This is a genomic window from Streptomyces sp. NPDC025721, assembly GCF_055558595.1.
The window spans coordinates 20858-78528 of sequence record NZ_JBVHMF010000024.1 but is presented as its reverse complement, the minus strand read 5'-3'; the positions used below and the strand labels follow the sequence as shown (position 1 = coordinate 78528).

Genomic DNA, 57671 nt, shown 5'->3' with positions numbered 1-57671 from the left:
AGGTCAACGGTGAGTTGACCTGCCTGCGCGCACGTGGTGGACTGCGGAGGCCATGCGGCGGCAGGAGAGGAAGTCCGGTGCGAATCCGGCGCGGTCCCGCCACTGTCACCGGGGAGTGCACTCCCAACCCGTACGTCACGGCCGGAAATCCGGTTGGAAGGCCGGGAGTGCGTAGATCCGGGAGCCAGGAGACTCTCACCGCCGGTCACGTCGAACCAGGGCGCGGACCCTGAGTGAGGACCTCTGCCATGCCCGGCTGCGCTCGACTCGTCACGGACCACCGCACGCAGGTGCGCACAAGTACGCCACCCTGTCCGGCACTTCACCTGGACGGCGTGGACGCGGGCTGAACCGGTGCGTGCCGATCGCGTGTTCGCGTACGGCGCCGCACTCGGCTTTCTCGGCGATCTCGTCGCGGGCGACCCGCGTCGCGGCCATCCGGTCGCGGTGTTCGGGCGCGCGGCGGGCGCGTTGGAGCGCCGGATGTGGCGTGACGACCGGGGCAGTGGGGCGGTGTACGCCGCGCTGTGCGCCGGGGGCGCGGTGGGTGCCGCCGCGCTGGCCGACCGGGCCGTACGGTCCTCTGTCGCGCTCCGCGTCGCGCTGACCGCCGCCGCCACCTGGTCGGTGCTGGGCGGGACGTCACTGGCCCGTGAGGCGCGGGCCGTCGCCGCCGCGCTCGACGCCGGGGACATCGAGGCGGCGCGCGCCCGGCTGCCGCACCTGTGCGGACGCGACCCGCATTCCCTGGACGCGGCGGGGATCGCGCGCGCCGTCGTCGAGTCGGTCGCGGAGAACACCTCGGACGCGGTCGTCGGGGCCCTGGTGTGGGGCGCGTGGGGCGGGGTGCCGGGGCTCGTCGGCTTCCGCGCCGTCAACACGCTCGACGCGATGGTCGGTCACCGGTCGCCGCGCCACCTGCGGTTCGGCTGGGCCGCCGCGCGGTTGGACGACGTCGTCGGCTACCCCGGCGCCCGCCTCACCGCCGCGCTCGCCGTCCTCGCCGGGCCCTCGCCGCGTACCGCCCTGCGCGTCTGGCGCCGGGACGCCGCCGCGCACCCCAGCCCCAACGCGGGACCCGTGGAAGCCGCCTTCGCCGGCGCCCTGCGCCTGCGTCTCGGCGGCACCCTCTCCTACGCGGGCCGCACCGAACACCGCGCCGTCCTGGGCGCCGAACACCCGGCCCCGGCCCCGGCCGACATCGCGCGGGCCGTCCGGCTGTCGCGGCGGGTCTCGGCCGCCGCGGCGGCGCTCTGCGTCCTGACAGCGGCGATACGGGGCGGCTCGGCGCCGGGCCACGGCCGACCGGGGGAACGGCCCTCGGGGGGACGTGCCGTCGGCGGAGGGATACGTCCGCCGCGGCGGCGCGAAGCACGAGGGTGGAGTCCGACGGTGTCGCGCCGGGCGCGGCCTTTCTCCGGCGCCGGGGGGACCTCGTGACAGCCCTCGGGGGCGGCCTGTTGGTCGCCGGGACGACCTCGGACGCGGGCAAGTCCGTGGTGACGGCGGGGATTTGCCGGTGGCTGGTGCGACAGGGCATACGCGTGGCCCCCTTCAAGGGGCAGAACATGTCGCTGAACTCGTTCGTGACGCGGGAGGGCGCCGAGATCGGCCGGGCACAGGCGATGCAGGCGCAGGCCGCCCGCGTGGAGCCGTCGGCGCTGATGAATCCGGTGCTGCTCAAGCCGGGCGGCGACCGCAGCAGCCAGGTCGTGGTCCTGGGCAAGGCCGTGGGCGAACTGAGCGCGCGCGGCTACCACGGCGGACGGCAGGCCGATCTGCTGGGCACGGTCACCGGCTGCCTCGAAGAGCTGCGCGGCCGGTACGACGCGGTGATCTGCGAGGGCGCGGGCAGCCCGGCCGAGATCAATCTGCGCAGGACCGACATCGTGAACATGGGCGTGGCCCGCGCGGCCGGACTGCCGGTGGTCGTGGTCGGCGACATCGACCGCGGCGGCGTCTTCGCGTCCTTCTTCGGGACGACGGCGCTGCTCGCGCCCGAGGACCAGGCGCTGGTCGCGGGCTATCTGGTCAACAAATTCCGCGGTGACGTCTCGCTGCTCCGGCCGGGTCTGGACATGCTGCACAAGCTGACCGGCCGGCCGACGCTCGGCGTGCTGCCGTTCGCCCACGGCCTGGGCATCGACGAGGAGGACGGGCTGGGGGTCCCCCGGGGCGGAGTTCGGGGGAGCGTGTCGCCGCGCGCCGCCCATGAATCGGTGGTCGCGCCGCCGCACGGCGCGGAGTTGCTGCGGGTCGCGGTGGTCGCCGTACCGCTGATGTCGAACTTCACGGACGTGGACGCGCTCGCGGCGGAGCCGGGGGTGGTGGTGCGGTTCGTGGACCGGGCCGAGGAGTTGGCGGACGCCGACCTCGTGGTGCTGCCGGGCACGCGCGGCACCGTGCGGGCGCTGGAGTGGCTGCGTGAGCGCGGCCTGGCCGACGCCGTCGTACGGCGGGCCGCCGAGGGGCGTCCGGTGCTGGGTGTCTGCGGCGGTTTCCAGATGCTGGCCGACCGCATCGAGGACGACGTCGAGTCGCGGGCGGGCTCGGTCCCCGGCCTTGGCCTGCTGCCGGTCCGGGTGCGCTTCGCCGCCGCGAAGACGCTGGCCAGGCCGGTCGGGACGGCGTACGGGGAGCGCGTCGAGGGCTATGAGATCCACCACGGGGTGGCCGAGGTCCTGGGCGGTGACGAGGAGTTCCTCGACGGCTGCCGGGTCGGCGCGGTGTGGGGCACGCACTGGCACGGCTCGTTGGAGAGCGACGGTTTCCGCCGGGCGTTCCTGCGCCGGGTGGCCGCCGCCGCCGGACGGCGCTTCGTCCCGGCGCCCGACACGTCCTTCGGGGCGCTGCGCGAGGCGCAGTTGGACCGGCTGGGCGATCTGATCGAGGAGCACGCGGACACCGGCGCGCTGCTGCGGCTGATCGAGCAGGGGCCGCCGCCCGACCTGCCGTTCGTGCCGCCGGGCGCGCCGTGAACGGCAACCGGGACAACAGCCGGAACAACAGCCGGAACGACGGCAGGACCGACGGCCGGGACGGCACCCGTAAGGACTTCTCCGGGGCGGCCGACCGGCCGCAGACCCACCCGTTCCCCCGCCGGGGAACGGGACGTGACGATGACGATGGGGCACACGTGAGCACCGTTCTGCTGCTGTCCACCGCCGACACCGACCTGTTGGCGGCCCGCGCCGCCGACTCGTCCGCCGTCTCCTACCGGATCGGCAACCCCTCCCGCGTCGATCCGGCGGCCGAACTGCCCGCGCTGCTGGACGGCGTGGACATCGCGGTGGTCCGGCTGCTCGGCGGCCGACGGGTCTGGGAGGAGGGTCTGGCGGCGCTCGCGGCCTCCGGGGTGCCGACGGTGCTGCTGGGCGGCGAGTCGGTGCCGGACGCGGAGCTGATGGCGCTGTCGTCGGTCCCCGCGGGTGTCGTCGCGGAGGCGCTGCGCTATCTGGTCGAGGGCGGCCCGGAGAATCTGACGGAGCTGGCCCGCTTCCTGTCCGACACGGTGCTGATGAGCGGCGAGGGCTTCGAGGCGCCGCGCCGGATGCCCGAGTACGGCGTGCACGGCGCGTACGCGTACGACGAGGCGCTGCCGACCGTCGCCGTCCTCTTCTACCGGGCGCACGAACTGTCGGGGAACACCGCGTTCGTGGACACGCTGTGCGCGGCGGTCGAGGCGAAGGGCGCCAACGCCCTTCCGGTGTACTGCGGTTCGCTGCGCAGCGCCGACGAGGGGCTGTACGCGCTGCTCGGGCGGGCCGACGCGATCGTGGCGACCGTGCTGGCGGCGGGCGGCACCGTCGCGTCCGAGGCGACGGCGGGCGGGGACGACGAGGCGTGGGACATCGGCGCGTTGGCGGACCTGGACGTGCCGGTGCTCCAGGGCCTGTGCCTGACCTCGTCGCGCGAGGCGTGGCTGGGGTCGGACGCGGCGCTGACGCCGATGGACGCGGCGATGCAGGTGGCGATCCCCGAATTCGACGGGCGGCTGATCACCGTGCCGTTCTCGTTCAAGGAGACCGGCGAGGGCGATGTGCCGGTCTACGCGGCCGATCCGGAGCGGGCGGCGCGGGTCGCCGGTATCGCGGTCCGGCACGCGGCGCTGAAGTACAAGGCGAACGCCGACAAGCGGCTCGCGCTGGTCTTCACCGCCTACCCGACCAAGCACTCCCGGGTCGGCAACGCGGTCGGCCTCGACACCCCCGCCTCCGCCGTACGGCTGCTGGACGCGCTGCGCGACGCGGGATACGTGACCGGTGAATACCCTGCCGGGGGCGACGAGTTGATCCACCGGCTGATCGCGGCGGGCGGTCACGACGTGGAGTGGCTGACGGAGGATCAGCTCTCGGCGGCGCCCGCGCGCGTGCCGCTGGCCGACTACGAGAAGTGGTTCGCGACGCTCGACGCCGACCTGCGGGCCGGGATGCTGGAGCACTGGGGCGAGCCGCCGGGCTCCCTCTACCTCGACGGCGACGACATCGTGCTGGCGTCCCTGCGGTTCGGCAATGTCGTCATCATGATCCAGCCGCCGCGCGGCTTCGGCGAGAACCCGATCGCGATCTACCACGACCCCGACATGCCGCCGTCCCACCACTACATGGCCGCGTACCGCTGGCTGGAGACGGCGACCGCCGAGGGCGGTTTCGGCGCCGACGCGATCGTGCACCTGGGCAAGCACGGCACGATGGAGTGGCTGCCCGGCAAGGGCCTCGGGCTGTCGGCGGGCTGCGCGCCGGACGCCGTCCTCGGCGAACTCCCCCTGGTCTACCCCTTCATCGTCAACGACCCCGGCGAGGGCACCCAGGCCAAGCGGCGCGGCCACGCCACCGTCGTGGACCACCTCGTGCCGCCGATGGCCCGCGCCGACACGTACGGCGACCTCGCGAAGCTGGAGCAACTCCTCGACGAGTACGCCCTGGTGAACGATCTCGACCCGGCCAAGGCCCCGGCGGTCCGCAGCCAGATCTGGACCCTGGTGCGCGCCGCCGAACTCCACCACGACCTGCACGTGGACGAGCAGCCGGAGGAGGACGACTTCAACGACTTCGTGCTGCATGTCGACGGCTGGCTCTGCGAGATCAAGGACGTGCAGATCAGGGACGGTCTGCACATCCTGGGCGGCGGGCCGGTCGGCGAGGCCAGGACCAATCTGGTCCTCGCCGTGCTGCGCTCCGCGCAGGTGTGGGGCGGGGTCGGCGGCGCGCTGCCGGGGCTGCGGGCCGCGCTCGCGCTCTCCTTCGGCCTGGTGGAGAAGACGCTGCTCGCCGAGCCCGGCGCCCGCGTGGAGCTGCCGTCCGCGCTCACCTCGCTCGCGGCCGGCCCCGCGCGGACCGCCTCCGACGCCGTCGACCTGCTGGAGCAGCTCGCGCGGCGGCTCGCGGAGGCGATGGAGGCCGCCGACTGGCACCGTGACGCCGCCGCCGGGGTGGTCGCGCAGGTGCTGGGCGACCACGAAGTGCCGGACGCGGTGAGGGTGTTGGAATTCGCCGCCCGCGAGGTCGCGCCGCGCCTGGCCCGTACGACCGATGAGATCGACCACATTCTGCGGGCGCTGCGCGGCGGTTACGTACCGGCCGGGCCTTCCGGGTCGCCGACCCGCGGCCTGGTCAACGTCCTGCCGACCGGCCGCAATTTCTACTCCGTCGACCCCAAGGCCATTCCGTCCAGGCTCGCTTGGGACGTCGGCACGGCGCTCGCCGACTCGCTGCTGGCCCGGCACCTCGCCGACACCGGCGCGTATCCGCAGTCCGTGGGCCTCACCGTGTGGGGCACGTCGTGCATGCGCACCCAGGGCGACGACATCGCCGAGATCCTGGCACTGCTCGGCTGCCGTCCGCTGTGGGACGACGCGTCCCGGCGGGTCACCGGCTTCGAGGTCGTCGGCGCCGAGGAGTTGGGGCGGCCCCGGATCGACGTCACCGTCCGCATCTCCGGCTTCTTCCGCGACGCCTTTCCGCACGTCGTCGCCCTCGTGGACGACGCGGTGCGGGCCGTCGCGGAGTTGGACGAGCCCGCCGACGTCAACTACGTACGCGCCCACGCCGACGAGGACTTCGCCGAGCACGGGGACCGGCGGCGCGCCACCGCCCGCATCTTCGGCTCCAAGCCCGGTGCCTACGGGGCCGGGCTGCTGCCGCTGATCGACGCCCGCAACTGGCGCTCCGACGCCGACCTCGCCGAGGTCTACGCCGTCTGGGGCGGTTACGCCTACGGCCGCGGTCTCGACGGGCGGGCCGCCCGCGGCGACATGGAGGCCGCCTTCCGCCGTATCCAGGTCGCCGCCAAGAACGTCGACACCCGTGAGCACGACCTTGTCGACGCCGACGACTACTTCCAGTACCACGGGGGCATGGTCGCCATGGTTCGGCATCTGACCGGCGACTCCCCGCGGGCCTATGTCGGCGACTCCGCCCTCACGGACCAGGTCCGCACGCGGACCCTCGGTGAGGAGACGCACCGGGTGTTCCGGGCGCGGGTCGTCAATCCCCGCTGGATGGCCGCGATGCGGCGGCACGGGTACAAGGGGGCTTTCGAGATGGCGGCGACCGTCGATTATCTCTTCGGGTACGACGCCACGGCGGGGGTCGTGGACGACTGGATGTACGAGAAGCTCGCCACCGAGTACGTCTTCGACGCGGAGAACCAGGAATTCATGCGGAAGTCCAATCCCTGGGCTCTGCGGGGGATTTCGGAGCGGCTGCTCGAAGCGGCCGAGCGGGGGCTGTGGTCCGCCCCCGACCCCGAGACCCTGGAGCGCCTGCGCTCCACCTATCTCGACCTCGAGGGTGACCTGGAGGGCGACGCGTGACCCCCACCGCCACCGCTACGCCTGCGGCGGGCCTTCTCCCCCACCCCGCCCCTCCCCGGAACCGGCGGCAAGCCCCCGTCCCCCCTGTCCTCAATCGCCGGACGGGCTCGTCGTGCCGCACCCCTCTCAGCATTCCCCAGCCCGCCCGGCGACGGAAGGCAGAGGTCGTCGAGGCATGCGCAGCACCCACCGTCCGGCAGCCGCAGGCGGAAGCCGCCCGCGCGCACCCCACCCCGGCTCTCCAGCCCGCCCGGCGATTGAGGGCTTCGGGGAGGGGCGGGGTGGGGGGAGAGATGTCAGCGAACCGCATGTGCACGTACGAGGAGGCATCGTGAGTACGCCGTATCCGTTCACGGCCCTGGTGGGCCAGGAAGACCTGCGGTTGGCGCTGCTGTTGAACGCCGTGAGCCCGGCGGTGGGCGGGGTGCTGGTCAGGGGGGAGAAGGGCACCGCGAAGAGCACGGCGGTGCGGGCGCTGTCGACACTGCTGCCGGACGTACCGGTGGTGCCGGGGTGCAGGTTCTCCTGCGACCCGGCGGCCCCGGACGCGCAGTGCCCGGACGGCCCGCATGAGGCGGGCGGGGGAACGGCCCGCGCGGCGCGGGTGGTTGAGCTGCCGGTCGGCGCGAGCGAGGACCGCCTGGTGGGCGCGCTGGACATCGAGCGCGCCCTGTCGGAGGGCGTGAAGGCGTACGAGCCGGGCCTGTTGGCGGCGGCGCACCGCGGCGTGCTGTACGTGGACGAGGTGAATCTGCTCCACGACCACTTGGTGGACCTGCTGCTGGACGCGGCGGCGATGGGCGCGAGCTACGTGGAGCGCGAAGGCGTCTCCGTCCGGCACGCGGCCCGCTTCCTGCTGGTCGGCACGATGAACCCGGAAGAGGGCGAGCTGCGCCCGCAGTTGCTCGACCGGTTCGGCCTGACGGTCGAGGTCGCGGCCTCGCGGGAGACCGACGAGCGCGTCGAGGTGGTCAGGCGGCGGCTGGCGTACGACGCGGATCCGGCCGGTTTCGGGGCGCGTTGGGCGGCCGACGAGCAGGCGGTGCGTGAACGGATAGCCGCCGCACGGCGGTTGCTGCCGTCGGTGCGCCTGGGCGACGGCGCGCTGCGGCAGATCGCGGCGACGTGCGCGGCGTTCGAGGTGGACGGGATGCGCGCGGACATCGTCATGGCGCGTACGGCGACGGCGCTGGCCGCGTGGGCGGGCCGCACGGTCGTCCTCGCCGAGGACGTACGGCAGGCCGCGCTGTTGGCGCTGCCCCACCGGCGGCGTCGCAACCCCTTTGACGCGCCCGGTCTCGACGAGGACAAGCTGGACGAGACGCTGGAGCGGGAGCGCGGGGCCGGCGAGGGAGAGGGAGAGCAGGGCGAGGGGCGGGACGGCGAGGGGGACGACGACCCGGACACCGACCCGGACGGCCCCGGCGGCGGGCCGACCGGGCCTCGGGAGCCGGAGGGCGGCCCGCAGGGCGGCTCGCGGGAACAGCCCGGCAGCGAGCAGGACGCGCGCGCGGGCCAGGACTCCCCCGCCGCGAGCGCGGGTGCGGGCGACAGCGCGGGCGACGGCTCCGGGCCCAAGGGCGAGCGCTCGGCGGTCGGCGCCGGGGACCCGTACAGGACGCGGCACTTCGATGTGCCGGGCATCGGCGAGGGCGCGGCCGGACGCAGGTCCAGGGCCCGTACGGCGCACGGCAGGACGACCTCCGCCAGGCGCCCGCGCGGCTCGCTGGGCAAGCTGCATCTGGCGGCCACCGTGCAGGCGGCGGCCCCGTACCAGCGGGCGCGCGGCCGGTCGGGCGCGGGGCTCGTGATCCGCCGGGACGATCTGCGGCAGGCGGTCAGGGAGGGCCGCGAGGGCAATCTCGTGCTGTTCGTGGTGGACGCGTCCGGCTCGATGGCGGCGCGGGAGCGGATGACCGCGGTCAAGGGCGCGGTGCTGTCGCTGCTGCTGGACGCGTACCAGCGGCGCGACAAGGTCGGTCTGGTCACCTTCCGCGGCGCGGACGCCGACCTCGTGCTGCCGCCGACGTCGTCGGTCGAGGCGGGCGCGGCCCGGCTGGAGAAGCTGCCGACCGGTGGGCGTACGCCGCTGGCCGCCGGGCTGCTCAAGGCGCGTGAGGTGCTGCGCGTGGAGCGGTTGCGGGACGCCACGCGGCGCCCGCTGCTGATCGTGGTGACGGACGGCCGGGCGACCGGCAGCCGGGCGGCGGCGGGCAGCACGGTCAAGAGCGGTCTGGAACCGATGGCGCTCGCCGCGCGGGCGGCCCGGCTGCTGGCCGCAGAAGGCACCGCCTCGGTGGTCGTGGACTGCGAGTCGGGCCCGGTCAGGCTCGGCCTGGCGGGCGCGCTGGCACAGGAGTTGGGCGGCGTCGCGGTGACGCTGGAGGAACTGCGCGCCGACACGGTGTCCGCGCTCGTCAACGACGTACGGAGGGCCGCGTAATGCCGCAGGGGCAGCCGAGTGCCGTACCTGACGACGGTTTGACGACCCGTCAGCGCAGGAACCGGCCGCTGACGATCGTGCACACCGGCGTCGGCAAGGGGAAGTCGACCGCCGCCTTCGGTCTCGCGCTGCGCGCCTGGAACCAGGGCTGGCCGGTCGGGGTGTTCCAATTCGTCAAGTCCGCCAAGTGGAAGGTCGGCGAGGAGCGGGCGCTGCGCGTGCTCGGCGACTCCGGCGAGGGCGGGACCGTCGCCTGGCACAAGATGGGCGAGGGCTGGTCCTGGGTGCAGCGGTCCCTGGAGTCCAGCGAGGACGCGGCCCGCGAGGGGTGGGAGCAGGTCAAGCGGGACCTGGCCGCCGAGACGTACCGGCTCTACGTGCTGGACGAGTTCGCGTACCCCATGCACTGGGGGTGGGTCGACACCGACGAGGTCGTCGCCGTGCTCCGCGACCGGCCCGGCGCCCAGCACGTCGTCATCACCGGCCGCAACGCGCCGCCCGCGCTGGTCGACGCCGCCGACCTCGTCACCGACATGTCCAAGGTCAAGCACCCCATGGACGCCGGGCAGAAGGGGCAGAGGGGCATCGAGTGGTGAACGTCCCGCGCCTCGTGGTGGCCGCGCCCGCCTCCGGAAGCGGCAAGACCACCGTCGCCACCGGGCTGTTGGCCGCCTTCGCCGAGGCCGGGCTCGCTGTGTCCCCGCACAAGGTCGGGCCCGACTACATCGATCCCGGCTACCACTCGCTCGGCGCCGGGCGGCCCGGTCGCAACCTCGATCCCTTTCTGTGCGGGCCCGACCGTGTCGTCCCGCTCTTCGCGCACGGCGCCGCCGGATGCGAACTCGCCGTCGTCGAGGGCGTCATGGGGCTCTTCGACGGTGCCGCGGGGCGCGGTGAGCTGGGCTCCACCGCGCAGGTCGCCAAGATTCTCCGGGCGCCGGTGGTTCTCGTCGTGGACGCCGGCGCGCAGTCGCGGTCCGTCGCCGCGCTCGTCCATGGCTTCGCCTCCTGGGATCCCGAGGTGCGGATCGGCGGGGTCGTTCTCAATCAGGTCGCTTCCGATCGGCACGAGGCCCTTTTGCGGGCCGCGCTCGACGAGTCCGGGGTGCCCGTGCTCGGTGTGCTGCGGCGCGCGCCGCTGCTTCATGTGCCGTCCCGGCACCTCGGGCTCATTCCTGTCGCCGAGCGGCGGGGTGACGCCGTGGGGTGGGTCCGTGAGCTCGCCGCGCTCGTGCGCGGTGCCTGCGATCTGCCCGCGCTCCTCTCCCTGGCGCGCAGCGCCCCGGACCTGCCGGGCACCGCCTGGGACCCGCTGTCCGAGCTGGCGGCCTGCGGCGCCGCTTTCCCCCACCCCGCCCCTCCCCGAAACCGTGGCTCCGCCCCGGCCCCTCCCCCAACTGCCGCTGCGGGTGGGGCCGGGGGTTCGGGCTCGGATGCGGGGAGGGGCGCGGTGGTGGCTGTCGCGGGTGGGGCGGCGTTCACGTTCGGGTACGAGGAGCAGGCGGAGCTGCTGCGGGCGGCGGGGGCGGAGGTGGTGGGGTTCGACCCGCTGCGGGACGAGGAGCTGCCGGAGGGTACGTCCGGCGTGATCCTCGGCGGCGGCTTCCCCGAGATGCACGCCGCCGACCTGTCGGCGAATGAGCGGCTGCGCGAGGCGGTCGCCGCCTTCGAAGGCCCGATCGCGGCGGAGTGCGCCGGACTCCTTTATCTGACAAGGGAGTTGGACGGCGCCCCGATGTGCGGGGTGCTGAACGCCACGGCCACGATGACCGACCGCCTGACGCTGGGCTACCGCGAGGCCGTCGCGCTGAGCGACAGCGTGCTGGCGGCGGCCGGCACCCGCCTGCGGGGCCACGAGTTCCACAGGACCCGCGTGGAGCCGGGCGCGGGCGCCACCGCGGCCTGGGGTTTCACGGGAGAAGCCGCCCGCAGGGTCGACGGCTTCGTGGAGAAGAACGTGCATGCCTCGTATCTGCATGTGCACTGGGCCGCCGAGCCGTCACTGGCGCGGCGCTTCGTAGAGAGGTGTGCCGAATGACCGCGCTGCTGACCGGAGTCGGGGTGGGCCCCGGCGACCCGGAGCTGGTGACCGTCAAGGGAGTGAACGCGCTGCGGGCGGCGGCCGTGGTCGTCGTACCGGTACTCGACACGGGCGAGCGGGGACGGGCGGAGGCGACCGTACTGCACTACGTGGACGCGGCGCGGATCGTCCGGGTGGTGTTCGCGCTGAACGAGCGGACCGACCGGGCGCGGCGGGAGGCGGCGTGGGACGCGGCGGGCGCGCGGGTGGCCGAACTCCTGCGGGAGCACGGGACGGTGGCCTTCGCGACGATCGGCGACCCGAATGTGTACTCGACGTTCACGTATCTGGCGCAGACGGTCACGGAGTCGGTGGCCGGGGTACGGATCGAGACGGTGCCCGGCATCACGGCGATGCAGGATCTGGCGGCGCGCAGCGGGGCCGTACTCACCGAGGGGACCGAGCCGTTGACGCTGGTGCCGGTGACGGCGGGGGCCGCGGTGCTGCGGGCGGCGCTGGAGGGGCCCGGCACGGTGGTGGCGTACAAATTCGGGCGGCTGGCCGGGGAAGTGGCGACGGCGCTGCGGGAGACCGGCAGGACCGAGGGCGCGGTGTGGGGCAGTTCGCTGGGGCTGCCCGGTGAATCCATCAGGCCCGCCAAGGAGTTGGCGGAGGAGCTGCGGGACGGCGCGCTGCCGTACCTGTCGACGCTGATCGCGCCCGCGCGGCGCGACGGCGGCCGGGGAGGAAAGCTGTGAGCGGCGCGACGGAACCGAGGACGGGCGCCGCAAGCGGCGCGAAGGTGACGATCGTCGGCGCGGGCCCCGGCGCGGCGGATCTGCTGACCTTCCGGGCGGCGCGGGCCATCGCGGAGGCGGACGTCGTCATCTGGGCGGCGAGCCTGGTGCAGGCCGAGGTGCTGCGGCACGCCCGCGAGGGCGCGGAGATCCTGGACTCGGCGGCGATGTCGCTGGAGGACGTGGTCGCGGTGTACGAGCGGGCGCTGCGCGAGGGGCTGCGGGTGGCGCGGATCCACTCGGGCGATCCGGCGCTGTGGGGCGGCACGCAGGAGCAGGTGGACCGCTGCGCGGGGCTCGGCATCGAGGTGGAGATCGTGCCGGGGGTGTCGTCGTTCTCGGCCGTCGCGGCCCTGGCAGGGCGGGAGTTGACGATTCCCGAGGTCGCGCAGTCGGTGATCCTGACCCGGCTGGGCGGTGGCAAGACGCCGATGCCGCCGGGCGAGGAGGTCAGGGAATTCGCCCGGCACGGTACGACGATGGCGGTGTTCCTGTCCGCGGCGCGGTCCGGGCAGCTCGCCGCCGAGCTGCTGGAGGGCGGCTACGTCACCGGCACCCCGGTGCTGATCGCCCATCAGGTCACGTGGCCCGAGGAGCTGTTGCTGCGCTGCACGGTCGGCACGATGGAGGCCACCGTCAAGGAGCACAAGCTCTGGAAGCACACGCTCTTCCTGGTCGGACCCGCGCTCGCCGCCTCCGGGACGCGCTCGCACCTCTATCACCCCGGCCACTTCCACGGTTTCCGGCGGGCCGATCCGGTGGCGCGGCGCGCCCTGCGGGAGTCCCGTGCTCCGGGAGAGTCCCGTACGCCGGAGGAGTCCCGCGCTTCGGGGGACTCGCGTGAGTCCCATGGGTGACGGCGTGATCACCGTCCTCGGCGTGGGTACGGGCGGCCCGGTGCCCGACGTCGGCGCCGCCGATCTGGTCGTCGGCGCCGCCCGGCACCTCGACGCGGTCCAACTGCCCGCCGGGGCACGGCGCGTGGTGCTCGGGCCGCTCGCACCCGCGCTCGACACGATCGCGGAGTACGTGGCCGCGCCCGGTGCCCGCGTGGTCGTGCTCGCCTCGGGCGACCCCGGATTCTTCGGGATCGTACGGGCGTTGGGCGCGCGGTTCGGCGCGGCGGCGCTCGACGTACGGCCGTCGTCCCCGTCCGTCGCGGTGGCCTTCGCCCGGCTCGGGCTGCGCTGGGACGACGCGGTGGTGGTCAGCGCGCACGGACGCGATCTGCGCACCGCCGTCCATGTGTGCCGGGCGCATCCCAAGACCGCCGTACTGACCGGACCCGGCGCGGGACCGGCCGAGTTGGGCGCGGCGCTGGCCCGTACCGGCCTGGACCGTACCCTCGTTGTCGCCTCCGCGCTCGGTACGGACGCCGAGCGCGTCGAGCGGGTCTCGCCCGCGCGGGCCGCCGAACGGGACTGGTCGGGGGCCGGGGTCGCGGTGGTGCTGTGCCTGGCGGCGGACTCCTTCGGCGAACGGGCCGACGTCTCCCGTACGGTCGCGGGGCCGCCGCCCGCACCCGCCCAATGGGCGCTGCCTGAGGAGGAGTTCGCGCACCGCGACTCCATGGTCACCAAGTTCGAGGTACGGGCCCTGGCCCTGGCCCGGCTCGGGCCGCGCACCGGGGACCTGGTGTGGGACGTCGGGGCCGGGTCCGGGTCCGTGGCCGTGGAGTGCGCGCGGTTCGGCGCCGCCGTGGTCGCCGTGGAGAAGACGGCCGACGGCGTCGAGCGGATACGGGCGAACGCCGTCGCGCACGGCGTGGACGTGCAGGTCGTGCACGGGGACGCGCCCGCCGCGCTCGACGGACTGCCCGACCCCGACGCCGTCTTCGTCGGCGGCGGCGGGCCGGAGCTGGCCGCGATCGTCGCGGCGTGCGCCCGGCGGGCGCGGCGGACCGTCGTGGTGACGCTCGCCGCCGTGGACCGGGTGGCGGAGGTCCGCGGTGCCCTGCGGGCCGCCGGGCTGGTGCCCGACGGTGTCCTGCTCCAGTCGTCGCGGCTCGCGCCGCTGCCCGGGGAGGTGGCGCGGCTGGCCGCGACGAATCCCGTGTTCGTGCTGTGGGCCCGGCGCCCCGCACCCCATGAAGGAGAGCTCTCGTGATCGGCCTCATCCACGCCACCGCGGCGGGGCGCACCGGATGCGAGCGGCTCGCCGCCGCGTGGCCCGGCAGGACGGTGCTGTACGGGGACGGCGCGGACCGTCCGCTGCGGTCCGTCGTGGCGACGGCCTTCGCCGAGTGCGACCAGCTCGTCCTCTTCCTCGCGACCGGCGCCGCCGTGCGGCTCCTCGCCCCGCTGCTGCGCGGCAAGGCCGAGGATCCCGGTGTCGTCACCGTCGACGAGGCCCACCGCCACGCCGTCGCCCTCCTCGGCGGGCACGGCGGCGGCGCCAACGCTCTGGCCTCCGCCGTCTCCTCCGTCCTCGGGTCCGCTCCCGTCATCACCACCGCGACCGACTCCGTCGGCACCCCCGCGCTCGACGCCCTCCCCTACCCCACGGACGGGCCCCTGGCCCCCCTCACCCGCGCCCTCCTCGACGGCGCCCCCGTCCGCCTCCACACCGACCAGACCTGGCCCCTCCCCGCCTTTCCCCTGACGGTGGTCCCGGCAGAGTGGACCCCAGCGCATTCGGGGGAACCGTCATCCCCCGAAGACCCCCGGACGTCGGCCGGGCCCCGTACGGCTCCGCCGCCCCCCGCCATCCCGCGTCCGCCGGACGCGGCGAATACAGGGGAACCCTCGCCCCCCGAAGGCCCCCGGACTGTGGCCGGGCAGGACCAGCCGTTCACGCTCCGGCCCGGGCCCCCGGCCCAGCGCGAGCTGACCTCGGCACCGCCGAACACCGCCGTCCCCCGTCCGGCGGGCGCGGGTGGGTATGCGGTGTGGGTGACGGATCGGGTGGTGGGGGGAGATGAGGGGGGCGTCGCGGTGTATGTGAGGCCGCCGTCGTTGGTGGTGGGGGTGGGGGGAAGCCGGGGGGTCGGGCGGGAGGAAGTGGTCGGGCTGGTGCGCAGCACCCTGGCGGAGGCGGGGCTGGCGCAGAAGAGCGTGAGCGCCCTGGCGACGGTGGACGCGAAGGCCGGGGAGGAGGGGATCGTGGCCGCGGCGGCGGAGTTCGGGGTGCCGTTGCTGACGTACGCGGCGGCGGAACTGGCGAGGACGGCCGTGCCGAACCCCTCGGCGGCGCCGCTCGCCGCGGTCGGGACACCGTCCGTGGCGGAGGCGGCGGCAATCCTGGCCGCCGGGACCGGCGGCCAACTGATCGTGGAGAAGCGGAAGTCGGCGATGGCGACAGCCGCCGTCGCGCGGCGCCGACCGCGCGGACGGCTGGCCGTGGTGGGCCTGGGCCCCGGCGCCCGCGACCTGGTGACACCGCGCGCCGTGGCGGAACTGCGCCGCGCGTCCGTGATCGTCGGCCTCGACCAGTACGTCGACCAGATCCGCGACCTGCTGCTGCCCGGCACCCGCGTGCTGGAGTCGGGGCTCGGCGCGGAGGAGGAACGGGCCCGCACCGCCGTCGCCGAGGCCCGCGCCGGGCACGCCGTCGCGCTGATCGGGAGCGGTGACGCCGGGGTCTACGCGATGGCGTCCCCCGCGCTGGCGGAGGCGGCCGACGACATCGACGTGATCGGCGTCCCGGGCGTGACCGCCGCCCTGGCGGCAGCCGCCCTGCTGGGCGCGCCGCTCGGCCACGACCACGTCTCGATCAGCCTGTCCGACCTGCACACACCCTGGGACGTGATCGAACGGCGCGTGCGGGCCGCCGCCGAGTCCGACCTGGTCGTGACCTTCTACAACCCCCGCAGCCGCGGGCGCGCCTGGCAGTTGCCCAAGGCGCTGTCCGTCCTGGCCGAGCACCGCACCCCGCTGACTCCGGTCGGCGTCGTCCACGCGGCGTCCCGCCCGGACGAGCGGGTCGAGGTCACGACGCTCGCCGACCTCGACGTCGGCACGGTCGACATGGTGACGGTCGTGACCGTCGGCAACACCGCCAGCCGTATCGTCTCCGGCCGCATGGTGACCCCCCGCGGCTACCGCTGGCAGACATGACGGCGCCCCGTCACCCGTTCCCACAAGCCCCGACCGCCCCCACCCCCTCCGGAGGAGAAGCCGCGTGAACCGTACGGTCCACCCCATCGAGCAGGAGTCCTTCCGCATCCTGCGGTCCCGGCTCGACACCTCAGGGATGACGCCGCTGCGACGGGCCGTCGTGGAGCGCGTGATCCATTCGAGCGCGGACCTCGGGTACGCGGAGGACCTGGTGTGCGAGGAGTCGGAACTCCGTTACGCGCACGCCGCGTTGCACGCGGGCGCGCCGATCGTGGCGGACGTGGAGATGGTCGCGTCCGGGATCACGGCACGGTCCTCGGTGTGCCGGCTCACGGACGCGGCGTCCGGGCCGGGACTGACGCGCAGCGCGCACGCGATACGGCTGGCGTACGCGGAGGTCGGGCCGGGCGCGGTGTGGGTGGTCGGATGCGCGCCCACGGCGCTGGAGGAGTTGCTGAACCTGGACGCGGCACCCGCGTTGGTGATCGGGCTGCCGGTCGGCTTCGTCGGCGCGGCGGAGAGCAAGGCGCGGCTGCGGGCGTCGGGGCTGCCCGCGGTCAGCAACGTCTCGGAGAAGGGCGGCTCCGCGGTGGCCGCCGCGGCGCTCAACGCCCTGTTGTACACGGAATATCCCCTCGCGGAACATCACCTCACCGACCGTCCCCTCACCGACCATCACCTCACCGACCATCCCTTCAAGGAGAACGACCAGTGACCCACCCCCCTGCCCTTCTGCTCGTCGGCCACGGCACGCGTGACGCGGCCGGTGCGGCCGCCTTCCGCTCGTTCGTGGCGCAACTGGGCGCGGCCAGTCCGGAGTTGGCGGTCGGCGGCGGCTTCATCGAGCTGTCGCCGCCGCCGCTGGCGGACTCGGTGGCGGAGCTGGTCGGCGCGGGCGTACGCGACTTCGCCGCCGTTCCGCTGGTGCTGGTGTCGGCCGGGCACGCCAAGGGCGACATACCGGCGGCGCTGGCCCGTGAGGAGCGGCGCCATCCGGGGACGTCGTTCGCGTACGGGCGCCCGCTCGGGCCGCATCCGAATCTGCTGACGGTGCTGGAGCGGCGCGTGGACGAGGCGCTGGCGGGCGCCGACCGCGCGGGGACCACGGTGCTGCTGGTGGGCCGGGGTTCGACGGATCCGGACGCCAACGCCGAGGTGTTCAAGGTGGCGCGGCTGCTGTGGGAGGGCCGTGGTTACGCGGGGGTGGAGACGGCCTTCGTGTCGCTGGCCGAGCCGTCGGTGCGGGCCGGTCTCGACCGCTGCCGCAAGCTGGGCGCGCGCCGCGTCGTCGTCCTGCCGTACTTCCTGTTCACCGGTGTGCTGCCGGACCGGGTACGGGACCAGGCCCGCGAGTGGGCCGGGGAAGCGCCGGACGTGGAGCTGCGCTGCGCCGACGTGATCGGCCCCGAGCCGGAGTTGGCGGAGCTGGTGATGGAGCGCTACCGGGAGACGGTACGGGGCGACCTGCGGATGAACTGCGACTCGTGCGTGTACCGGGTCAAGCTCCCCGGCTTCGAGGACCGTGTCGGGCTGCCGCAGCAGCCGCACCACCACCCCGACGACCCGTCGCACAGCCACGGAAGCGGCCACCATGCGCACACCCACTGACCGCGACCGCGTGCCGGACCCGGCGGCGGGCGGCGGCCCGGACCCGTACGGCCGCGACACCCCCGACGGCCATGACGCCCGCCGCGCCGAAGTCGCCGCCGACGGCTACGACTTGCGGCATCACGGTGACGCCGAGGTCGGCGAGGGCCTGATCGACCTCGCGGTCAACGTCCGCGCGAACACTCCCCCGCCCTGGCTGCGCGAGCGCGTCGCGCGGTCGCTGACCGGCCTCGCCGGATATCCGGACGGCCGGGCGGCGCGGCACGCGGTGGCCCTACGCCACGGGCGGCCGGACGCCGAGGTGCTGGTGACGGCCGGAGCGGCGGAGGCGTTCGTGCTGCTCGCGCGGGCGTTGACGCCACGTCACACCGTTGTGGTGCACCCGCAGTTCACCGAACCCGAGGCGGCGCTGCGGGCGGCCGGGCACGAGGTGCGGCGGGTCCTGTTGTCCGCGTCCGACGGCTTCCGGCTCGACCCGGCAGCGGTCCCGCCGGAGGCGGATCTGGTGGTGGTCGGCAATCCGACCAACCCGACGTCCGTCCTCCATCCGGCCGCGCTGATACGGGAGTTGGCCCGTCCGGGGCGCACGCTGGTGGTGGACGAGGCGTTCATGGACGCGGTGCCGGGCGAGAGCGAGTCGCTGGCCGGGTGCCGGGACGTGCCGGGGCTCCTCGTCCTGCGCAGTCTGACCAAGACCTGGGGCCTGGCCGGACTGCGGATCGGCTACGTGCTCGGCGACGCGGACACGGTCGCGGCGCTGGAGAGCGCACAGCCGCTGTGGGCGGTGTCGACTCCCGCGCTGGTGGCGGCCGTTGCCTGCGTGGAGCCGGACGCGCTCGCGGAGGCGGCGGAGGCGGCCCGTACCGTGGTCGGCGACCGCGCCTACCTGCTGGACCGGCTGGCCGCACTCCCCGGAGTCGAGGTCGCGGGCGACGCGCCCGCCGGTCCCTTCGTCCTGCTGCGCATGCCCGGAGCGGCCGACGTCCGGCTACGCCTGCGAGAGATGGGCTACGCGGTCCGGCGCGCCGACACCTTCCCCGGCCTCGGACCCGACTGGCTGCGGATCGCCGTGCGCGACCGCCGTACGACGGACGGCTTCGCGAACGCCCTGGCCACGGCCATGGCCTGAGAGCAGGGCGCTCAACCGGCCGGTCCTGCCTACTGCTTGACGCCGAGGGCGGTGAGGTCGACACCGCCGAGGACCGGTTGCTCGTAGACGTTGGTGAGGCGGGGGGCGCGGTAGACGAGGTGCTGGGTGTAGATCAGCGGGACCATGGTCCCCTCGCCCATCACCTTGGCGTCGATGGCCTGCCACAGTGACGCGGCCTTGGCCGGATCGGTGACGCCGTCGGCCTGCGTGACCAGGCCGTTGATCTCGCTGTCGTCGAGCTGGGCGTAGTTGTTGATGCTGCCCGGCTGGATCAGCGAGCGCAGGAAGCCGCCGCCGGTGGGCCAGTCGGCGGCCCATCCGGTCATCACGATGCCCCACTTGGCGCTCTTGAGCTTGCTGGGCGACAGCAGCGTGTCGTAGAAGGTACTGGCGTCCTGCGTGACGATCTTGACGGTGATGCCGACTTCGGCGAGGGAACCGCGGATGGACTGCATGGCGTCCTCGACCCGCCCCGGCGCCTTGACCCCGGCCATGGTGACGGTGAAGCCGTTGGGCTTGCCGCACTTGCCCAGGTACTTGCGTGCCTCGTCGGGGAACGACACCCCCGCGTTGGTGCCGAAGGGCGTGGCCGAGGTGCTGTATCCGTCGGTGGTCGGCGGCAGCATCGTGGTGGCCACCTCGCCGCCGGCGTACTGCCCGCCGAGCACGGCGCGGACCTGCGCCTTGTCGATGGCGTACTGCACGGCCCAGCGGCACTCGTACCGGTCGAAGGGCGCCACCGTGGTCTGGAGGCTCAGGAAGCGGGTGGTGCCGTTGAAGACGAGGTCCGTATTGGCCTTCAGCGCCGGGTCGTTGAGGATCTTGGTCTCGGTCTGGTCGCTGACCGTCTGGCCGGCCAGGTCGAGGTCGGCGCTGCCGTCGAGCAGGTCGGTCTCGACCTCGTCCTGACTGCTGACGATCTTCAGGTCAATCGCGTCGGGCAGCGCCGAGTGCACGGTGTCGGTCCTGGGGTCCCAGTGGGTGTTGCGGACCAGGTGCAGCGAGGCGCCCGAGGTGTAGCTCGCGACGCGGTAGGGGCCGCTGCCGACGGGGTGCTTCCCGAAGTCCTTGCCGCCGCCGGTGTCGGCGGACTGCGGGACGGGCGCGCCGATCGACAGCGCGAGGACGTAGCGGAAGTCCGCGTAGGGCTTGGCGAGCCGGAAGACGATCGTGCGGTCGTCCGGTGTGGCCACCGAGCGCAGGCCGAGCTTGCCGGGGTCGCTGTCGGTGTACGGGCCCTGGTAGTTCTGCCCCTGGTCGAGGAGGTCCACGAGGTGGGTCGGGCCGCCGGGGAACTCGTCGCGGGCGAAGGTCCGCTCGATGCCGTACTTGACGTCCTTGGAGGTGATCGGCGCTCCGTTGTCGAAGGTGACGCCGTCCTTGAGGCGGAAGGTCCAGGTGCGGCCGTCGGAGCTGACCTGGCCGGTGTCGGTGGCGAGGTCGGGGACGACCTTGCGGCCCGCGCCGCCGGGCGCGGGCGCGTAGTCCACGAGCTTGCGCAGGTAGAGGCGCTGGAGATTCCACGACGGCTGGTCGTAGGTGGCGGCCGGGTCGAGGAGATTCTCCGAGGCGTAGGAGGAGATGAGCTTGAGCGTGCCGCCGGTGGCCGTCGAGGGTCTGACCACCCCGTTCAGCCCGCCGCTGTAGCCGGAACCCTCCTTCCCGCCGTGGAGTTGGAGCGCCGCGTTCTGCACGGTCGGCTTGTCGGTGGGCTTGTCGTCGCCGTGCTTCTTGCCGCCGAACGGCGCGAAGGTGAGCGTCACGGTCACGGCGACCGCGGTGACCGCCAGCCCGGCCGCGCCCGCCATCCACCGGCGGCGCCCGGCCCCGCCCCGCGGCGGCTCCGCGGGCCTGCCCACATTGAGCGGCGGCGGGGTGCTCGGCAGATACTGCGGCGGCACCGGGCGCTGCGGGGCGCGGTACGCGGGGTGCTCCGGCTGGTGGTAGCCGGCCGCGCGCGGCGGCGGGGTCGCGTCGCTCGAGGCGGCGGGCGGTATGGAGGAGCCCCGGCCCGCGGACGGGGAGGGAGTGCCGGAGGACGGGGAGGGAGTGCCGGACGAGGGTGCGGGGGTGCCGGAGGACGGGGAAGGGGTGCCGGACGAGGGTGAAGGCGTGCCGCCGGACGGGGAAGGCGTGCCCGGCGACCCGGCGGGGGTCCGCGGTGCCCGCGGCGGCGTGCCTGCTCCGGCCGGGTCCGCCTTGGGCGGCAGCGCGGGCAGCCCGGCGCCCGGCACTCCGAAGGTCGCCCGGGGGTCGGCCGCCGACGACCGCTTGCCCGAACCGTCGTCCGCGGGTTCCGCGGCGGGTCCGGTCAGCGCGGAGGAGCCGGTGGCCGCCAGCCAGCCGCGCAGTTGGTCGCGGAAGGCGGCGGCGCCCTCGGGCCGCTCGGCCGGGTCCTTGGCGAGCGCGGCCAGCACCAGCGCGTCGAGTTCCTCGGGCACCCGCGGATTGCGGGCGGACGGCGCCGGGGGCGGGGTGTGGACGTGCCAGTACATGAGGTTGATCGGGTTGCCGTCGGTGAACGGCGGTCTGCCGGTGAGCAGTTCGGTCAGGACGCAGCCGACCGCGTAGACGTCGCTGCGGGCGTCGACGTCGACGCCGTTGATCTGCTCGGGCGACATGTAGCTGGGCGTGCCGATCGCTGAGCCGGTGGCGGTCAGCCGGGCGTCGCTGTGCAGGACGTGCGCGATGCCGAAGTCGGCGACCTTGACGGCGCCTTCGGTGGTGATCATCACGTTGGCGGGCTTCACGTCGCGGTGGACGGTGCCGTGGCTGTGCGCGTGGGCGAGCGCGTCCAGCACGTCGGCGGCGATGCGCGCCGCGCGCTCGGGCGCGAACCAGACCTGCTCGCGGACGAGTTGGGCGAGCGTGCTGCCCCGTACGTACTCCATGACCAGGTACGGCACCACGGTGTCGTCGTCGGTGCGGACCTCGTCCTGGTCGTGGACGGTGACGATGCCGGGGTGGTTGAGCGCTCCCGCGGCCTGCGCCTCGCGGGCGAACCGGCGGCGCGCGTCGGGGTCGCTGGCCAGTTCGGGCAGGAGCGTCTTGACCGCGACGGCGCGGCCCATGCGGGTGTCGCGGGCGCGGTGCACCCGGGCCATTCCGCCGGAGCCGAGAAGCTCCGCCAGTTCGTAACGACCCGCGAAAAGCCCGTCGACCATTACTCGTTCGCCCCGTTCGCCCATCCCCAAGTCGAACGGCAGTCGAGCCGCCGTTCGTAGGGAACAGAGTAGAGGGCGGCTCCCGGAGCGGAGCCGCCCTCCCCTGTATTCCCCCGATCCCCCCGGTGGGCCGGACTACTCGCCGCGCGAAGCGGCGGCCTTGCGGCGGCGGTTGGTGAGCAGGAAGGCCCCGCCGCCCACCGCGATCAGGCCGATGGCGCCGTACGCCATGTACGGCGTGGAGGAACTGGCGCCGGTCTCGGCCAGGTTGCCGGTGTTCACCGAGGTGTCGGTGCCGGTCTGCGGGTGGGTGTTGCTGCCGCCGGAGGTGGAGCCCCCCGAGGTGCCCGCGGAGCCGGACGTACCGCTGGAACCGCCGTTGCCGGAACCGCCGTTGGACGAGCCGGAGGTGGAGCCGCCGGTGGAGTGACCGCCCGTGGAACCGCCGGTCGAGCCGCCGTTGGTGGACCCCCCGTTCGTGGAACCGCCGTTCGCGGCACCTCCGTTCGTGGAACCGCCGTTCGTGGAACCGCCGTTCGTGGAACCGCCGTTGGTCGAGCCTCCGTTCGTGGAACCGCCGTTCGTCGAGCCGCCGGAGTTGCCGCCCGACGTCGACCCCCCGGTCGAGCCGCCGGCCTGGGGCGTACGGCAGGTGGCCTGCGCCAGCGTGACGTCACCGGTGACCTCGGCGACCCCGAGGTTCAACGGGTTGATGTGGACCTTCAGTTGGAGGGCGGTGGCGGCGGCCGTTCGGGAGGTGGTCACGGTGTTGGTGAGCTGGAGACTGACCTCGCCGACCCCGCCGACGCGGACGTCGGTGGTGCCGACCGCGTTGAGCGAGATGGTCCTGCCGAGGATCGTCACCCCGACCAGCTTCGAGCTGGCGGTGGGCTTGTGGCCCACCTGGCAGGTCGCCTTGGACGTGACGGCGTCCAGCTTGATCAGCGAGAGCAGCGGAAGTCCGGGGACATGGACCTCGGCCTTGGCCACGTTGGCGTAGCCCTCCGCCTTGTAACGGTCGGCGGTCGCGTTCGCCGTCGCGACGTCGGCCCGCAGGATGCTGATCTCGCGACCCTGCTCGACACCGCTGCCGACCTTCACGGTCAGCGCGGTCTCCTTCGCGTCGGCGGGCGCCTTCACATCGTTGAGCGAGACATTCACCGGGACGTCCACGGTCTTGTTCAGCAGCGATACGTCGAGGCCCGCTCGCAGCACGGTCGCGGTGGACGTGCCGCCGCCCGACGGCGCGGGGGTCGCCTGCGCGCCCGGCGCTACGGCGAGGGTGCCCGCGGCGAGGGCGACGGCGGCGCCGATGGCGGCGGCCGAACGGCGTGCGGGCAGGCTGATGTTGATGGTGCGGTACACGGTGGAAAACCCCCACAAGTGGCATGGAGTCCCCGGCGCACGACTGTTGGGGACAGCCGCCGGGGACCTCGACCCGGCAATGTTTACGCACGGAGGGTGAACTGGCGGGCACACGGCGTCAGTTCACCCATAAGGGTGGTTTCCGTGAACTTCTTCGAATCTCGCCGCACGACCGTTCCCCCGCGTCACCCGGACCACGGGATGACACCCCTCACCTCGGTTGACGCCCCGGGCGTGCGCGAAGATGCCTAACTCGTCCCGGCTCCCGTACGTCACGGTCGGTCAACTCACGTCCTCGCACGTCGAACGGCCGTGGTGTACACGGGAGGCGTCCGCGAGCGGCGCGGCGCGACCGTCTGCGCGCGGCGAACGGGACGGTGTGACCGCGAAAGGTCCCGAGGTAGCTTGACGGTCCGTCAGGCGACGACCGTGCCGCGCAGCACGATCCGCCGCGGCGCCGCCAGCACCCGTACGTCCGCGCGCGGATCGCTCTCGTAGACCACCAGGTCGGCGGGCGCGCCCTCGGTGAGCCCTTCGCGGCCCAGCCATTGGCGGGCACCCCACGTGGTTGCGGAGAGCGCGGCGTTGACGGGCAGCCCGGCGGCGACCAGCTCCGCGACCTCCTCGGCGATCAGGCCGTGGGCGAGGCTGCCGCCCGCGTCCGTACCGGCGTAGACGGCGATACCGGCGTCGTACGCGGCGCGCACGGTGTCGTGGCGGCGGGCGTGCAGCCGTCGCAAGTGGTCGGCCCAGCGCGGGAATTTGGCCTCGCCGCCCGCGGCCAGGGCGGGGAAGGTGGCGATGTTGACCAGGGTGGGGACGATGGCGACGCCGTGTTCCGCGAAGAGCGGGATGGTGTCCTCGGTGAGTCCGGTGGCGTGCTCGACGCAGTCGATGCCCGCGGCGACGAGGTCGGCGAGCGAGTCCTCGGCGAAGCAGTGCGCGGTGACGCGGGCGCCTTCCTCGTGCGCGGCGGCGATGGCCTCGGTGAGCGCGTCCTTCGGCCAGCACGCCGCGAGGTCGCCCGCCTCCCGGTCGATCCAGTCGCCGACCAGCTTCACCCAGCCGTCGCCGCGACGCGCCTCGCGGCGTACGTACGCCGTCAGGTCGCCGGGCTCGATCTCGTGGGCGTAGTTGCGGATGTACCGGCGGGTGCGGGCGATGTGGCGGCCCGCCCTGATGATCTTGGGCAGGTCGGCGCGGTCGTCGGTCCAGCGGGTGTCGCTCGGCGAGCCCGCGTCGCGCAGCAGCAGCGCGCCGGCCTCCCGGTCGGTGAGCGCCTGCTTCTCCGCGGTGTCGCGGTCGACGGCGCCGTGCGCGTCGAGTCCCACGTGGCAGTGCGCGTCGACCAGTCCCGGCAGGGTCCAGCCGGTGACGGTCGCGGCCGGAGCCGCGGCCGGGCGGTCGTAGCTGATCCGCCCGCCGACCACCCACAGCTCGTCCCTGACCTCGTCGGGCCCGACCAGCACCCGTCCCTTGATGTGCAGCACGTCGCGTTCACCCATGCACCGCACTGTACGAGGCACCCGGCGGTCACGGGTCGTACGGCCGCCGGTCGTACGGTCGTACGGCCCGGACCGGCGAAGGGCGCCGCCGCCGGAAGGCCCGGACCGGCGAGAAGCACCGCCACCCACCGGCCAGAGGTCAGGCCGTCGTCAGGCGGGTGAACGTCGCGCGGTAGTCGCTCGGCGTCAGCCCGGCCCTGCGCAGCAGGTGCTGCCGCAGCGAGTCGGCGGTGCCGAGACCGCTGGCGCGGGCGACCTGGTCGACGGGCAGGGTCGTGGTCTCCAGCAACTCCTTGGCCCGCTCGACGCGTTGGTGCAGCAGCCACTGGAGGGGGCTGAGTCCGGTCTCGGCGTGGAAGCGGCGGCTGAGGGTGCGGACGCTGACGGCCGCGTGCCGGGCGAGGTCGGTGAGGGTGAGCGGCGCGTCGAGCCGGGTCATCGCCCAGGCGCGGGTCGCGGCGAGCGACGTGCCGGTCTCCGCGGGCAGCGGTGTGTCGGTGAACTGCGCCTGCCCGCCGTGCCGTACGGGCGCGACCAGCGCCAGCCGGGCCACCGTGTTGGCGACGGCCGCGCCGTAGTCGGTGCGGATGATGTGCAGGCACAGGTCGATGCCCGCCGCGTATCCGGAGGACGTCAGCATCTGGCCGTCCTGGACGAAGAGCACGTCGGGCTCCATGACCACCGCCGGGTAACGCGCGGCGAGTTGGCCGGTGTACTCCCAGTACGTGGTGGCCTGGCGGCCGTCGAGCAGTCCGGCCTCGGCGAGCAGGAAGGCGCCCGTGCAGATGGACGCCACCCGCTTGCCCGCCCGCGCGGCCTGCCGCAGGACGGCCACGACACGCGGGTCCGGGTCCTCCCGCGACCCGGTCCCGGCCACGACCACCGTGTCGGCGCGCTCCACCGCGTCCAGACCCTGCCCGATCACCAGCTCGGCCCCGCCGCCGGTCCCGACGCTGCCGGGGTCAGACGTGCACAACTCCACCTCGTAGCCGGGCCCGCCGTCCACCCGGACCTTGCCGAACAGCATCTCCGGCACGGCGAGGTTGAACATCGACACCGGCCGCGCGGCGATCACCGCGACCCGGTGCGGGCGGGGACACGTGAAGGGCATGGCCAGAACCTCCGGGACCGTGGCATTCAGGCCACTACTGTACGGCGACGGCCGCGGCCACGCTGATCGCATGTCTCCGCGTCTCTCCGGTCCGGACTGTGCGGCCCCGGCCGCCGCCCGGAAACCCGTCGCCGCACCCGCACCCGCGCCCGTACCCTCGTCCGCGCCCGTACCCTCGCCCGGCCGCACCCTGGCCGCCGCCCTGCTCGGCTTCTTCGTGATCACCCTGGACGCCTCGGTCGTGACGGTCGCCCTGCCGTCCATCGGCACCGATCTGCACGGCGGCCTCGCCGCGCTCCAGTGGGTCGTGGACGGCTACACGCTGGTCTTCGCCGCCTTCATGCTCTCCACCGGGGCGCTGTCGGACCGGATCGGCGCCGGGCGCGCCTTCGGCGCGGGCATGGCGGTCTTCACCGCCGCGTCGGCCGCGTGCGGTCTCGCGCCCGGCCTCGGCGTACTGATCGGCACCCGCGTGGTGCAGGGCACGGCCGCCTCGGTGATGCTGCCCGCCTCGCTCGCCCTGGTGCGGCAGGCGTATCCGGACGCCGGGTCCACCCCGCATCCGTCCGGCGCGGCGTCCGGCAGGATCGGCAGGGCCCGCGCCATCGCCCTGTGGGCGGCGGGCGGCGCCTCGGCCGTGGCGCTCGGACCCGTCGCGGGCGGCGCCCTCACCTCGGCGTGGTCCTGGCGCGCCATCTTCTTCATCAACCTGCCGGTCGGCCTGCTCGCCGCCGTGCTGCTGGCGCGGACGCCCCGCTCGCCGCGAAGGCCCGCGCCGCTGGACGTGCCGGGGCAGCTCACGGCGGTGCTGGGGCTGGCCGCGCTGACCTTCGCGGTCATCGAGGGCGGCGGGCTCGGGCTGGTGGCGGCGGCCGTCGCGGTGGCCGTCCTCGCCGGTTTCTTCCTGATCGAGGCGCGCAGCGCGCATCCGGTGGTGCCGCTCGGCCTGTTCAGGGACCGTACGGTCGCGGTCTGTGTGGCGGTGGGCGCCGCGCTGAGCTTCGCCTTCTACGGGATGATCTTCGTGCTCAGCCTCTTCTTCCAGCAGGTGCGCGACCAGTCACCGCTCGGCGCCGGGCTCATGTTCCTGCCCATGACGGCGCTGATCCCCGCCGTCAACATCGTCTCGGGCAGGCTGTCCGCCCTCTCACCGCCTTCGGCGGGAGGTGGCACCGTCGGCGCCCGGCTGCCCATGCTCGCCGGTCAACTCCTCATGGTCGCCGGGCTGTTGGTGCTGCTGCCGGTCACCGCTCGCACCCCGGCCGCGCTGCTCGCGGTCGTCATGGTGCCGCTCGGCCTCGGCGGCGCGCTCGCCGTACCGCCGCTGACCGCCGCGCTGCTGGACGCGACCCCCGCCGACCGCGCCGGGCTGGCGGCCGGGGTGCTCAACGCGGGCCGCCAGATCGCGGGCGCCCTGAGCGTGGCCGCCTTCGGCGCGCTGGTCGCGGACCGGGACCGCTTCCTGTCCGGCATGCGCGTCTGCCTCCTGCTGGCCGCCGCCCTGCTGACCGTCACCGCCGTCGCCACGGCGGCGGCCCTGCGTCCCGGCCGCCCGGCCGACTCCTGACCCGGTGGCCCGCGACCGACCGGGTGGCCAGGTCCCGACAAGGCCGCCCGGTCCCGACAAGGCGGCCAGGTCCCGACGCGGTGGCGGATCGGCGGCCGGAGGCGTGGACTGGAAGGAGTGAGACGGAGCGGAGAGGCGGACGGGATGGCGAAGGACGCGGGCGCGGCGACGGGTTTCCGGGTGCGGCGGATCTACGACGACGTGGACGCCGGGGACGGCCTGCGCGTGCTGGTCGACCGGCTGTGGCCGCGCGGGGTGTCCAAGGACCGGGCGGCGGTGGACGACTGGTGCAAGGTGCTCACGCCGTCGGCCGAGCTGCGCACCTGGTACCACGCCCACCCGGACCGCCACGCGGACTTCGCGCGGCGCTACCGGGCCGAGTTGGCGGGTCCCGAGCAGGTCCCCGCCACCCAGCGGCTGCGCGAGCAGGCGCGCGCCGGGAGTGTCACCTTGCTGACGGCGGTGAAGGACCCGGAGCACAGCCACGTCCCCGTGCTCCTGGCCCATCTCACGGACGCGCCCTAGGACATGCCCCGAGGTCCCGTCCGGCGGCACCGGACGGGACCTCGGGGTCAGTCCGGCCCGGGGCACGTACCGACGTGCCCCCGGGGATCACCTGACCAGGACGCCGTCGACCCGGCGCGGGACGCCCAGCGGGTTGGCGTCGGCCAGCTCGGGCGGCAGCAGCGCGGGCGGGGTGTCCTGGTACGCCACCGGGCGCAGCCAGCGCTCGATGGCGGTGCCGCCGACGGAGGTGGAGGTCGAGGTGGTGGCCGGGTAGGGGCCGCCGTGGTGCTGGGCGGGGGCCACCGCGACACCGGTCGGCCAGCCGTTGACCAGGACGCGCCCGGCCAGGCCGGTGAGCCGGGCCAGCAGCGCCGCCGCCTCGCCGCCGGGCTGCCCGGCCTCCTCCGTACCGAGGTGCGCGGTCGCCGTGAGACTGCCCGGCAGCCGGTCGAGCACGGCGGCCAGTTCGGCGGCGGACCCGTACCGTACGACGACGGTCAGCGGCCCGAAGCACTCCTCGAGGAGCAGGTCGTACGCGCCCTGCTCGGTGAGGTCGGCCGCGGCGACGGTGACGAAGCCGGGCCGCACCGCGTGCTCGCCGCCGTCGCCCGCGGTGACGGGGGCCTCGACGCCGGGCAGGGCGGCGCGGGCGGCGACGCCCTTGAGGAAGTTGTCGCGCATGCGGGCGTCGAGGAGCACACCGGGGCCCGCGTCCGAGGCGGCGCCGGTGAGCGCGGCCACCAGCCGGTCGCCGTGCTCGCCGCCGGGGGCCAGGACGAGGCCCGGCTTGGTGCAGAACTGGCCGACGCCCAGGGTGAAGGAACCGGCGAGCCCGGTGCCGATCTGCTCGGCGCGCTCGGCCGCCGCGGCATCGGTGACGACGACCGGGTTGAGGCTGCCCAGTTCGCCGTGGAAGGGGATCGGGCGCGGCCGTGCGGCGGCGGCGTCGTAGAGGGCGCGTCCGCCGGGGACCGAGCCGGTGAAGCCGGCCGCGGCCACCAGCGGGTGCTTGACCAGCTCGACACCGGCCTCGAAGCCGTGCAGCAGGACGACGGTGTCGGCGGGCAGGCCCGCGGCGACGGCGGCGCGGCGCAGGATGTCGGCGCAGAGCGCGGAGGTGGCGGGATGGTCGGGGTGCGCCTTGACCACGACCGGGCACCCGGCCGCGAGCGCGCTGGCGGTGTCGCCGCCGGGTACGGAGAAGGCGAGCGGGAAGTTGCTGGCCGCGTAGACGGCGACGACGCCGAGCGGGATCTTGTAGCGGCGCAGATCGGGGCGCGGGACGGGCTGGGCCGCCGGATCGGCGTGGTCGATGATCACGTCCAGATAGCCGCCCTCGTCGACCACATCCGCGAACGCGCGCAACTGATAGGCGGTGCGGGCGAGTTCACCGGTGAGGCGGGGCAGCCCGAGCGCGGTCTCGGCGTCGGCCGCCGCGATGACCGCCGCGCCCTCGTCCTCCAGCAGCCCGGCGGCGCCGCGCAGCAGGCGGGAGCGTACGCTGCGGTCGGCGAGCGCGGGAACGGCGGTCGCCGCCGCGCGCACGGCGGCGTCGACCTCGTCGGCCGTGGCCTCCACCGCGACCTGCTCCCGCTGCTTCCCGGTTCGGGGGTCGACGCTCCAGACTGGTACTGCCACCGGAAGAACCTCCACATTTCCGTACTGCATGACGGCATCGTTCTCTATACTGAACAACGTCTTCAGATATGAATCACCGATCGTCCGGAGCCTACGTCCACGGGCCCGGCCGGACAAGGCGGGCGCCGGGCACGGCGCGCGCACGGACACGCACGACGAACGGTCACGACAACCGAGCACGACAGACAGAGCACGACGAACACGCACCACACACGAGCACGACTGAACGAGCACCACGAACGTCTTAGAGGGGTCGTACGCGATGGCTGTTGCCGAGGGAGCCGGTTCCCAGGTCAAGTCCGCGGTCCGCACGGTGGAACTGCTGGAGTTCTTCGCGGGCCGCCCCGGCATGCACAGCCTGGCCGCCGTGCAGGAGTCGGTGGGGTACCCGAAGTCCAGCCTGTACATGCTGCTGCGCACCCTGGTCGACCTCGGCTGGATCGAGACGGACGCCACCGGTACGCGGTACGGCATCGGCGTGCGCGCGCTGCTGGTCGGCACCTCGTACATCGACGGTGACGAGGTGGTGGCCGCCGCGCGGCCCACGCTCGACCGGCTGTCCGACGACACCAGCGAGACCATCCACCTCGCGCGCCTCGACGGCACCAACGTGGTCTACCTGGCCACCCGGCAGTCGCAGCACTACCTGCGGCCGTTCACCCGGGTCGGGCGCAGGCTGCCCGCGCACTCCACCTCGCTCGGCAAGGCGCTGCTGGCCACGTACACCGACGAGCAGGTGCGCAAGCTGCTGCCGGAGACGCTGGAGCCGCTGACCGAGCACACCCACACCGACCGCGAGAAGCTGATCGAGGAGCTGGCCCAGATCCGCGAACAGGGCTACTCCGTCGACCGCGAGGAGAACACCCTCGGGCTGCGCTGCTTCGGGATCGCGATCCCGTACCGCACGCCCGCGCGGGACGCGGTGAGCTGCTCGGTGCCGGTGGCCCGGCTGACCCCTGGGCACGAGCAGATGATCAAGGACACGCTCTTCGACGCGCGGGACCGGCTGCTGCTCGCCACGCGCCGCCTCTGACGGTCGTACGGCCGGCGTCGTAGGGTCGGCGTCGTAGGGTCGGCGGCATGCGCGAATCCGATACCCAGATGTTCGCCCGCCGGGCCTCCTCCTTCGGCGCCGAGGCCGCCGCCTATGCCGCGCACCGGCCCGACTACCCGGTGGCGGGCGTGCGGTGGGCGCTGCACGCGACCGACGACGAGCGCGGCACGCTCGACGTGCTGGACCTCGGCGCGGGCACCGGCAAGCTGAGCCAGTCGCTGGTGGCGCTCGGCCACCGGGTCACCGCCGTGGAGCCGGACCCCGGCATGCGCGCGGAGTTGGAGCGGCTGCTGCCGTCGGTGACGGCGCTGGCGGGCGGCGCGGAGGCGATCCCGCTGGCGGACGCCTCGGTGGACGCGGTCGTGGTGGGGCAGGCGTTCCACTGGTTCGACCAGGAGCGGGCGATGCCGGAGATCGCGCGGGTGCTGCGGCCCGGCGGCACGCTGGGCGCGCTGTGGAACACCGACGACGACCGGGTGGAGTGGATCGCCGGGCTCAACACGGTGACGGCGAGCCGGGTGTCGTACATCGACTGGCGGCCGGGCAAGGGCATCGACCGGCACACCGGCTTCACGCCCGTCGAACACGGCGAGTTCCCGCACCGGCAGCCGCAGACGGTCGACTCGCTGCTGGCCACCGTCGCCACCCACTCCCACGTCCTGGTGCTCGAACCCGCCGAGCGCGAGGCGCTGGTGGGGCGGATCAGGGACTATCTGACGTCCCGTCCCGAGACCTCCGGCGCCCCCTTCGACCTGGAGATCGTCACCCGGGTACAGCGCTGCGCCCTGACATGACGAGCCGTCAGTCGGCCTGCTGATCCGGGGTTCGCCGCCCGTCGCCGAAGTGCTGTTTCCCGACCTCTGCCCATGGCCTTCCACCGCTGCTACGCTCACGCCGCGCCGTGGCGGGGAGGTCCGGGCAGGAAGAGGTGACCGTGGGCACAGCCATCGGCGACGACGCCGACGCCGCCGCTGATTTCCACGCGTTCTTCGAGCAGCACTACGCGGAACTGGCGCGTCTGGCACACCTGTTGACCGGTGAGGCGGACGCGGCCGACGATCTCGCGGCCGACGCCCTGGTCGCCATGTGGCGGCACTGGGACCGGGTGCGGGCGGCCGACCACCCGGTCGCGTACGCCCGCGGTGTGGTGACCAATCTGGCCCGCTCGCGCATTCGCAGCGCGGTACGGGAGCGGCGGCGTATCGCGCTGTTCTGGTCGCAGCCGCAGGACCGGACCGACGGTCCCGACGTGCCGGCGGTGCTCGACGTGCGTGAGGCGTTGCAGCGGCTGCCGTTCCGCAAGCGGGCGTGCGTGGTGCTGCGGCACGCGTTCGACCTGTCGGAGCGGGACACGGCGGCGGTGCTCGGCATCTCGGTGGGTACGGTGAAGAGCCAGACGTCGCGCGGCGTCGCGGAGTTGGAGCGGCTGCTGGCGCCGCGGACGGGCGGCGCCGAGCCGGACCCGGCCGCGGGCGACGGGGTGCGGGCGGTGCCAAGTGCCGGTGCGGTGCCAAGTGCCGGTGCGGCGCCGGGTGCCGCTACGGTGCCGGGCGCGGGTACGGTGCCGGGCGCGGGCGCCCCCGGCGGTGCGGGCCCTGTTCCCGGCCCCGCCGTCCCCGGCGCCGCGGGCCCGGTCGTCACCGGCCCCGGCGCGGCGCGCATCATGGGTGCGGCGGGTCCTGCGGCTCGTACTCGTACGGGACGGGGAGTGTGATGGCCGACAGGACCGACAGGGCCGAGCTGCCGGAACGGCTGCGGGACGCGGCCGGGTCCCACCGGCCGGACCGGGAGCGGATGCTGGCGCGGGTCGAACAGGGCATGGCGGAACGCGACATGGCCGGGCACGGGATGGCGGAGCCGCCGCGCACCGGCGGGCGGTCCGACGGGCACGGCGGCGGGACCGGGGCGCCGTGGATGCGGATCGCCGCGGTGACGGCGGCCGTCGCGGGCGCGATCGGCCTCGGCGGCCTCGCGGTCGGCGCTGTGACCGGCAACGGCGAGCCGACGCAGTCCGTGGTGACCTCCGGCGGGCCCGGCGTCACGCACTCCGCGACCTCCAGCCCGGTCGGCACCGACTCCCCCGCCGCGCAGCCGCGTTCACCGGCCGCGTCGTCGCACCCGTCCGGCCGCCACGGGGGCACCGGCGGTACGCGTCCCACGGGCACGCCGTCCGGCGGCGCGTCCTCCCCCACCGGCACTCCCCCGTCGTCGGCGGCCACCACCTCGGGCATCGACGGCGGCGCGCCGGGCTCGGTCGAGACCGCGCGGAACGGCACGCTGACCGCGCGGGGTTCGGTGGACAGCGCGAGCAACGACTACTGGACGCAGAGCGATGTGGTGCTGACCACCGGCAAGCCGCTCACGACGCTCAGCGTCGAACTGCGCGTGGCCCGTACCGAAGGCGTCAGCAGCACCGGTTCGTGGACCTCCGTCTCGGGCGGCACGAACCCCACGGTGACCGTGGAGGGCGCGGAGCTGGTCTACCGCTGGACGCTCGACGCGGACAACACGCTGGCGCCCGGCACGTACACGTTCTCGGGCCAGTTCAACCACGCGGCGGGCGCCCGCGCCACCGGCGGCGACACGTATACCGCCCGCTGGACCGGGCCCGACGGCACGTCGTCGGTCGACGGCGGATTCTGACCGGACGGCTCCCGTAGCCCGCCGGAAATATTCGCGTCATACGCGGCAACCTCCGGTGCCCCGGTGGCGACTTGAGTACGCACAGCCCTCCCGCCTCACCTGAGGGTGACGCTCCGGGGCGCGGCGGTACCCCCATGATCGCCGCGCCCCGGCACGTCTCGTGCTCCCGCCCGCCCACGGCGTGCCCGCGCCGCGCGGGCCCGTCGTCGGCGCGTGCCGTCGGTGCGTGCCGTCGGCGCGCACCCGTGAAGGCTCCGCGCCTCAGGCCAGCGCCGACCGTACGGCCCTCAGGTCGGCATCCGAGGCCAGGCCCGCGTGGTACAGGCGCAGTTCGGTGGCTCCGAGCGCGGCGGCGTGCGCGGCGTCCTCGGCGAGCGTGCCGGGGCTGCCGCCCATGCCGGAGACGACGGTGAGGTTCGCCGCCAGTACGGTGCCTTCGCGGCGGTGCGGCGCGAGCGGGGTCAGCATCGCCTCGCGGGCGGCCGGACCGCCGGCGCAGGGCAGGACGAGCCCGTCGGCGTGGGCCAGGACGCGGGCCGGTTCCACGCCCGCGTTGGCGCCGCAGCGGTACGGCGCCGGGTCGGCGTGCATCAGCACCTGGAAGCCGGGCGCGGCGGCGGCCCGTACGGCGGCCACGGCCCGCTCCTGGAGCGAACCGGCCGTCTGCGTACGCCAGGTGAGGGTGAGCGCCGTCAACTCCGCGCCGAGCAGCCTCTCGATCGCCGGGAGCCCGGCGGCGTCGCCCGGGGCGTCCCCCTCGAAGACGGGTGCCAGCGCGCGGCGGACGGCGGCGGCCACGTCGGCGGGATCGGCGCCGAGCCCGGCGTAGCCGTCCCGGCAGTGCGCGCAGAAGCACAGCGACATCAGGTACTGGGCGGCGTCGCCGAGCGGCACCCCGGCGATCTTGTCGTGGGCGTGCAGGTGGGCGAGGCCGTACCAGCCCAGGGACTCCAGTTCGGTGCCGCCAGCGCCGGGGCGTACGGCGGCCTCCGCCGCGAGGTCCACCAGGTAGGTACGGACGGCCGGTTGGGCGATGCAGGGCGCCCACGGGTAGCGGTCGCCGTAGGCGTTGACCACCGAGGTGTCCGGATGCTCGGCGCCGAGGCGGGAGTTGTGGGCGAGCACGACCCAGGTGTGGACGTCGAGCCCGGCGGCGGCCAGCGCGCGGGCCGCCGTACCGAAGGCGTCCCCGCCGCCGTCCCCGTCGAAATCCCCGGCCCCGACTCCGAACCCGCCCCTCGCCCCGAACCCGGCCCCGCCCCTCGCCCAGCTCCCGGCCGGGTAGGGCCGCAACTCCCTTCCCTCCCAGCGCTGTTCGTCGGGCGGGTAGAGCACGGCGGAGTGTTCCGCGGTGACGATCCGGTGCCGGGGGTGACGGGGGGTCAGCGCGCGGGTGGAGTGGTAGGCGGAGGCGAGGGTGACCTGCTGGACGCCGAGGGCGGCGATCCGTTCGGCCGCCTCGGGGTCGCCCACGACGTCCCAGGGGTAGACGAAGGCGGAAGTCCTCATGGTCGGCATGTCCGGGGCCCGTTCAGCGGTCGCCGAGCAGCGCGAGGCCCTGCTCGATCAGGTCGGCCAGTTCCTTGACGTGCGCGGCGGACGGCTCCGACAGCGGCGGGCGGACCTCGCCGACGTCCAGGCCGCGCATCCGGACCCCCGCCTTGACCAGCGAGACGGCGTAACCCCGGCCCTGGTTGCGGAGGTTGACCAGCGGGCGGTAGAAGCCGTCGATCAGCGTGTTGACGGTGGCGTCGTCGCCGGTGGTGAGCGCCTTGTGGAAGGCGAGGGCGATCTCGGGCGAGAAGGCGAAGACCGCGGAGGAGTAGAGGAGTACGCCGATGCCGCGGTAGGCGAGGCCGGTGAGTTCCGCGGTGGGCAGGCCGTTGAAGTAGAGGAAGTCCTGGCCGGGGAGTTCGGTGCGGACCGCGCTGATGATCCGCTGCATCAGGTCGAGGTCGCCGAGGCCGTCCTTGAGGCCGATGATGTTGGGCACCTTGGCGAGTTCGACGACCGTCTCGGGGGTGAAGACAGCGTTGTCGCGCTGGTACACGATGACATCGAGGCCGGTGCCCGCGGCGAGCGCCGCGTAGTGCCGCAGCATGCCCTCCTGGCCGGGGACGACGAGGTAGGGCGGCATGGCGAGCAGGCCGTCGGCGCCCGCCTCCTCGGCGAGCCGGGCGTACTGCACGGCGAGCGCGGTCCCGTATCCGGCCCCGGCCACCACCGGCACCCGCCCCGCGACCTCCTCCACCGCCGCCGCGACGCACGCGCGGAACTCCTCGGGGGACAGCGCGTGGAACTCGCCCGTGCCGCAGCACGCGAAGACGGCGGCGGCGCCCGCCTCCACCCCGGCGCGCACATGCGCGCGGAACACGTCGAGGTCGAGAGCGCCGTCCGGGCCGAAGGCCGTCACGGGGAAGAACAGCAGGCCGTCGAGGCGCTCGGCGAGGGCGGGTGAGGTCATCGGGTTCCCCCTGAAGTCTGTGCGCTCATCTGATCCATGTCTATATTCATGAACGCTGCCACGCTAGGCGAGGTGACCTGGGCAGGTCAAGCCGACGGGCACCTCCAAGAGCCCCCGCGCCGCCCGCGCCCACCGCCAGGAAATGTCCATATACCTGAACGTCGTCCATGGACATACCCACAGCGGACGTCAGCCGTCTACAGTGACCCCTGAGGTCAGCGAAGCCCCCGCCAGACACGGAGACCCCGTATGCCCGCTCCCCGCACCGTCCTGCTCACCGGCGCCGCAGGCGGCCTCGGCACCCTCATGCGCGGCCTGCTGCCGTCGTACGGATACGACCTGCGGCTGTTCGACGTCCGCCCGGTCGAGGGGGCGCCCGACGGCACGCGGGTGATCACCGCGGACCTGTCCGACCGGGACGCGCTGCGCGAGGCGGTGCGCGGCGTCGACGCGATCATCCACCTGGCCGGGATCTCGCTGGAGTCCTCCTTCGACAAGATCCTGCGCGGCAACATCGAGGGCACCTACCACCTCTACGAGGCCGCCCGCGAGGAGAACGTCCGCCGGATCGTCTTCGCCTCCAGCAACCACGCCGTCGGCTTCACCCCGCGGCCGCAGGGCTCCCCGGTGCCGGACGAGGCGCTGATCCCGATCACCACTGCGCGCCGCCCCGACACCTACTACGGGCTCTCCAAGTGCTTCGGCGAGGACCTGGCGCAGCTCTACGCGGACCTGCACGGCATCGACACCGTCTCCGTACGCATCGGCTCCTGCTTCCCCGAACCCACGTCGGTGCGGATGCTGTCGGTCTGGATGAGCCCGGCCGACGGCGCCCGGCTCTTCCACGCCGCGCTCAGCGCCGGGACCACGGGGCACACCGTCGTCTACGGCAGCTCCGCCAACACCCGCCTGTGGTGGGACCTTTCGGGCGCCCGCGCGCTCGGGTACGAACCGCGGGACGACTCGGAGCCGTTCGCCGCGAAGCTCATCGCCGAGCAGGGCGAGCTGGACCCGGACAATCCCGCGCACGCCAACCTCGGCGGCCCGTTCTGCACGGACCCCCCGATCTGGCCGTACTGACGGACGAGACGCGTGGCGAGACGCACAGGTGGACGCGCGGAGCCGTACGGACCGTGCGCGGACGCGCCGCCCGCGGGCCGCTCAGCGGCCGGGCAGCCGTACCACCGACAGGAAGAAGTCGTCGATCTGCCGCACCGCGCTGATGAACTGCTCCACGTCGACGGGCTTGGTGACATACGCGTTCGCGTGCAGCTTGTAGCTGCGGAGGATGTCCTCCTCGGTGGCGGACGTGGTGAGCACCACCACCGGGATCATGGCCAGGTCCCGGTCGCTCTTGATCATCTCGAGCACCTGACGCCCGTCGTACTTCGGCAGGTTGAGGTCGAGCAGGATCAAGTCGGGCCGCACCGCGTCCTGGTGGGCGCCGCGCCGGTAGAGGAAGTCCAGCGCCTCCTCGCCGTCGCGGACCACGTGCAGGGTGTTGCCGATCCTGTTGTCGGCGAACGCCTCCCGGGTCATCAGCTCGTCGCCCGCGTCGTCCTCGACCAGCAGGACCTCGATCGGCTGTACGGGTTGACTCATACGCGCGGTGCTCCCTCTGCTCCCTCGATGCCAGGCGCCGCCGCCTGGTCAGGTGACTCTTCTGCCCCGGCGGGCAGCGTGAAACGGATGCGGGTGCCGCCGGTGTACTCGTTGTCCACCGAGATGCGCCCGCCGTGGTGCTCGATGATCTTCCGGCACATGGCGAGGCCGATGCCGGTGCCCTCGTAGGTGTTGCGGCTGTGCAGCCGCTGGAAGAGCACGAAGACCTTCTCGCTGAACTCCTCCTGGATGCCGATGCCGTTGTCGGTGACGCTGAAGACGAGCGTGCCGTCGGGGGCGGTTCCCGACTCCACCGTGATCACCGGCGGCCGGTCGGGGGAACGGAATTTGATCGCGTTCCCGATCAGGTTCTGCCAGACCAGGGCCAGCAGCGTCGCGTCGCCGACGGTGTCCGGCAGCACGGCGGGCCGCTCGACGCGCGCCCCGGACTCCTCCAGCCGGTCCGCGAGGTTGTACAGCGCCTGGTCGAGCGTGTTCTCCAACTGGACAGGCCGGTGGTCGTCCTGCGCCCGGCCCACCCGCGAGAAGGCCAGCAGGTCGTTGATGAGGATCTGCATGCGCTTGGCGCCGTCGACCGCGAAGTCGATGTACTGCACGCCGCGTTCGTCCAGCGCGTGCCGGTAGCGCTTCTCCAGGAGCTGGCAGAAGGACGCGACCTTGCGCAGCGGCTCCTGGAGGTCGTGCGAGGCGACATAGGCGAACTGCTCCAACTCGGCGTTGGAGCGGCGCAGTTCCTCGGCCTGCTCGGTCAGCTCCGCCGCCTGGGCGGCCAGCAGTCCGCGCTGGCCGTGCGCCTCGGCCAGCGCGCCCGCGATACCGCTGCGCATCGCCTCCACGGCCTCGGCCAGCACCCGCAGATCGGCCGGGCCGCTGGGCTCGATCCCGGTGTCGAAGTCGCCGCCCGCGACCCGCAGCGCGTCGTCGCGCAGCCGCCCCAGCGGCAGGCCGACGATCCGGCGCAGGAGCAGCGCCAGGAAGACCATGGCCACCAGGAAGCAGGCCAGCATCGCCAGGAACACCGCGTCGCGTTCGTTGCGCACGCGCCGCAACTGATCCTGACTGTGCTGCCGGTCCTCCTTCAGATGTGTGTCCTGGATCGTGAACTGGGTGCGTACGGTGTCGAAGCCCCGCTTGCTGCTGTCCAGCAGCGAGGTGTCGGCGGAGGCGGGCAGGCCCTCGCGGGCGTGCTCGATGAGCGGCAGCGCGTACGTGGTGCGCCAGCGGTCGGCCGCCTCCTCCAGCGCCAGCAGGTCGGCGGAGGCGCGCTTGTTGCCGCTGATCAGCGGGCGCAGCCTGGCGGTGATCGTCTTCTGGTCCGCGAGGCCCTCGGTGTAGGGCTGGAGGAATTCCGCCGAATGGGTGAGCACATAGCCGCGCACGCCGGTCTCCTGGTCCAGCAGCGCGGTCTGCAACCGCACCCCCTCCACCCGCGCGGGCTGCACCCGGTTGGCAAGGTGGTCGGAGATCGACGTGGTGTGCGCGAGCAGTTGCGCGCCGATCACCGCGAAGACGAGGACGAGCAGCGTCATCCCGCCGAGCACGAGGTTGAACGCGCCCTGAACCGTGATCCGGCCCTTCTCGCGCGGCCGGAAGCCGGACCTCGTCCGGGCGGCGGCCTTCTGCCCGCGAGCGGGTACGGGGGCGGGCACGACGTCGGGCGCGGGATCGGAATCCTGCGCGGGTTCGACGTCCGGAGCGGGTTCGACGTCCGGAGCGGGTTCGATGTCGGGACCGGACTCGGACCGCGGCCCGGGTACGGGCGCGCTCTCGGACACGGGCCCGGCTTCGGATACGGACTCGGATACGGCCTCAGGCTCGGATACGGGCTCGGGCTCGGATACGGGCGGCGGGTCGGTCGGGGGATGCGGCACGGACGCGGACTCCGGAACTGGCGTGGGATCGGGCGTGGACTGGGCGACGGGCGCGGTCTCGGGACCGGGCGCGGCCCCTGAAGCGGGCGCGGTCCCTGAAGCGGGCGCGGCCCCGGCAGCGGCTTGAGGCGTCGGCTCCGGCGCGGGCGCCGTGGGTTGCGTCGGCTCCGAACCGGGCCCCGGGACGGGCGGGCGTTCCGTCATGACCTTGCCCGCCATCCCGCGTGCATCACGGCCGCGTCGTCCTCGAGACCGCCGCGCCCCGCCGTCGCCGTCTCGGCCGCGTTGATCAAGGCGTCGACGAACGCCTCCGCGGGCAGTGCGCCGTTCTTCCGGGCCAGCTCCAACAGCCCGTCCTCGCCGAGCCGTTCCGGCCCGTCGCCGTACCGCCACTCGAAGAGGCCGTCGGTGAACAGGACCACGGACGCGCCGTCCAGCGTCTCGGTCGTCACCGGCCAGACGCCCTGCCCCGGCAGCAGCCCGAGCGCGGGCCCGTACGCCGGCTCCCACCACTGGACGTCGGCGCCGCGGCGCAGCAGCACCCCCGGATGCCCGGCTCTGACGATCTTGACGGTGGTGCGGTCGGGGGCGAACTCCAGCGAGCTGAGGGTGGCGAAGACGTGTTCGCCCGCGCGCTCGGCGACCAGCATCTGCTCCAGCATGCCGGGCAGTTCGGCGCCGCGGGTGCCCGCGAGGACGAAGGACCGCCAGGCGACCCGCAGGCACACGCCCAGGGCCGCCTCGGCCGCGCCGTGCCCCGACACGTCGCCGATGACGACGTGCACCGTGCCGTCCTCGGTCTGCACGACGTCGTAGAAGTCGCCGCCGAGCAGCGCGTGGTCGCGGCCCGGCCGGTAGCGGGTGGTCACCTGCCAGTCGTCGCCGCGCAGCAACGGGGTGGGCAGCAGCCCGCGCTCCAGCCGGGCGTTCTCCTCGGCCCGCATCGAGCTCTCGCGCAGCGCCACGTGCGCGCGCTCGATCTGCTTGCGCTGGACGGCGTAGCGGATGGCGCGGCTGAGCGACTGGGGTTCGAGGGCGCTCTTGGACAGGTACTCCTGGGCGCCGGAGGCGACCGCGGCGAGCCCGGCGTCCTCCTCCGACAGACCGGTCAGCACCACGACGGCCGCGCCGGGCGCGTCCTTCAGCAGCCGGGACACCGCGTCCACGCCGAAGGCGTCGGGCAGGTGCAGGTCGAGCAGGACGCACTCGGGCGCGGCGCGGCGGGCCAGCAGCTCCAGCGCCTCGGCGAGATTGCTCGCCCTGACCACCTGGGTCGCGGCGTCGCTCAGCGCGAGGTACTCCTCGACGAGCAGGGCGTCGCCGTCGTCGTCCTCGACCAGCAGGACCGTCGCGGGGCCCGACTGCCCGAAGGAGGCGGGCGGCGCCGTGCGCGGACTCTGACTGTCGCGAATGTCACGAACATCACGGCTGTCACGCCCGTCGCGGGTGTGCGGGATGCCCACCGGAAGTCCGGCCGGAACTCCGACCGGGCCGCTCTGCACCACGTTTCTTCCTCCGCCTTCGGCTGCCCGACCATTGAGATTGCGCTGAGCGTACTTGCCCAGGGCAGGAGCGTATATGCGGGAGCCTCCGGACCCCTGTTCGATCCGGCAACCTGTGCGTCGGGTCCGCCGCGCGACCCATCCGGAACCGTCGTCGCTACGAATGACGGAGGATTGACGGGGTACGGCGGAACGGGGATTCCGGAACGTCCGTTCGTACCTGTCACGGCACGTCGGCGGAGGGAACGGACACGGGTGGAGGCACGGGTGGCAGAGGACCGCGACGGCGACAGCGCACGCGCGGGGTATCGGGGCCTGGTGGTGCGGCGTTCCGCGGCGGCCCCCGAGGCGGCGGTGCTGGTGCTGCACGGCGGCCGGGAGCGCGGTATGGGCCGGCCGTCCCGGCTGAACGCGCCGGGGCTGCGGATGCGCCCCTTCGTCCGGGCGCTGGCCCGCGCGACGCGGGGCCGCCGGGTGGTGCTCGCCGAGGCCCGCTACCGGCACCGCGGCTGGAACGGGGAGCGGGCGGACGCCGCGCGGGACGCGGCCGACGCGCTGGCGGAGCTGTCCAGGCGGACCGGCGGGGCGCCGGTCGTGATGGTCGGGCACTCCATGGGCGGCAGGGCGGCGCTGCGGGTGGCCGGTACGGACGGGGTGGTCGGCACGGTGGCGCTGGCCCCCTGGTGCCTGCCGGGGGAGCCGGTGGAGCAGCTCTCGGCGGCCCGGCTGGTGTTCCTGCACGCGGAGGCCGACCGGATCACCTCGCCCGTGGAGTCGCTGCGGATGGCGGAGCGGGCCAGGGCCGAGGGCGCCGAGGTGTGCCGCTTCGTGCTGCCGGGCGGCGACCACGCGATGCTGCGCCAGGCGGCCGTCTGGCACGCGCTCACCACCCGGGCGGTCTGCGGCCTGCTCGGCCTGTCCGCGCTCCCGCCCGAGGTCGCCTCCGCCTTCGCCCTGCCGCCCGGCTCCCCGGACGGCCTCGACGTGCCCGCGACCGCCGGTGACGGGCGGGGCGTGCGGGTGTGAGGGTACGGGGCTGCCGATACGGGTCCGACCGTACGCAACCGCGGGCGCGACGCTGCCGGTACGAGCCGGCGCGGGCGCCGGAATGGGCGCCGGGACCGGGTGCCCATAACGGGCCGGAAGCTGATCTCCGGGTCATGGAACCGCAAACAACAGTCGGTCGTTACGGGGGCATGACCGCTATGACGCCTGGCTCGAATGTGCCGCTCTCCGTGCCCCGAGTGGCCGTGGACGTCGCCGCCTCCTCCGCGCGGCTCGATGTCTCGGGCCTGCTCCTGACCGGTGACGGGAAGGTGCGCTCCGACGACGACTTCGTCTTCTACAACCAGCCCCAGGGGCCCGGCGTCAGCCACCGCTCCGGGGGCGGTTCCGGGCCCGACTCGATCACCGTGGACACCGCGGCCGTCCCGGCCGGGATCGAGAAGGTCGTGGTGACCGCGAGCCTGGACGGCGGCGGTCCCTTCGCGGGTACGACGCCGACGGCCACGGTCCGCAGCGCGGACGACGGCTCGGTGATCGCCACCTTCACGCCCACCGGGCTCGGCCCGGAGACCGCGCTCGTCGTGGTCGAGGTGTACCGGCGCGGCGGCGCCTGGAAGGTCCGCGCGGTCGGCCAGGGGTACGCCAACGGGCTGGGCGGCATCGCCAGCGACTTCGGGGTGAACGTGGAGGAGCCCGCGGCCCCCGCGGCCCCCGCCGCCGCGTTCACCCCGCCGCCGCCCGCGCCGGGACTGCCCAGCGCGCCGCCGCCCTCCGGCGCGCCCGCCGCGTATCTGCCGCCGCCGCCCTCCGCTCCCCCGGCCGCGCCGCCCGCTCCCGCGCCGGGCGCGGGCAAGGTCAATCTGGACAAGGGCCGGGTCAATCTCCGCAAGAACGAGACGGTGTCGCTGGTCAAGGCGGGCAAGCCGTTCCTGTCCTCGGTGCGGATGGGCCTGGGCTGGGAGCCCGCCTTCGGCGGCCGGGACATCGACCTGGACGCGTCGGTGATCGCCTACGGTCCGCAGCGCAACCACATCGCGACCTGCTACTTCGGCAAGCTGTCCATCCTCAACGGCGCGGTCCAGCACTCCGGTGACAATCTGACCGGCGCGGGCTCGGGCGACGACGAGACGATCACCGTGCACCTGGGCGGGCTGCCGCCGGAGGTCACCGGTCTGGTCTTCACGGTGAACTCGTACTCGGGGCAGAAGTTCAACAAGGTCGCCAAGGCGTACTGCCGGCTGCTCGACGCGGGCACCGGCGAGGAGCTGGTCCGCTTCGACCTGACCGGCAGCGAGCCGCGCACGGGTGTGCTGATGGCCAAGCTGATCAAGCAGTTCTCCGGCGAGTGGGAGATGACCGCCATGGGCGACTTCATCGACTCGCGTACCGCCAAGGGGATGGTGCGGCCCGCCTCCGCGGCGCTCTGAGGCACCGCGGACCGGACGTGTGCCCTGCGGGGCCGCCGCCGGTCCGCGCAGGCTGGCATGAGTCCGCGCGGACGGGCGGCGGCCCGAGAGACCGGTCCCAGGCGGCGCGGGACCGGCCTCAGGCGGCGCGGACCGGTTCACATCGCAGGCCGGTCTCACACCGCGCGGCGGCCTCAGACCACGGGCCGCGCTCGGACCGCGCGTCGGGCTCAGACCGCGCGGATCGCCGTCGCCAGGGCGCCCGCCTCGGCCGGGCCGAGGTGCCGGGCGATGTCGGCCTCGCTGATGATGCCGACCAGGCGGCTGCCCTCGACCACCGGCACCCGGCGGATCCGCCGGGAGGACATGGTCGCGACGACGCTCCCCGCGTCGTCGTCGGCCGCGGCCGTCACCGGGCTGCCGTCCATCAGGTCGGCGGCCCGGACCGCGCCCGGGTCGTGGCCGGTCGCCACACAGCGCAGCACGATGTCCCGGTCGGTGAGCACCCCTTGGAGCCCGCCGTCGTCACCGGTGACCGCCAGGGCCCCGATGTCCGCGTCCCGCATCCGCTTGGCGGCCACGTCCAGGGTCTCGTGGGCGGAGATCGTCTCGACGCCCTGATGCATGATGTCGCGCGCAGTGGTCACAGCAGCTCCATTCGTCCCGGGCCCCCGCGCCGACCATAAAGTCCCGCGCGCCGCCCCGCACGGCGACGGGAGCCGGGACCAGGACCGGGAGCGGGCGGGCGCGGGGGCGCCGTGCGCACGGCGCTCGGAGGCCGTGCGGCCCCGGCACGCACCGGCTCGTGCGCCGCGCGGGCCTCGTACGGGCCGGACCGCCACCGGACGTTCGCACATCAACATGTCATGGTCACATAAAATTTACCGCTGACGGTCTACCCGCATAGACCCGTGGCCGGGACCCTGGTCGGGAACCACCCGTACCGCTCGACCCCCTAGCCACGGGAGCGCTCAGTCATGCCCAAAAACCGTCTCGTGCACGGAATCTGTGCCGCCGTCAGCGCGGCACTGCTCGCGCTGACCGTCCTGTTCGTCAGCGGCGGCCCCGCACAGGCCGCTCTGCCGACCCCCATCGCCGCCTCCACCGCCCGCAGTTACCTGTCCGGCATGACGGCCACCGCGGAGACGCACGCCTCGACGTACGACCGGAATCTGTTCCCGACCTGGATCACCATCTCGGGCACCTGCGACACCCGCGAGTACGTGATCAAGCGCGACGGCACGAGCGTGGTGACCGACAGCTCGTGCAAGGCGACCTCGGGGAACTGGACCAGCCCGTACGACGGCGTGACCACCACCGACCCGTCGACCTTCGACATCGACCACCTGGTGCCGCTCGCCGAGGCGTGGGCCTCGGGCGCCTGGGCCTGGACCACCGCGCAGCGCCAGGCGCTGGCCAACGACGTGACCCGCCCGCAGCTCGTGGCCGTCTCCGCGCACTCCAACCGCTCCAAGGGCGACGGCGACCCGGCCGAGTGGCTGCCGCAGGCGTCGTACCAGTGCACGTACGCCCGCGCGTGGGTGCAGGTGAAGCACTACTACGGTCTGACCGTGGACAGTGCGGAGAAGTCGAAGCTCACGTCGGTCCTCAGCGGCTGCTGAAACGTTCCGGCCGCACCCGGCCTCGCTCGTCACGGCGGTGACGAGCGCGGCCGGGCGGCGGTCCGCCCCTCAGCCCGCAAGCCCGGAAGGCCAGAATCCCGTCAGTCCGTCAGCCCGGCGTCTTCAGGGTCAGCGTGCGGCGGCCGGGCGCGTAGAACCAGACGGCCCCCTCGCGCACGAGGTACACCCCGTCGTCCGCCCACCACAGGCCCGTCAGCCCGTGCGCCCGCGTGACCTCGCCCGCCGCGAACGGCGTCTCCACCCAGTCCACGCCGTACACGGTGCCGGGCCCGGTCGCCCGTGACAGGTCGTCCACGTAGCGGCCCCCGGAGTCGATGCACCGGAACGCCTGGAGCACGCCACCGTTCTGCGCCGACGGCGGCGTCCGCCGGCACAACGACGTTCCCGCGGTCAGATACGCGTGACCTCGCTTCGGGTCGGCCACCACGGCCTCCCGCGTACGGCTGACCGGCACCGGGGCTCCTCACGTCGCGCTGACCACCCACGGTGCCGCCCCCCGGCCAACCCCGGATGAACGGCGTCCTTCCGCGAGGCGGCCACCCGGTTGCCCCCGGCGCGGGGGCGCGCCCCGAGCGGTGGACCGCCGCGCGTCAGCCCGGAAGGCCCTGGCGGGAGCGGGCCTTGAAGGCCGCCTTGCGGGCGTCCTTGGCGGATTTGCGGTCCGGGTGGAGACGCCCCATGGCTTCGAGGACGTCGGCGGTGGCGGGGTGGTCGACGCGCCAGGCCGCGTCGAAGAAGCCGTCGTGCCGGGCGACGAGGTCACGGACGAGGTCGGCCAGGATCTCGGGGGCGTCGTCGGCGGCGAGCTGCGCGGCGAGGGTGTCGATGGTGAGCCAGAAGACCATGTCCGCGTCGGGCGCGGGGATGTCGGCGGCGCCGCTCTCGGTGAGCCAGACGCGGGCGAGGCCGCCGAGCGCGCGGTCGTCGAGGACTTCGCGCAGCGCGGGCTCGGCCTCGGCGCCGAGCAGGGTGAGCGTCTGCTGGCAGATGAGACGACGGCCCGGCGCACCGGCGTCGTCGCCGCGCGCGGCGGCGAGCAGTTCGCGTGCGGCGTCGGCCGGCTTGCGGTCCTCCAGCCACAGCTCGGCCTCCAAGCGCGCCGCCTGGTCGGGGTAGCCGGTCAGCGCTTCGAGGAGGTCGACGCCCGACCCGCCCGCGAGGTCGCCGATGGCGGGGGCCTGCGCGCCCGCGTCCACGAGCCGTTCGCGCATGCCGTGCACGCCGAGCGGCGTGAGCAGGACCATGCCGTAGCGGGAGACCTCCTCGGGGTCGAGGTCGTCCCCGACGGCCCCCTCGGGGAACTCGGGGAAGGAGCCGGTTTCCCCGTCGCCCTCCGCCTCCTCGATCAGCGCCTCGTCGACCGGCTGGTAGTCCAGCAGTCCGGTCGTGGCGAGCAGCCGGAAGTGGTCGTCCAGCCGCATCATCACCTCGGTGACCTCTTCGAGGACGGCGTCGCTGGGCTGGTCCATCTCGTCGGGCACGACGAGGGACGCGGCGAGCACCGGCAGCGGTACGGCATCGGGCCCGTCCTCGGCGACCGCCGAGTCCTCCACGGCCATCAGCGCGTAGAGGTTGACCAGCGCGCTGTCGAGGAATTCGGCCTCCTTCTCCGGGTCCCAGTCCAGCTCGTCCAGGAGCACCTGGTCGCCGTCGTCCATGACCTCGCGCAGACTCTCGAAGTCCGGTGCGGCGGCGTCGGCGAGGGCCGACTCGGCGGCGGCCAGCCAGATGTCGAGCACGTCCTGCGGGAGGCCGGCGGTGATCCGCTCGTACGCCTCGCCGGGCAGCGCGCGACCGGCGACCTCGCCGACCGGCGTGGACTCCTCGGCCTCCTCGTCGATCTCCAGGACCAGCAGGCCGGTGTCGACGGCGACGCCCCATGCCTGGGCGGTCTCGGCGAGCCCTTCCTCGTCCTCGTCCACCGGGAGGCCGAGTTCCGCGGCGGCGGCCACCAGGTCGTCGTCCAGCAGCTCGCCCATCGCGTCGACCGGCCGTTCCGGTGTCGCCCACCGGGTCAGCCGCAGCGCTCGGTCCAGCAGCGGCACGGCCAGTGCCAGCCGCGCGAGGTCGTCCGCGGGGAGCAGCCGTACGGGCGGCAGGACGAGGGGACCTTCGGACATGGGGTGACTCCTAGAGGGCTCTACGGCTGTACGGCGTGAGGGGTGGGCCGGTCCGGCTCACCCCTGGCGGGTGGATCGGACCGGCACACGCGAACCGGTACGCGCGCCGGACGCGCGCACTCAGCGTAGGCCCTGCGACCCCCCGACCGTCGGCCTCCCGGCCCCGTCGCACCCGTCACCCCGCCGGTTCACCCGCCCGTAGCGACACGTTCCGGCCACCGCCGCCCGCCGCCGGGTGCGTACCGGCCACGCGTCCCTCAGGCGTACGGGAGTTCGGCGCGCGGGAGGGGCCGGCGCGAAGGGCTCAGCGCACCCCGTCCCACAGCGCGCGCTCGTCCGGGCGGGGGTCGCGTACCGGACCGCAGTGCGCGGGGTCGTCCGCCGTGCCGAAGACCATGGTCGTACGGTCCCGGGTGTCGTACGCGGGCCAGCCGGGATCGCCGGTGACGGCGAAGGAGACCCAGGCGGCGTGCATGGTGTCGGCGAGCGGCTGCGGCGGGGCCTCGCCGAGCAGCATGGTCTCGCCGGGCGCGTCCAGGTTGTCGAAGGCGAAGGCGATCTCGGAGGCGTGGCAGGCGCCGAGGCGGCCGTCGAAGGCGGTGGAGCGGCGGCCGAATTCGTAGACGTGGGCGCGCGGCACGGACTCGGCCAGGCGGACCGCGGGTATCCGGAAGAACCAGTCGGTGAGGACGGCGGAGAACAGGTCACCGGTGGTGGCGCCGGGGCGGTTGGCCGCGTAGAGCGGCAGCGCGGTGTCGGGGTCGAGGCCGTGCCGGGCGATCGCGGCCCGCAGGTGCCTGTCGTCGATGTAGTCGATGACGCCGCTGGGCACGGTGAAGAGCCGGTACTCCTCGGCGGTGGTGCCGATCAGCAGGTCGACGGCGCAGTCGGCGCCGGGTCCCGGCACCGGGTGGGCGCGGGCGGCGGTGCTCGCGGTGTCCGCGATCGGCTCGAAGGGCATGGCGTTCAGCGCGACCTCGCCCCACAGCGCGGGGTCGGGGTTGGCGGTGACCTCGTTGCGCAGGGCGGTCTGCGCGGGCAGCAGGACGTCCAGCGGGAGTGCGGCGAAGGCGGCGGCGGTGGGTTCGACGCCGAGTTTCGCGGCGAAGTGCGCGGCGACCTTGCGGGCGGTGTCCCGGCCGATCGTGTGGTGCGCGGCGCCGCTCTGGAGGATCGCCCGGTGGAAGAGTCCTCGGGCGCCGGGGGCGGTGAGCAGCACCCCGATGCTCATCGCGCCGGCCGATTCGCCGAAGACGGTCACGCGGCCGGGGTCGCCGCCGAAGGCGGCGATGTTGTCGCGGACCCATTCGAGGGCGGCGATCTGGTCGAGCACTCCGCGGTTGTCGGGGGCCCCGTCGAGGGACAGGTAACCGTCCGTCCCCAGGCGGTAGTTGACGGTCACGCAGACGACGCCGTCGCGGGCGAACGCGGCGCCGTCGTAGATCGGCAGCGAGCCCGAGCCGTTCATGAAGGCGCCGCCGTGCAGCCACACCATGACCGGTGCGCCGCCCGCGGTGTCGGGTGTCCACACATTGAGGTTGAGGCAGTCCTCGCCCGCGATGTCCGGGTCGGGCAGCAGCACGTCGAACGGCTTGACGTAGGAGCCCTTGGGCACGGTCGGGCCGAACGCGGTCGCGTCGCGTATGCCCTCCCAGGCGGCGGGCGGTTGCGGCGCCATGAACCGGTGCGGTCCGAACGGCGGTGCGGCGTAAGGGATGGCGCGGAAGACGGTGACGCCGTCCTGGCCGGCCGCTCCGCGTACGTCGCCCTGCCGGGTGGTGCAGACCGGTCCGTCCATGCGTCAGACTCCTTCGTCCTGTGCCCGCTCCCGGGGCTCGCGTACGCTACCGGCGGCCCGCCCCTGCGGGAGGCGCCGCGACACCTTCAACGTACCAAGCGGTCGGTCAGGGGGCACGATGAGCGACGGCGGTCTCCGCGTCGAGGCGTACGGCGTGGGGCAGCGGGTCGCCTCGGGGCGGCAGACGCTGCGGGGGGTGAGCGTACGGATCGCGCCCGGCGAGCTGCTGGCCGTGGCGGGCGGCAGCGGGTCGGGCAAGACGACGCTGCTGGAGATCCTGGCCGGAATCCGTACCCCCTCGGCCGGTCGCGTCCTGCACGACGGTACGGAACCGGCCGTCCTGCGACCGGCGTTGGGGTATCTGCCGCACGGCAACGTGATGCACGACGACCTGCGGCTGGACCGGGCCCTCGGCTACGCGGCCCGCCTGCGGATGCCCGCCAGGACCGCCGCCGCTCTCCTGGACGCGGCCGTACGCGACGCGCTGGCCGCCGTCGGCCTCGCCGACCGCGCCCGCCAGCCCGTACGCACCCTCAGCGAGGGCGAGCGCCGCCGCGCCTGCATCGCGGTCGAACTCCTCACCCGCCCCCGCGTGCTGTTCCTGGACGAGCCGACGACCGGACTCGACCCGGCGACCGGCGCGGAACTCCTGCGCACCCTGCGGGACTTGACCGCCGACGGCGTCACCGTCGTGCTCACCACGCACGCGCCCGCCGATCTGACCCGCTGCGACCGCGTCCTGTTCCTCACCCCTGAAGGACGCCCGGCCCACCTGGGCACGGCGGCCACCCTCACGGCGGCGTACGGCGTCCCGACGCTGGAGGAGGTGTACGGGGCGGTGGCCCGCGGGGCGCGGGCGGCGGACGAGGCTGCCGCGGAGGAGACCGCCGCGGAGGAGTCCGGCCCCGCGCCCGAGGCGGCGCCCGTGGCCGACGGCGCCGCCGCCACGCGTCCGGCGCCGCTCGGGGCGGTCGGGCAGTGGTGGCTGCTCACCCGGCGGGCCGGGGAGTTGATGGCGCGCAATCGGCTGACGGCGGCGGTCGTCGTGGGGTCGCCGCTGGTGATCGTGGCGATGTTCGCGCTGCTGTTCCGGCCGGGGGCCTTCGATCCGGCGGCGCCGAGCCCGGGTTCCGCGGCGATGATCCTGTTCTGGATCGCCTTCGGCGGCTTCTTCTTCGGGCTGACCTACGGCCTGTTGCAGATCTGCGCGGAGATGGCGGTGGTGCGCAGGGAGCGGCTGACCGTGCTGCGGCTCGGGCCGTATCTGCTGTCGAAGGCGGCGCTGCTGCTGCCCGTACTGGCCCTGGCGGACGCGGCGTTGCTCGCGGTGCTGCGCGGTCTGAACCGGCTGCCCGCCGCCGGGTGGGGCACGTACGGGTCGCTGTTCCTGACCGTGCTGCTCGCGTCGGCCGCCGCGCTCGCGCTGGGGCTGCTGGCGTCGGCGGCGGTGGGCGATCCGGGGCAGGCCACGCTGATGCTGCCGATGCTCTGCTTCCCGCAGGTGCTGTTCTCGGGGGCCTTTGTGCCGGTGCCCCAAATGGCGTGGGCGGGACGGGTGTTGAGCGCGGCGATGACCAACCGGTGGGCGTTCGAGGCGCTGGGCGGCGGGATCGGTCTGCGGGAGCTGTGGGCGCACGGCGCGTCGCCGCTGGGGCCGCCGCTGCTGGCCTCGTACGGCGGCTCGTTCGACCGGGCGGTGTGGGCGGGCTGGCTGCTGCTGGCCGGTTTCACGGCGCTGTTCCTGGCCGCCGCGTGGGCGGTGCTGGCGCGCAAGTGCCGCACGGTCAGCAGACCAGCCGTGGGCTGAGCCCCGCCGGGTCGGGCGAGCGGTCGCGGTAGGTCTGCGCGGCGAAGGCGAGGAAGGCGGACACGTCGGCCGCGTTGGAGGACAGGCCGAGCGAGACGCGGACGGCGCCGCCGGAGGGGAGGCCGAGGCGGCCGAGGTAGTCGTCGATGGTGCCGGTGGCGGTACGGACGGCGCCGCCGAGTACGTCGCGGTCGATGGCGAAGGCGACCTCGCCCGTGCCGGGGTTGCAGAAGCAGCCGGTGCGCAGCGATATGCCGTGCGCGGCGCTGTCGCGGCCGACGATCCGCTCGTCGATCACCCGTCCGTCGGAGCCGAGCAGATTCAGCGCGACCGTGCCGCCGCGGCCGGTGGTGTCCTGCGGACCGTAGATCCGTACCAGCGGGCTGCCGTCGGCGTGCCGCAGACCGCGCAGCCCGGCCAGTAACTCGGCGGTGAGCGAGGTGACATGACGGTGTATCGACTGCACGCCGACGCCGGTGATCCAGTCGAGGCCGAATTCGATGTCGGGAATGCTCAGGTAGTTGACCGTGCCGTCCTCGAAGGCCGCCTCGCCGTCGGCCATGTGGTGCCACAGGCCCTGGGCGCTCACCACGTGGATGGTGCCGCCGGAGAACCACGGCCGCCGCAGCCGCGTCAGCGCCTCCCTGCGGGCCAGCAGACAGCCGATGCCGGTCGGGTAGCCGAAGACCTTGTACCAGCTCACGGCCACGAAGTCGGGGCTGAACCGGCCGAGGTCGAGCACGTTCGCGGGCACGTAGGCCGCCGCGTCCAGCAGGACGTCCCAGCCCGCCGCCCGCGCCCTGGTCACCCAGTCCAGCGAGTGCTGGACCCCGCTGAAATTGCTCTGCGCGGGGTACGCGAGCAGTCCGGGCCCCCGGGCCCCGGACTCCGTGCCCGCCCGCGGCCTCGCGCCCGTCAGGACGGCGTCCATCGCCGTCGCGTCGATGCCGAGGCCCGGCGCCTCCAGCGGTACGTACACCGTCCCCGCGCCCCGGCCGCGGGCGTACTCCCGCAGGCCGTTGACGGAGTTGTGGTTGTCGAGGGTGAGCACCAGCCGGTTGTCCGGCCCGAACGGGTAGGCCTCGCCGACCAGTCGGCACGCCCCGGTGGCGTTGGCCGTGAACACCACGGCGTACTCGGCCGGATCGGCCCTGAAGTGCGCGAGCACCCGTGCGCGGGCCCGCTCCACCAGTTCGCCCGACGCCTGCGAGGCCGGGCTGACCGAGTGCGGATTGCCGTAGCAGCCCGCCGCGATCCGGTCGGCGTGCGCCCGCACTTGGGCGCGGGCGGGAAGTCCCGCGCCGGTGTGGTCGAGGTACACCTGCCGTCGCTCGTCGAGATACCCGTATTCGACCGCGCGCAGCGCGCCAAGGCTGTCCATGAGCGACCCCCGGTCTTCCGGTCTCCGGTCCTCCGCGACGCGATCCCGCGCGACCCCGAACGGCCGCCCGTACGATCGCCGTTGCGCCAGTCGTCGCGCCGGCCGTACGACGCCCGCGCGACATCCGCGCGACATCCGTGCGACGTCCGTACTCAGGATCGCACCGCGAGCCGTCCGCCGTGCGGCGTTGCGTACGGTCGCCGGCCGCGGCCGACGGGAGCGCGGTCAGGTCCGGGCGACCGCGCCGCGGATCAGGGCCAGCAGCGCCTTCGTACTGTCCCTGCGGGCCCAGGCGATCAGGGCCAGCGGCAGGATGAGGATGATCGGCGTCGCCGCGTTGTCGCCGTCGAAGACGGTGATCTGGGTGACGGTGGCGCCGATCATCAGGCCGATCATCGCGACCGCGGCGACCTGATAGAGCACCGGAATCAACAGGGCGACGGCGCCCGCGAGTTCGAGCGCGCCGGTGAGGTACATGAACCAGTCGCCGAAGCCGATGCGGTCGAAGGAGTCGGCCGCGGCGTCGATGCCGAGGAGCTTGGGGGCGGCGCTGGCCACGCCGTAGAAGAGGGCCAGCACGATCTGGAGGGCGAGCAGCGCGGTGCGCGCCCGGCTACGGGCGGGGCGGGCGGTGACGGCTGTCGCGGTACCGGTCGGGGCGGCGCTGGTGGGGGTGGAGACGACGGACACGAGGGGCTCCTCTGGTCGGGTCGATGCGGTGCTGTCGTATGCGCCGTGGCGCTGTCGAAGAGGTAGACCGGGGACCGCCGCGGAACTCATCGCAGGCGCGGGAAAGACAGGGGAAGGCCAGGGGAAGGCCAGGGGAAAGGCGCGAGGAAAGCCCGGAAAAGCCACCCTGTACAGTGAGAGTTCCCAGAAGGTACTCACTCACCGGGGGTGTACGGCACATGCAGGAGATCACCGACGAGGCCGAACTGCGGGAACTGCTCGGCGAACCCACCGCGGTCGTCCGCGACAAGGCGCGCGACCGGCTGCACGAACTGGACGTGGCCTGGCTGAAGGCGGCGCCCTTCTGCCTGATGGCCACCTCGGCGGCCGACGGCACCTGTGACGTGTCGCCCAAGGGCGACCCCGCCGGTTTCACCGTCGTCCTGGACGACCGGACCATCGCGGTCCCCGAGCGGCCGGGCAACCGCCGCGCGGACGGCTTCCGCAACATTCTGTCCAACCCGCACATCGGCCTGCTCTACTTCGTCCCCGGGCGCGGCGACACCCTCAGGATCAACGGCAGGGCGCGGCTCCTGCGCGACGCCGACTTCTTCGACCGCATGGTCGTCAAGGGCCACCGCCCGCAGGTCGCGGTCCTGGTCGACATCGAGGAAGTCTTCTTCCACTGCTCCAAGGCGTTCCTGCGCAGCGCGCTGTGGAAGCCGGAGACGTGGCAGCCCGACGCGCTGGCCTCGCGGGCGCGGATCTCCAAGACGCTGGAGCGGACCGAGGACTCGCTGGCGGAGCTGGAGACGTACTACGGGGCCGCGTACGCGGAGAAGATCTACCACTAGGGCCTGCCCGGCGGATCACGACCGCGATATCCGGGTGACGGCCGTCGGGACCGACAGTAGAGTCGCCCCTTATGCGCATTCTCGTTCTGGGCGGTACCGCCTTCGTCGGCCGCGCCATCGTGGAGGACGCACTCCACCGCGGGCACGACGTCACCCTCTTCGGCCGCGGCAGGACCGGCGCCGGACTCTTCCCGGGCCTCCCCCGGCTGACCGGCGACCGCGACACCGGCGACTACGCGGCGCTCGCGGGCGACACCCGGTGGGACGCCGTCGTGGACGTCAGCGGCTACGTCCCGCGGCACGTCGCGCAGGCCATGGACGCGCTGGGCGACCGGATCGGCCGGTATCTGTTCATCTCCAGCCACGCGGTGTACCAGCGCGAGGGTGTGGCGCCCGGCTCCGACGAGGACACCCCGCGCCGCCCGCCGGTCCGCGACACCGAGGTGCTGAGCGAGGCCACGTACGGGCCGTGCAAGGTCGCCTGCGAGGACGACGTGACCGCGCGCCACGGGCAGCGCGCCACGATCGTGCGGGCGGGGAAGGTCGCCGGTCCGCACGACCCCTCCGACATGTTCACCTACTGGGTGCGCGCCGCCGCGCGCGGCGGCCGGGTCGCCCTGCCCGCCGACCCCGCCCAGCCGGTGCAGATCATCGACTCCCGCGACCTGGCCCGGCTGGTGATCCGGCTGCTGGAGGACGACCGGCCCGGCGCCTTCCACGCCGTGGGCCCCGAACAGCCGGTAACCCTCGGCGAGTTGATCGAGACGTGCGCGCGGGCCGCGGGCACCGAGGTGGAGATCGTACGGGTCACGCCGGACGTCGTACCGCCGATGTTCCCGCTGGTCCGGGAGGACACCGCCACACAGCAGCGCAGCGCCGCGCGCGCCCGGGCCGCCGGGATGCCCGCGACCCCGCTGGCGGTCACCGCCGCCGACGTCCTGGCCTGGGACCGGGAACGCGGCGAGCCGCCGCTGGAGGCCGGCTGGTCCCCCGAGGAGGAGCGCGCGGTGCTCGCGGCGGCGGCTCGTACGGCGTGAACCGGTCACGCGTGACGCGTCGTCAGTTGTGGCTGTGCAGCGCGTCGTTGAGGCCGCCCCACGAACCCGTGCGCTGAAGGACCTCGACCTTGCCGGTGGTCGAGTTGCGGCGGAAGAGGATGTTGTTGGCGCCGGAGAGCTCCAGCGCCTTGACGATCTTGCCGTCCGGGAGCGTCACGCGGGTGCCCGCGGTGACGTACAGGCCCGCCTCCACGACGCAGTCGTCACCGAGGGCGATGCCCAGGCCCGACTCGGCGCCGAGCAGGCAGCGTTCGCCGACCGAGACGACCTGGGTGCCGCCGCCGGACAGGGTGCCCATGATGGACGCGCCGCCGCCGATGTCCGAGCCGTCGCCGATGACGACGCCCTGCGAGATGCGGCCCTCGACCATGGAGGCGCCCAGCGTGCCCGCGTTGAAGTTGCAGAAGCCCTCGTGCATGACGGTCGTGCCGGACGCCAGGTGCGCGCCGAGGCGTACGCGGTCGGCGTCGGCGATCCGCACGCCGGACGGGGCGACGTAGTCCGTCATCCGCGGGAATTTGTCCACGCCGTACACCGCCAGGTGCAGGCCCTCCGCGCGGGCCGCCAGCCGCGCCCCTTCGACCGCCGCCACCGGCACCGGGCCGATCGACGTCCACGCGACGTTCGCCAGCAGGCCGAACAGCCCTTCCAGATTGGGCTCGTTGGGGCGGACCAGGCGGTGGCTCAGCAGGTGCAGCCGCAGATACGCGTCGTGCGCGTCCAGCGGCTTGTCGTCCGTCGAGGCGATGACGGTCCGCACCGCCACGACCTCCACCCCGCGCCTCGGGTCCTTCCCGAGCGCCTTGGGCGCCGCCGCTCCCAGCAGCTCCGCCGCGCGCTCGGCGCTCAGCCGCTCGGTGCCCGCGGGGCCCGCCTCCGCGGCGAGTTCCGGTGCGGGGTACCAGGTGTCCAGGACGGTGCCGTCGTCGGCGACGGTGGCAAGGCCGACGCCGAGGGCGCCGGGGGCACGATGCTCATTCATACCCAGACGCTAACCCGTCCTCCCCCCGGCCAGCCACCCGCCCCGCCCCCCGCCCCCGTACGGCTCCCGATCCGCTACGGGCGCGCCCGTGGCGCGCCGCGGCGGCCTCAGTGCCGCGCCCTCGGCGGTGCCTCCTCCCACGCCGCCGCCCCCGCGGCCCCGGCGCCGAGCACCGCGCAGCGCAACCAGTGCTCGCCGGGCGGGAGTTGACCCACCAGCACGGGCAGTGACGTGCGCCGCGCCAGCACATTGGTGCCCGGCAGCGGGTCGAGCACCCGGCCGCTACGGCCGCCGTCCAGATCGCGCAGCCCGCTGAGGTCCCCGGCCCCGGTGACCGTCACGGCGCTGCCCTCGTTCTCCTCGCGCCGGGTGAGCCCCGCGTCCCGGTCGACCGCGAAGCCGCCCTCCGCCGTGTACAGCGCGCGGCCCGTACGGACGCGGTGGGTGCGCAGGTGCCAGGGCGCGGCGGCGGTGAGCCAGGTGGTGATCTCCACGTCGGGCCACGGCCGCCAGGTGCTGCGTACGGTGTCGCCGTCCTCGACCGCCGGATCGTGCTGCTCCTCGCGCACCCGGAAGTGCCGCGGCGCCGTCCCCTCCTCAATGTCGGCCTCGTCGCTGACCGCGAGCACCGAGTCGTACGCCCCCGGCTCCGGGCCGAGACCGTCGACCGGCGCGCTGAAGCCGAAGCGGGAGGAGTACGCGAATTTGGCGTACTTCGCGGCGCCTCCCCGCGCCCAGAGATTGTGCTGCGACCCGCTGAGCAGCGTCGCGTCCCCGCCCGAACGCATCAGCACCGCCCCGGCGTCCGGCTGCGCCAAGGTCTCCGGCAGTTCGGCGGCGGGCTCCTCGTCCGCCGTCCAGAAGGCGTGGTCCGCGGGCAGGGCCAGCGGCAGGAACGCCTTCATCGCCCAGTACGGCGAGCCCGGCCCGTTGTACTGCTCAGCGACCGCCGGCTGCGGATAGCCGTACCCGATGGTCAGCACCCCGTCCGGCGACGTCAGCGCCGACCGCTCCCGCCACCAGCGCAAGTGCCGCGACAGCAGCCCCTTGGCCTCCCCCGGCGGCACGGCGTCCACCCCCGCGTACGGCAGCGCCCCCCAGAACGAGCCCTGCGCGAACCGGTACGTGAGACTGCGGCCGAACGGCACGGCGGCGCCGTCCGCCGCGAACCAGTGCCGGAAGCCCGGCGCGAAGTCGGCCGCCCGCTGCCGGAAGCGCGCCGCCCGCGCCGGGTCGCCCTCGCCCGCGAGCGCCGCGTAGATCAGGCCGTAGAAGTGCATGGCCCACGGGATGTAGTAGTCGCGCTGCGCGGTGTTCCCGTCCGCGTACCAGCCGTCCTGGCGCGCGTACGTCTCCAGCCGGTCCAGCCGGGCGTGCCGCGCGTCCCGGTCGTGCGCGTACCCCACCCGGTCCAGACCGAGGCTGACCAGCACCGGGAAGAAGTTCCAGTTGTTCTCGGGCGTGTCGGCTCCCAGGAAGCTCGCCAGCCAGGCACCCGCCCGGTCCCGTTCCTTGCCGCTGAGCGGGTCCCACAGCTTCTCCGGCGCCAGCGCCAACGCGAATCCGACGGCCGCCGTCTCGACGGTCCGCTGGTCGATGCCGGTGGCCGTCCCCCAGTACTCGGGATGCCCCGGGTCCGTCCCCGCCGCCAGCCCCCGCGCCCACAGCTCCCAGTGCGCGAACTCCCCGCCCCCCGCCGCCAACGGCGCCAGCCCCCACAACGGCCGCGCGTACCCCTCCAGGTCGGCCGCAGTGTCGTCATGGTGCGCCGTGTTCACCCCCAGCCGTATCCGAGCGCCCCCCTCGCTCGCGTACCGCACCAGCGGATCGACCAACTCCCGCACATACGCCTGCATCTCCCCACGCGCGCCACTGCCGCTCGCCATCCCAACCGCCTCCCTCACGAAGTTGCGATAATTTTCGCAACACCCCCAAGAGACCGTCAACGGCCCGGACACGGCATCGGGGGGGGGGGGGGGGGGGGGGGGGGGGGGGGGGGGGGGGGGGGGGGGGGGGGGGGGGGGGGGGGGGGGGGGGAGGGGGTACG

General features: G+C 74.1%; 42 protein-coding genes, 2 pseudogenes and 1 riboswitch. Of the genes and pseudogenes, 26 read left to right on the top strand and 18 right to left on the bottom strand.

Going from position 1 to position 57671, the window contains the following annotated elements:
- Nucleotides 1-66 precede the first annotated feature (66 nt).
- Nucleotides 67-195: riboswitch (cobalamin riboswitch) on the top strand.
- A 159-nt stretch (nt 196-354) separates the two neighbouring features.
- From ACZ4EF_RS27985 to cobC, 13 genes are all read left to right on the top strand, one after another.
- Nucleotides 355-1440, top strand: coding sequence for a cobalamin biosynthesis protein (locus ACZ4EF_RS27985; protein ID WP_467506829.1), 1086 nt, complete (start codon nt 355-357; stop codon nt 1438-1440).
- Nucleotides 1437-2978, top strand: a complete 1542-nt coding sequence (locus ACZ4EF_RS27980; RefSeq protein ID WP_355333746.1) for a cobyric acid synthase — start codon at nt 1437-1439, stop codon at nt 2976-2978. Before ACZ4EF_RS27985 ends, ACZ4EF_RS27980 begins: the two co-directional genes overlap by 4 nt.
- A 158-nt stretch (nt 2979-3136) precedes the next feature.
- Nucleotides 3137-6814: a cobaltochelatase subunit CobN gene (gene cobN, locus ACZ4EF_RS27975; protein ID WP_467506827.1), complete on the top strand. Its 3678-nt coding sequence runs from the start codon at nt 3137-3139 to the stop codon at nt 6812-6814.
- 331 nt (nt 6815-7145) lie between these two features.
- The gene (locus ACZ4EF_RS27970) at nt 7146-9257 is read left to right on the top strand and encodes a putative cobaltochelatase (protein WP_467506825.1); all 2112 of its coding nucleotides are present in this window, start codon (nt 7146-7148) and stop codon (nt 9255-9257) included.
- Nucleotides 9257-9853 (top strand): cob(I)yrinic acid a,c-diamide adenosyltransferase, encoded by a 597-nt coding sequence (cobO, locus tag ACZ4EF_RS27965; RefSeq protein ID WP_355333755.1) that lies wholly within the window; start codon nt 9257-9259, stop codon nt 9851-9853. The genes ACZ4EF_RS27970 and cobO overlap by 1 nt, the downstream gene beginning before the upstream one ends.
- Nucleotides 9847-11295, top strand: a complete 1449-nt coding sequence (locus ACZ4EF_RS27960) for a cobyrinate a,c-diamide synthase (RefSeq protein ID WP_467506822.1) — start codon at nt 9847-9849, stop codon at nt 11293-11295. Before cobO ends, ACZ4EF_RS27960 begins: the two co-directional genes overlap by 7 nt.
- Nucleotides 11292-12035, top strand: coding sequence for a precorrin-2 C(20)-methyltransferase (cobI, locus tag ACZ4EF_RS27955; RefSeq protein WP_401313247.1), 744 nt, complete (start codon nt 11292-11294; stop codon nt 12033-12035). The genes ACZ4EF_RS27960 and cobI overlap by 4 nt, the downstream gene beginning before the upstream one ends.
- Nucleotides 12032-12931: a precorrin-4 C(11)-methyltransferase gene (gene cobM, locus ACZ4EF_RS27950; protein WP_467506820.1), complete on the top strand. Its 900-nt coding sequence runs from the start codon at nt 12032-12034 to the stop codon at nt 12929-12931. Before cobI ends, cobM begins: the two co-directional genes overlap by 4 nt.
- Before the next feature lie 4 nt (nt 12932-12935).
- A complete protein-coding gene (cbiE, locus tag ACZ4EF_RS27945; RefSeq protein ID WP_467506876.1) occupies nt 12936-14180 on the top strand; it encodes a precorrin-6y C5,15-methyltransferase (decarboxylating) subunit CbiE in 1245 nt (414 codons plus the stop codon).
- On the top strand, nt 14177-16129 hold the full coding sequence (cobJ, locus tag ACZ4EF_RS27940; RefSeq protein ID WP_467506818.1) for a precorrin-3B C(17)-methyltransferase: 1953 nt from the start codon (nt 14177-14179) through the stop codon (nt 16127-16129). The genes cbiE and cobJ overlap by 4 nt, the downstream gene beginning before the upstream one ends.
- A 64-nt stretch (nt 16130-16193) precedes the next feature.
- Complete coding sequence (locus ACZ4EF_RS27935) at nt 16194-16844, top strand: precorrin-8X methylmutase (protein ID WP_355333767.1); 651 nt, start codon at nt 16194-16196, stop codon at nt 16842-16844.
- Nucleotides 16841-17737: a sirohydrochlorin chelatase gene (locus ACZ4EF_RS27930; RefSeq protein ID WP_391159658.1), complete on the top strand. Its 897-nt coding sequence runs from the start codon at nt 16841-16843 to the stop codon at nt 17735-17737. Before ACZ4EF_RS27935 ends, ACZ4EF_RS27930 begins: the two co-directional genes overlap by 4 nt.
- Nucleotides 17721-18866 (top strand): Rv2231c family pyridoxal phosphate-dependent protein CobC, encoded by a 1146-nt coding sequence (cobC, locus tag ACZ4EF_RS27925; RefSeq protein ID WP_467506816.1) that lies wholly within the window; start codon nt 17721-17723, stop codon nt 18864-18866. The genes ACZ4EF_RS27930 and cobC overlap by 17 nt, the downstream gene beginning before the upstream one ends.
- A gap of 29 nt (nt 18867-18895) precedes the next feature.
- Here the strand turns inward: cobC and ACZ4EF_RS27920 are convergent, their stop codons facing one another.
- The 4 genes from ACZ4EF_RS27920 to ACZ4EF_RS27905 all read right to left on the bottom strand — a co-directional run bounded on the left by ACZ4EF_RS27920 (nt 18896) and on the right by ACZ4EF_RS27905 (nt 26032).
- Nucleotides 18896-22051 carry an ABC transporter substrate-binding protein gene (locus ACZ4EF_RS27920; protein WP_467506814.1) on the bottom strand — a complete coding sequence of 1052 codons (3156 nt, stop codon included), beginning with the start codon at nt 22049-22051 and terminating at the stop codon, nt 18896-18898.
- A gap of 135 nt (nt 22052-22186) precedes the next feature.
- Nucleotides 22187-23416 (bottom strand): SCO1860 family LAETG-anchored protein, encoded by a 1230-nt coding sequence (locus tag ACZ4EF_RS27915; RefSeq protein ID WP_467506812.1) that lies wholly within the window; start codon nt 23414-23416, stop codon nt 22187-22189.
- Nucleotides 23417-23832: 416 nt separating this feature from the next.
- Entirely contained in the window at nt 23833-24921 is a 1089-nt protein-coding gene (locus ACZ4EF_RS27910; RefSeq protein ID WP_402713853.1) for an amidohydrolase family protein, read from the bottom strand.
- Between the two features lie 139 nt (nt 24922-25060).
- Nucleotides 25061-26032, bottom strand: a complete 972-nt coding sequence (locus tag ACZ4EF_RS27905) for a GlxA family transcriptional regulator (protein ID WP_355333782.1) — start codon at nt 26030-26032, stop codon at nt 25061-25063.
- Nucleotides 26033-26102: 70 nt separating this feature from the next.
- On the opposite strand from ACZ4EF_RS27905, the gene ACZ4EF_RS27900 reads away from it, so the two are divergent.
- Together ACZ4EF_RS27900 and ACZ4EF_RS27895 are read left to right on the top strand one after the other, a co-directional pair.
- Entirely contained in the window at nt 26103-27599 is a 1497-nt protein-coding gene (locus tag ACZ4EF_RS27900; RefSeq protein ID WP_467506809.1) for an MFS transporter, read from the top strand.
- Nucleotides 27600-27743: 144 nt separating this feature from the next.
- The gene (locus tag ACZ4EF_RS27895) at nt 27744-28124 is read left to right on the top strand and encodes a DUF488 domain-containing protein (protein WP_467506874.1); all 381 of its coding nucleotides are present in this window, start codon (nt 27744-27746) and stop codon (nt 28122-28124) included.
- Nucleotides 28125-28211: 87 nt separating this feature from the next.
- Here ACZ4EF_RS27895 and ACZ4EF_RS27890 read toward each other — a convergent pair whose 3' ends face one another.
- Complete coding sequence (locus ACZ4EF_RS27890; RefSeq protein ID WP_467506807.1) at nt 28212-29744, bottom strand: aldehyde dehydrogenase (NADP(+)); 1533 nt, start codon at nt 29742-29744, stop codon at nt 28212-28214.
- Nucleotides 29745-30006: 262 nt separating this feature from the next.
- Here ACZ4EF_RS27890 and ACZ4EF_RS27885 point away from each other — a divergent pair, with 262 nt between their 5' ends.
- From ACZ4EF_RS27885 to ACZ4EF_RS27870, 4 genes and pseudogenes are all read left to right on the top strand, one after another.
- Complete coding sequence (locus ACZ4EF_RS27885; protein ID WP_355333788.1) at nt 30007-30777, top strand: IclR family transcriptional regulator; 771 nt, start codon at nt 30007-30009, stop codon at nt 30775-30777.
- A 47-nt stretch (nt 30778-30824) separates the two neighbouring features.
- Nucleotides 30825-31592: a class I SAM-dependent methyltransferase gene (locus ACZ4EF_RS27880; protein ID WP_467506806.1), complete on the top strand. Its 768-nt coding sequence runs from the start codon at nt 30825-30827 to the stop codon at nt 31590-31592.
- A 140-nt stretch (nt 31593-31732) separates the two neighbouring features.
- A pseudogene (locus tag ACZ4EF_RS27875) lies at nt 31733-32240 on the top strand (SigE family RNA polymerase sigma factor); the annotation flags it as partial.
- Between the two features lie 271 nt (nt 32241-32511).
- The gene (locus tag ACZ4EF_RS27870; RefSeq protein ID WP_467506804.1) at nt 32512-33441 is read left to right on the top strand and encodes a hypothetical protein; all 930 of its coding nucleotides are present in this window, start codon (nt 32512-32514) and stop codon (nt 33439-33441) included.
- Between the two features lie 261 nt (nt 33442-33702).
- Here the strand turns inward: ACZ4EF_RS27870 and ACZ4EF_RS27865 are convergent, their stop codons facing one another.
- Both ACZ4EF_RS27865 and ACZ4EF_RS27860 read right to left on the bottom strand, forming a co-directional pair.
- Nucleotides 33703-34950: a hypothetical protein gene (locus ACZ4EF_RS27865; RefSeq protein WP_467506802.1), complete on the bottom strand. Its 1248-nt coding sequence runs from the start codon at nt 34948-34950 to the stop codon at nt 33703-33705.
- 22 nt (nt 34951-34972) lie between these two features.
- Nucleotides 34973-35905, bottom strand: a complete 933-nt coding sequence (locus ACZ4EF_RS27860; protein ID WP_355333799.1) for a 5-dehydro-4-deoxyglucarate dehydratase — start codon at nt 35903-35905, stop codon at nt 34973-34975.
- Nucleotides 35906-36154: 249 nt separating this feature from the next.
- Here ACZ4EF_RS27860 and ACZ4EF_RS27855 point away from each other — a divergent pair, with 249 nt between their 5' ends.
- Nucleotides 36155-36985 (top strand): NAD-dependent epimerase/dehydratase family protein, encoded by an 831-nt coding sequence (locus ACZ4EF_RS27855; protein WP_391044130.1) that lies wholly within the window; start codon nt 36155-36157, stop codon nt 36983-36985.
- An 81-nt stretch (nt 36986-37066) separates the two neighbouring features.
- Here ACZ4EF_RS27855 and ACZ4EF_RS27850 read toward each other — a convergent pair whose 3' ends face one another.
- The 3 genes from ACZ4EF_RS27850 to ACZ4EF_RS27840 form a co-directional block, all read right to left on the bottom strand.
- On the bottom strand, nt 37067-37507 hold the full coding sequence (locus ACZ4EF_RS27850) for a response regulator (protein ID WP_467506799.1): 441 nt from the start codon (nt 37505-37507) through the stop codon (nt 37067-37069).
- A complete protein-coding gene (locus tag ACZ4EF_RS27845; protein ID WP_467506797.1) occupies nt 37504-39303 on the bottom strand; it encodes a sensor histidine kinase in 1800 nt (599 codons plus the stop codon). Before ACZ4EF_RS27845 ends, ACZ4EF_RS27850 begins: the two co-directional genes overlap by 4 nt.
- 296 nt (nt 39304-39599) lie before the next feature.
- Nucleotides 39600-40811, bottom strand: coding sequence for a PP2C family protein-serine/threonine phosphatase (locus ACZ4EF_RS27840; RefSeq protein ID WP_355334674.1), 1212 nt, complete (start codon nt 40809-40811; stop codon nt 39600-39602).
- 357 nt (nt 40812-41168) lie between these two features.
- Between ACZ4EF_RS27840 and ACZ4EF_RS27835 the strand changes: the two genes are divergently transcribed.
- Nucleotides 41169-41927, top strand: coding sequence for an alpha/beta hydrolase (locus tag ACZ4EF_RS27835; protein WP_401714612.1), 759 nt, complete (start codon nt 41169-41171; stop codon nt 41925-41927).
- 179 nt (nt 41928-42106) lie between these two features.
- Nucleotides 42107-43333 carry a TerD family protein gene (locus ACZ4EF_RS27830; RefSeq protein WP_355333812.1) on the top strand — a complete coding sequence of 409 codons (1227 nt, stop codon included), beginning with the start codon at nt 42107-42109 and terminating at the stop codon, nt 43331-43333.
- 209 nt (nt 43334-43542) lie between these two features.
- On the opposite strand, the gene ACZ4EF_RS27825 is transcribed toward ACZ4EF_RS27830, so the two are convergent.
- Complete coding sequence (locus tag ACZ4EF_RS27825; protein WP_355333815.1) at nt 43543-43959, bottom strand: CBS domain-containing protein; 417 nt, start codon at nt 43957-43959, stop codon at nt 43543-43545.
- Between the two features lie 330 nt (nt 43960-44289).
- Between ACZ4EF_RS27825 and ACZ4EF_RS27820 the strand changes: the two genes are divergently transcribed.
- Nucleotides 44290-44934 (top strand): HNH endonuclease family protein, encoded by a 645-nt coding sequence (locus tag ACZ4EF_RS27820; RefSeq protein WP_355333817.1) that lies wholly within the window; start codon nt 44290-44292, stop codon nt 44932-44934.
- A gap of 121 nt (nt 44935-45055) precedes the next feature.
- On the opposite strand, the pseudogene ACZ4EF_RS27815 reads toward ACZ4EF_RS27820, so the two are convergent.
- From ACZ4EF_RS27815 to ACZ4EF_RS27805, 3 genes and pseudogenes are all read right to left on the bottom strand, one after another.
- Nucleotides 45056-45388: pseudogene (locus ACZ4EF_RS27815) on the bottom strand (Tat pathway signal sequence domain protein); the annotation flags it as partial.
- 157 nt (nt 45389-45545) lie between these two features.
- Nucleotides 45546-47075, bottom strand: coding sequence for a hypothetical protein (locus tag ACZ4EF_RS27810; RefSeq protein WP_467506794.1), 1530 nt, complete (start codon nt 47073-47075; stop codon nt 45546-45548).
- Between the two features lie 304 nt (nt 47076-47379).
- Nucleotides 47380-48873 carry a carboxylesterase/lipase family protein gene (locus tag ACZ4EF_RS27805; RefSeq protein WP_467506791.1) on the bottom strand — a complete coding sequence of 498 codons (1494 nt, stop codon included), beginning with the start codon at nt 48871-48873 and terminating at the stop codon, nt 47380-47382.
- A gap of 118 nt (nt 48874-48991) precedes the next feature.
- On the opposite strand from ACZ4EF_RS27805, the gene ACZ4EF_RS27800 reads away from it, so the two are divergent.
- Nucleotides 48992-50680 carry an ATP-binding cassette domain-containing protein gene (locus ACZ4EF_RS27800; RefSeq protein WP_467506789.1) on the top strand — a complete coding sequence of 563 codons (1689 nt, stop codon included), beginning with the start codon at nt 48992-48994 and terminating at the stop codon, nt 50678-50680.
- On the opposite strand, the gene ACZ4EF_RS27795 is transcribed toward ACZ4EF_RS27800, so the two are convergent.
- Together ACZ4EF_RS27795 and ACZ4EF_RS27790 are read right to left on the bottom strand one after the other, a co-directional pair.
- Nucleotides 50658-52061 (bottom strand): aminotransferase class V-fold PLP-dependent enzyme, encoded by a 1404-nt coding sequence (locus tag ACZ4EF_RS27795; protein ID WP_467506788.1) that lies wholly within the window; start codon nt 52059-52061, stop codon nt 50658-50660. The two genes, ACZ4EF_RS27800 and ACZ4EF_RS27795, sit on opposite strands and share 23 nt — an antisense overlap.
- 225 nt (nt 52062-52286) lie before the next feature.
- Nucleotides 52287-52751: a DoxX family protein gene (locus ACZ4EF_RS27790; protein WP_467506786.1), complete on the bottom strand. Its 465-nt coding sequence runs from the start codon at nt 52749-52751 to the stop codon at nt 52287-52289.
- Nucleotides 52752-52969: 218 nt separating this feature from the next.
- On the opposite strand from ACZ4EF_RS27790, the gene ACZ4EF_RS27785 reads away from it, so the two are divergent.
- Nucleotides 52970-53584 carry a pyridoxamine 5'-phosphate oxidase family protein gene (locus ACZ4EF_RS27785; RefSeq protein ID WP_355333834.1) on the top strand — a complete coding sequence of 205 codons (615 nt, stop codon included), beginning with the start codon at nt 52970-52972 and terminating at the stop codon, nt 53582-53584.
- Between the two features lie 71 nt (nt 53585-53655).
- Nucleotides 53656-54621, top strand: coding sequence for an NAD-dependent epimerase/dehydratase family protein (locus tag ACZ4EF_RS27780; RefSeq protein WP_401313314.1), 966 nt, complete (start codon nt 53656-53658; stop codon nt 54619-54621).
- Nucleotides 54622-54643: 22 nt separating this feature from the next.
- Here the strand turns inward: ACZ4EF_RS27780 and dapD are convergent, their stop codons facing one another.
- Together dapD and ACZ4EF_RS27770 are read right to left on the bottom strand one after the other, a co-directional pair.
- Nucleotides 54644-55624 carry a 2,3,4,5-tetrahydropyridine-2,6-dicarboxylate N-succinyltransferase gene (gene dapD / locus ACZ4EF_RS27775; protein WP_355333839.1) on the bottom strand — a complete coding sequence of 327 codons (981 nt, stop codon included), beginning with the start codon at nt 55622-55624 and terminating at the stop codon, nt 54644-54646.
- Between the two features lie 107 nt (nt 55625-55731).
- Nucleotides 55732-57510, bottom strand: coding sequence for a DUF2264 domain-containing protein (locus ACZ4EF_RS27770; protein ID WP_467506783.1), 1779 nt, complete (start codon nt 57508-57510; stop codon nt 55732-55734).
- Nucleotides 57511-57671 lie beyond the last annotated feature (161 nt).

Bases quoted from the DNA above. Each gene is read 5' to 3' on its own strand.
- ACZ4EF_RS27885 (WP_355333788.1), top strand. From the start codon at position 30,007: ATGGCTGTTGCCGAGGGAGCCGGTTCCCAGGTCAAGTCCGCGGTCCGC.
- ACZ4EF_RS27860 (WP_355333799.1), bottom strand. From the start codon at position 35,905: ATGACCTCACCCGCCCTCGCCGAGCGCCTCGACGGCCTGCTGTTCTTC.
- ACZ4EF_RS27795 (WP_467506788.1), bottom strand. From the start codon at position 52,061: ATGGACAGCCTTGGCGCGCTGCGCGCGGTCGAATACGGGTATCTCGAC.
- ACZ4EF_RS27785 (WP_355333834.1), top strand. From the start codon at position 52,970: ATGCAGGAGATCACCGACGAGGCCGAACTGCGGGAACTGCTCGGCGAA.
- ACZ4EF_RS27855 (WP_391044130.1), top strand. From the start codon at position 36,155: ATGCCCGCTCCCCGCACCGTCCTGCTCACCGGCGCCGCAGGCGGCCTC.
- ACZ4EF_RS27820 (WP_355333817.1), top strand. From the start codon at position 44,290: ATGCCCAAAAACCGTCTCGTGCACGGAATCTGTGCCGCCGTCAGCGCG.
- ACZ4EF_RS27905 (WP_355333782.1), bottom strand. From the start codon at position 26,032: ATGCCCTTCACGTGTCCCCGCCCGCACCGGGTCGCGGTGATCGCCGCG.
- ACZ4EF_RS27850 (WP_467506799.1), bottom strand. From the start codon at position 37,507: ATGAGTCAACCCGTACAGCCGATCGAGGTCCTGCTGGTCGAGGACGAC.
- ACZ4EF_RS27810 (WP_467506794.1), bottom strand. From the start codon at position 47,075: ATGTCCGAAGGTCCCCTCGTCCTGCCGCCCGTACGGCTGCTCCCCGCG.
- ACZ4EF_RS27920 (WP_467506814.1), bottom strand. From the start codon at position 22,051: ATGGTCGACGGGCTTTTCGCGGGTCGTTACGAACTGGCGGAGCTTCTC.
- ACZ4EF_RS27800 (WP_467506789.1), top strand. From the start codon at position 48,992: ATGAGCGACGGCGGTCTCCGCGTCGAGGCGTACGGCGTGGGGCAGCGG.
- cobC (WP_467506816.1), top strand. From the start codon at position 17,721: ATGCGCACACCCACTGACCGCGACCGCGTGCCGGACCCGGCGGCGGGC.
- ACZ4EF_RS27780 (WP_401313314.1), top strand. From the start codon at position 53,656: ATGCGCATTCTCGTTCTGGGCGGTACCGCCTTCGTCGGCCGCGCCATC.
- ACZ4EF_RS27805 (WP_467506791.1), bottom strand. From the start codon at position 48,873: ATGGACGGACCGGTCTGCACCACCCGGCAGGGCGACGTACGCGGAGCG.
- ACZ4EF_RS27880 (WP_467506806.1), top strand. From the start codon at position 30,825: ATGCGCGAATCCGATACCCAGATGTTCGCCCGCCGGGCCTCCTCCTTC.
- ACZ4EF_RS27895 (WP_467506874.1), top strand. From the start codon at position 27,744: ATGGCGAAGGACGCGGGCGCGGCGACGGGTTTCCGGGTGCGGCGGATC.
- ACZ4EF_RS27870 (WP_467506804.1), top strand. From the start codon at position 32,512: ATGGCCGACAGGACCGACAGGGCCGAGCTGCCGGAACGGCTGCGGGAC.
- ACZ4EF_RS27910 (WP_402713853.1), bottom strand. From the start codon at position 24,921: ATGGGTGAACGCGACGTGCTGCACATCAAGGGACGGGTGCTGGTCGGG.
- cobI (WP_401313247.1), top strand. From the start codon at position 11,292: ATGACCGCGCTGCTGACCGGAGTCGGGGTGGGCCCCGGCGACCCGGAG.
- ACZ4EF_RS27865 (WP_467506802.1), bottom strand. From the start codon at position 34,950: ATGAGGACTTCCGCCTTCGTCTACCCCTGGGACGTCGTGGGCGACCCC.
- cobO (WP_355333755.1), top strand. From the start codon at position 9,257: ATGCCGCAGGGGCAGCCGAGTGCCGTACCTGACGACGGTTTGACGACC.
- ACZ4EF_RS27770 (WP_467506783.1), bottom strand. From the start codon at position 57,510: ATGGCGAGCGGCAGTGGCGCGCGTGGGGAGATGCAGGCGTATGTGCGG.
- dapD (WP_355333839.1), bottom strand. From the start codon at position 55,624: ATGAATGAGCATCGTGCCCCCGGCGCCCTCGGCGTCGGCCTTGCCACC.
- ACZ4EF_RS27830 (WP_355333812.1), top strand. From the start codon at position 42,107: ATGACGCCTGGCTCGAATGTGCCGCTCTCCGTGCCCCGAGTGGCCGTG.
- ACZ4EF_RS27900 (WP_467506809.1), top strand. From the start codon at position 26,103: ATGTCTCCGCGTCTCTCCGGTCCGGACTGTGCGGCCCCGGCCGCCGCC.